Source organism: Nocardia sp. NPDC127526 (genome assembly GCF_042672265.1).
Classification (GTDB): domain Bacteria; phylum Actinomycetota; class Actinomycetes; order Mycobacteriales; family Mycobacteriaceae; genus Nocardia.
This window is the reverse complement of record NZ_JBHXVO010000031.1, coordinates 1-55728: the sequence shown is the minus strand read 5'-3', so window position 1 is coordinate 55728 and position 55728 is coordinate 1. Positions and strand designations below refer to the sequence as shown.

The following is a 55728-nucleotide window of genomic DNA, read 5'->3' as shown; positions in this document are numbered from 1 at the left end:
CGTGGCCCGCGACCTGGACCCGCTCCTGGTCAACACGGTGGTCGGCTTCATCGGCCCCGAATACCTCTACGACGGAAAGCAAATCATCCGAGCCGGCCTCGAAGACCACTTCTGCGGCAAACTCCTGGGCCTCCCCATGGGCGTGGACGTCTGCTACACCAACCACGCCGAAGCCGACCAAGACGACATGGACACCCTCCTGACCCTGCTGGGCGCGGCGGGCTGCGCCTTCGTCATCGCCGTCCCCGGCGCCGACGATGTCATGCTCGGCTACCAATCCCTCGCCTACCACGACGCCCTCTACGTCCGAAAGGTCCTGGGACTCCGCCCCGCTCCGGAATTCGCCGCCTGGCTCGACCGCCTCGGCATGATGAGCGCCGACGGCCGCGTCCTGCCCGTCGAGCCCCTGTCCTCCCCACTCCGGGCGCTGGCGAGCTGACATGAACGAGCTGTCCACCTGTTCCGCCGTGCCCGGCGTCCGCCCCGGGACCGGGAAAAACACCGGCCCCCAGAATGATCGGGCCGCCGCGCGGGCACTGCGTGCGGTGCGCCGATTCGACGGCAGCTGCCGAACGCCCTCGGCGGGCCGCCCCGACACAGCGGCACGGACCCCGGAGGAAGACCAATGAGCGCGCACGAATCGTCCCGCCCGGCCGCCGTTCTCGCGGGTCGCGCCATCCATCCCGCCGGGCCGGCACCCGATGCCGCCGGAAATGCGACACCCGATGCCGCCCAGGACTTCTGGGCCGAACTGCGCCGCACCACCCAGGCCCGCATCGGCCTCGGCCGCACCGGCGACGCCCTCCCCACCACCGAGGTCCTCGAATTCCGCGCCGCCCACGCCGCCGCCCGCGACGCGGTGCACAAGCCACTCGACGTGGCCGCCCTCGCCGCCCGGATATCGGCCCTCGGCCTGGGCGATCCCGCCCACGTCCGCAGCCGTGCCTCGGACCGCTCCGAGTACCTGCGACGCCCGGACCTGGGACGCCTGCCCGCCGGTGCCGAGCCGACCGCAGGACGAGGCGGTCCGGGGCGGGCGGGCGTCACGGAGGACGCGAGCGCCCCGTTCCTTGCCGGACTCCCGCGCACAGGTGCCGATATCGGGGTTGTGCTCGCCGACGGCCTGTCTCCGCGCGCCCTCACCGACCACGGGGCGCCCATGCTGGCCGCCCTGATCGAGGCCCTGGGTGATCGCTACTCCTTCGCCCCGCCCGTCATCGCCACGCAGGCCCGTGTTGCCCTCGGCGACCACATTGGCGAAACCATGGGCGTCACCACCCTGCTCGTCCTCATCGGTGAACGTCCGGGCCTCTCGGTCGCCGACAGCCTCGGCATCTACCTCACACACCTGCCGCGCCCGGGCCGCGCCGACTCCGAGCGCAACTGCATCTCCAACATCCACCCGCCCGAGGGCCTGGGCTACGCGCGCGCCGCCCAGGTCGCGGCGGGCCTGATCGACGGCGCGCGCCGCCTGGGGCGGTCGGGCGTGGACCTCAAGGACACCTCTGCCGTCCCCGCGCTGACGGCCGACCCCGCGCTGCTACTCGAGGTCGCTGATTCGGCGTAGGCACGGGGGCGGTTAGGGTCGGGCCATGCGTCCGCTGCTGGTTGCCCTGCGTGTGCCGTCCCTGCTGGTGCTGGTGGCGCTCATCGCGTTCACGGCGCATGTGCTGGTGTGCGCCCGGCGGCCGCAGCGTCCGGGCGCGGACGTCATCGTCGTACTCGGATGCCGATTGCGGGATGGCGCGCCCGGCCGGTTGCTGGCGTCCCGCCTGGACCGGGCCGCCGAGGTGTACCGATTCGAGCGGGAACGCGGCGGCACACCACTTCTCGTCACCTCGGGCGGTCAGGGTCCCGGGGAAAGCGCGGCCGAAGCCGATGTCATGGCCGACTACCTCGAGGCCGTCGGCATCCCGCCCGCTGCCCTCATCCGCGAAAACCGCTCCCGCAATACCGAAGAGAACCTGCGCTGCACCCGGCGCGAACTCCGCGCCCGCGGCCTCGACCCGCACGCCACCCGAATGACGGTGGTAACCAGTGACTTCCACGTCTTCCGCACCACCGTCCTCGCCCGCCGGCTCGGACTGCCCGCTCAGGTCACCGGCGCCCGCACCGCCTGCTGCGTCGTCCAGAAGGCCTTCCTGCGCGAGTTCGCCGCCGTGCTCGCCACCGCTGTCGCCACAGCGGTGCGCCCCCTGCTCAGATCGGCGGGTTTCGGCGGAGGTCGAGGCGGCGCATGACGCGGTCGACCACGTCGGGTGGGATGCCGGGTTCGCGGCGGGCGGCGAGGGCTTCGGCGCGGCCTGCTTCCAGGACGTCGTTGGTGATGGCGCGCATCTGCTTGGTGAAAGCCAGGGCGCGGTCGGTGTTTTCCTTGGCGTTCTTGTCGGCGGCTTCGGGGTCCACCCGGGCCAGGCGGCGTTCGAAGTTGTCGCGGAGGCGTTCGTAGACCTCGTCGGGGAGCTGTTCGGAGGACGAGACCTGCTTGAGGCGGGTGAGTTCGGCATTGAGGACCCGGGTCCAGAGGTTGCGTTCGATTTCGCGTTCCAGTTCGGTGTCGGCGTGCACGCCGGTGGCGCGGACCACGGCGGGCAGCGTGGGGCCTTGCAGGAGGAGGGTGAACAGGACCACGGCGAAGGCGGTGAAGAGGATTTCGGTGCGGCCGGGGAAGGGCTCGCCGGTATCGGTGGTGAACGGGATGGCCAGGGCCAGAGCGACTGTCGCGACACCGCGCATGCCGGCCCACCAGGTGACGATGGTTTCGCGCCAGGTGTAGGGCTCGTCCTTGTCGCGGCGGCGCCACCAGGCTTGGAAGACGGTGGTGGTGCCGAGCAGCCAGATCAGGCGCAGGCCGACGACGACGGCGATCACCACGGCCGCGCCGCCGAGATAGCGCGGCCAGTCCGGGCCCGCATCGCGCAGCACGGTACTGAGCTCCAGGCCGATGAGGCCGAAAGCGAAACCGGTGACCAGCATCTCGGTGATCTCCCAGAAGGAATCACCGACCACGCGATAGTCGCTGTCGCCGAAATCGGTTGCCGCCTCGGTGAGATACATCGCACACACCAGCACGGCGAGCACGGCCGACCCGTCGCGGGACTCCGAGACGCCGTACGCGGCGAACGGGAGCAGCAGGCCCAGCGCCACCTTCCACGGGGCCTCGTCGAGCTGCTGCATGAGTTTGCTGCCGATCCAGCCGGCGACCAGGCCGACCACCACGCCCACCACCGCGGACAGCGCGAAGTCGCGGACCGCCTGCCAGCTGGAGAACTTGCCGGTGACCACGGCCTCGACGGCGACCGAGTACAGCACGATGGCGGTCACATCGTTGAACAGGCCCTCACCCTCCAGCACCGACACCAGGCGGCGGGGCAGCCCGAGCCTGCCCGCCAAGGCCGACACCGCCACCGGATCGGGTGGGGCCACCAGTGCGCCCAGCGCGAGCGCCGCGCCGATCGGAACGGTCGGGTACCAGAGGTGGAAGGCCCAGGCCACGGCCACGGTGGTCACCACGACCAGCACCACCGCCCGCAGGCTGATGGCTCCCCAGTTGTCCGCGAACTGCCGCCAGGAGGTGCGCCTGGCCGCCGCATAGAGCAGGGGCGGCAGGACCAGCGGGAGGATCACGTGCGGATCGATCTGGATCTCGGGCACCTGCGGCAGCAGCGCGAGGACCACGCCGAAGGCGGTCATGAGCACCGCCGGCGCCTGGCCCAGCCGCTTGCCGAGCGGTTGGGCCAGGATGGTCGCGAAGAGGACCAGGAAGATCAGTTCCAACTGGTGGGGCTCCACGGCAGCCAGTTTGCTACCGATATGCCCGAGAGTCGACCAACCGGTCCGTGTTTTCAGTTACCGGGGTGAAATCTCAGGAACTGCGGCGTTGCCGCCGAGGCACGCCGATATTCTCCCGCGGGGTGCTCAGCCCGGTCTGCGGAAAGCCCGGAGGTAGCGGCGGGAAGCCGGGCGCCTGCGCCGCCGGCGCGGGCCGCTGCTGTGGCTCGGCGAAACCCGTAGGGGCCGGAGCTGATTCGTGCGGTCGCGCCGCATACGCGCGGCGGGCCTGTTCGGCGACGTACCGCCGCGCGCCGACGCTGCCGTAAGCCGGACCGGAATCGGGCTGTACCGCACCGAAACCGTGCCGCGGAGCTTCCCACCCCGCCGTGTCCACGCCCGGGTTCGCCTGCCGCTCCGCCGAATTCGCCTGCAGCGACCACGCCGCGTGCCCGGCCTGCTCCGGTTGCTGCGCCGGGCGCTGCACCTCGGTCATCCGGCTGGCCTCGTCGACCTCGGTCAGCCCGACGTGAATGAGCAGGATCATGGTCACCATGCTGACGCTGATCATGAGCGGCGCCAGCAACTGCATGGCGCCCGCGCCCGCCGGGACATCCACCGCGTGATCGGCCTCGTGGGCGCTCATCGACGCCATGCCGGTGTAATGCATGCCGCACACCGCCACGCCCATGATCAAGGCCGCGCCCATGGTGGCGAAGATTCCGTTGATGTGCAGCGTGAACCACAGCGCCGCGGTCGCCGCCACCACCGCGATCAGCAGCGATACCGCCACGATGCCCGCGTCGTAGTGCACCACCACATCGGTTTTCATGGCATACATGCCCGAGTAGTGCATGGCGCCCACGCCGAGCCCGGTGACCGCGCCGCCGGCGATCAACTCCCAGCCCCGCCAGCGCGCGCTCGCCACAATGGACAGCCCGATCCACACCACCCCGATGGCGATCAGCGCCGAGAGCAGCGTAATCGGGATGTTGTATCGAATATTGGCGCCGCGGATCGAAAACCCCAGCATGGCAATGAAATGCATCACCCAGATGCCCGTCCCGCCGATGGCGATCGCCGCGGCGATCAGCCAGCCCTTGCGGCCGTCTCCCGCGCGGGCGCGCGCCGTGCAACGCAGTCCGAGCAGTGATCCGGTGACGGACATGAGGTACGCCAGCACGGGTGTGAGCCACCCGTAACTGAAGTGGTGAATTTCCAGCACACGAACTCCATTGCCAGAACAGGGTTTTCGTAGTCGCGCACCGCGACGTGCGCACCCTACAGCCAGATCGCCCGGATAGGAAATTAAGAGGATTCTTTTCCTCGAAAAAATTCCGAATGGGTTGTTCGGACGTCCTAGCAGGTAGCGGGTGTGCGTAGCGTACGCCCGGAATCCGTTGTGCGCCTCATGATCTGACAAATAGCCATTGCGGATGCAATTGCAGCGGAACGGATCCGATTCCCGTGGTTCTCGGGGCACCGGCGATCGGGGCAACGGTTTTGCCGGATACGCCCGGCGTGCCCGCTCTCATAACGTTCCGCCCGCAAAGGAATTGGGAGTGGGAGGAATCGACGTGGTTGCGCAACTGACCCCCGAGGCGGTGCGCCCGGACGCGGAGCCGGACCGGGACGAACAGTGGCATCCGCTGGTGCGGGTGCTGTTCCGGTTCGGATTCGTCTGCGTGGGAATCGGGATGGCCGCGGTGTGGCTGGTGCACGCCCTGCTGCGCTCGTTCGGCGTGCCGCAGGAGATGGTGACGGAGCTGGGCCGGTGGACGGCGCTGCATCCGCTCACCGACTGGGTCGGCCGCCAGTTCTTCGATGTGCGTGTCGATTACACGCCGACCGGCAGCGGTGACACCGCGACGCACTGGGTCTCGCTGTTCACCCTGCTGCTCGTCTCGGCGGTGGTCACGCTCGTGTGGTCGGTGCTCGATCGCCGCCGTCGCGGCTATCCGCGGCTCTACGCGTGGTTCCGGCTGCTGCTGCGCGCCACTCTGGTGAGCGCGCTGTTGCTCTACGGGATGATGAAACTGCTGCCCTCCCAGATGTCGTTCAATCTGGAGCGGTTGGTGCAGCCCTTCGGCGAGATGAGCCCGATGGCCGTGCTATGGGCGCAGACCTCGCTGTCGGAGCCGTACGAGATCGCGCTGGGCGCAGCCGAAGTCGTCGCCGGCCTGCTGCTGGTGCTGCCGGTCTCCGCCGGCCTGGGTTCGATTCTCAGCGTCATCGTCGCCTTGCAGGTCTTCCTGCTGAACCTCACCTTCGACGTGCCGGTGAAGATCTTCTCCTTCCAGCTGCTCGCCTACGCGACGATCCTGGCCGCCCCTGATATTCACCGAATCGTCAAGGCGCTCACCGGTCGAGCTCTTCCGGTCCGCCGTCCCGAGCCCCTGCTCACCACCGCCCGCGGCACCCGGATCCTGCTGGTCGCCCAAGTCGTCTTCGGCGTCTGGCTGCTGATCACCACGTTCCTCGAATGCCACGATGCCTGGCGCACCCACGGCACCGCCCGCCCGCAATCACCGTTCTACGGCATCTGGAACGTGACCGAATACACGGTGGCGGACCAGCAGTTGCCGCCGTTGGTGGACTACACCGAGGCACCGTCCTCCTCGGTGCTCGGCGCGAACGACCGATTCCGCCGCATCATCTTCGACATCCCGATCGGCATCACGGTCCAGCGCATGAACGATGCCCTGACGTCCTTCCCCGCCCGGATCGACACCGACCGCCAGATCATCACGATCTCGAAGGACCTGGCCCACCAGTACCCGATCGCGATGTTCGGATACCAGCAGCCGCAACCGAATCGGCTCATCCTCACCGGCCAGGTCGCCGGCCGCCCCGTCCGCATGCAACTGGATCAGGTCGACCTCGACCGCTATCCGGTCGTCTCCCGCGGCTTCAACTGGGTCCAGCCCGCGCCCTACTTCAAGTAGGCCGCGACTTCGCCTCCACCACCGGGATTCTCGTGCGATGCTCGAATCATGACCTGGTCGATTCTCGGTGGGTTCGCGATCGCCGTGCTCCTGGCGGCCATGGTGCCGGGCCCGACCACCGCCCTGGTGATCCGCCGCAGTGCGCTGGGCGGCACGTGGGCCGCGCTGCCGATCATCGGCGGCATGCAGGTCGGCCTCTACTTCTGGATCGCCGCTTCGGCTTTCGGTCTGTCCGCCTTGGTGGCGGCGAGTGATGTCGCGTACACCGTCATTCGCGTCATCGGCGCGGCGGTCCTGATCTGGCTCGGATTCCAGGCCTGGCGGGCGGCTCGCCGCTCCCACGACGACATTGCGGTGGACGAGCAGGCCGCGCGCGCCAAGACCTGGCGCGCCTGCTCGATCGGCCTGCTCACCAACCTCACCAATCCGAAGGTCGCGGTCTTCGCCTTCGCCTTCTATCCGCAATTCGTTGCCCCGGAAGCGAATATCGCTGCGACCACCCTGGCCCTGGGCCTGCTGCAGGTGGTGGTCGACGCGAGCTGGTTCCTGCTCGTCGCCACCTTCGTCGGCCGGGCCCGCGCCTTCTTCTCGCGCACCCGGGTGCGGCAGTGGCTCGAACGGATCACCGGCACGGTGCTGGTGGCGCTGGGCCTGCGCCTGGCCCTCACCGAAACCTGATGCCGCGCCTCACCGCAGGTGCCGACGCGGGGCCCGGCGGTGCGGGGCCGCACGGTGACGCCGCGGGATCGGTTGGGCGGCGGGCTCTTCGCCGAGTGCGGCGAGGAGCTCACGGCGGCGTTCGGTGCTGATGGTGCGGCGGTCGCGATAGGTGAGCGCGCCCTCCATGGCCCACAGCATCTCGCGATTCAGGCCCTTCACGCCGGCGGCGCGCATGCGGCGATACGCCTCGACCGCGCCGAGGTCGGCCAGTTCGTCGAGGGTGGTCACCTTCGCGTGCGCGAGCAGGACGGCGGCGGCGCGACCGAGTTGGTAGCCGCTGCCGCGCCATTCGCGAATGCGCAGGTGGGCGTCGCCTCGGACCGCTTCGGCCTCATCCCAGACCGCCCAGCGCAGGGTGGCGGGATCGCGCGGCGCGTCGGCGCGCGACAGCACCTGCGCGCGGGCCTGGGCGGCCACGTTCACCATGGGGCGGAAGCGCCGGAACACCTGAACTTCTCCGTCATGCCCTCGATCCCAGCGGTCGAGGTAGAAGTAATCGGTACCGAAGCGGTCCGAGGTGTCCAGATCAGCGGCCTGTAGTGCCAACGCGCGGGCTTCGACCGCGGTGCCGGGCGCGAGGACGAGCAGCCCTTTGCGGCGGGCGATGCGGCTGGTGTGCTCGCGGTGGCGATAGCCCTTCCACCAGGCGTCCGTCGCCGCCGGCTCCAGCGTCCGGTCCAGGCCGAAGGTCTGCCAGCGCACGGTGCCCGCCGGATTCGATTGGGAGAAAGGCCCCTTCAGCTGCCGGGCCAGATCGTCATCGAAGCCGCTGCACCAGCCGGGCACCAGCACGATGGAATCGGCCGGATCGGCATCGAACGGGTTCGGCACCAGGAACCGGCGGTCGATGTACACCACCGTGCCCGGCCGAGCCTGATAGGACAGCCCCCACAGCAATCGCGCCAGCAGCCGCGCCCCATGATCGTCCGACAGCACATGCCAGGTGTTGTGGAACCTGTTCGTGCTGAACCGGGCATGGGTGCCGGGCCGCAGTGTGATCACGGTGCGCACACCATCGCCCGACCGCACCAGGTGCCGGTGCAGTTTGAGACCGTCGGTAGTGGATCGGGCCGTACCCGGGCGTTGTTGCTTCATCGTGTTTCATGACGCCACACCGGCAGCCGCGCTCACAACCGAATTTCGACCTGTCCCGCTGCGGATTTCGTGCTTCCGAAGGCCGCGCGGTAGGCGTGGGGTGTGGTGCCGACAATGCGTTTGAAGCGGTCGCGGAAGGCGGTGGGGGAGCCGAAACCGGCTTGGGCGGCGATTCTTTCGACGGGGTGATCGGTGGCTTCGAGAAGGTATTGGGCCTGGCGGACACGGGCGCGGAGCAGCCATTGCATCGGCGTGGTGCCGGTTTGCTCGCGGAAGTGGCGGTTGAGGCTGCGGGGACTGGTGCCGGCGCGGGCGGCGATATCGTCGAGGGTGAGGGGGGAGGCGCAGTGGTCTTCCATCCAGCGCAGGAGGGGTTCGAACTCGGAGCCGCGCGGGGCGGGCGGGCGATCGTGGACGATGAATTGGGCTTGGCCGCCTTCGCGTTCCAGCGGCACGACCGCCTGGCGGGCGGTGTCGGCGGCGACGGCGGAACCGTGGTCGCGGCGGACCATGTGCAGGCACAGGTCCAGGCCGGCGGCGGCGCCGGCGGAGGTGAGCAGGTTGCCGTTGTCCACGTAGAGGACGTCGGGGTCGACGTCGATGGCCGGATACAGCTCGGCGAGAGTGTCGGTGGCCAGCCAGTGGGTGGTGGCGCGGTGGCCGTCGAGGAGTCCGGTCGCGGCAAGAGTGAAGGCGCCCACACAGATCGAGGCGATTCGGGTGCCGTTCGCCGCGGCGCTGCGGAGGGCGTCGAGAACGTCTTCGGGGATCGGTGCGGTGGGGTCGGTGCAGCCGGGGATGACGATGGTGTCGGCGCCGGACATGCCGTCGAGGGTCCACGGGGCGTGCAGGGTGAACGGGCCCGCATCCACCCGGGGCTTCGGTGCGCAGACCCGGACTCGGTAGGCGGGGCGGCCGCCGGAGAGCCGGGCGCGAGTGAATACCTCGATCGGAGTGGCCAAGTCGAATGCGATCACCTTGTCCAGGGCGAGAACAGCCACCGTGTGCATGGCCCGAGAATAGGTTGGCGAGAATCCGTTGCCAACTGTCGATCTCGCCACTTCTGCGCTGGTCTCCGAGTCCCTACCGTCGAGGACGACCGAACGAGAAGGAGACTCGGATGCTTGCTCAGATCGTATTGTTCGACGGGTTCGGGCCCATGGATGTCGTTGGGCCCTATGACGTCTTCTGCGCCGGGGCCATGGTCACCGGCGGAGCGCTGGAGGTCGAACTCGTCTCCGCCGAGGGGGCGCGCGAAGTTCCCGGCGGTGTCGGCACGCTGAGTCTGCGCGCCACAACGGGTTTCGACCCCCGGCGCGCCGACATCGTCGTGGTGCCCGGTGCGGCGGGCGACATTCCGGAGCCGGGAACGCAGCCGGGCGCGGACAGCATCCCGGCCATCCTGGGCCGTTGCCTCGAAACCCCGCTGCCGGGACTGCTGAAGCAGGCTCTCGATCAGCCCGGCTCCATCGTGGCCGCGGTCTGCGGCGGCTCGACGCTGCTGTCGATGGCGGGCCTCATCCAAGGCCGTTGCGCGACAACCAATCACCTCGGCATGGACGTACTCGAAGCCACTGGCGCCCGGCCCGTGCATGCCCGCATCGTGGACGACGGCGACCTGGTGACCGCGGGCGGCGTCACCTCCGGCCTGGATCTGGGTCTGTATCTGCTGGAACGTGAATTCGGCCCGCAAGTGGCGCTGTCGGTGGAGAAGCTGTTCGAATTCGAGCGGCGCGGCACCGTGTGGCGCACTGCCGGAGCCGCGCCGGCCAGGCAGTTCTGAACGCGGCTATGCGGCCTATGCCCGGCTGCCTCGCGCGCTCAGCCTGCGGATCGGTGCGATGAGCATCCGGTAGATCGGGCGTACCAGGCGGCCGGGTACGTAGCGGTGCCGTTCCTCGTGCCAGACCCGCGCCCGCGGGTGCGACACGATGGGCGACCAGCGATCCGGAATCGGGGGCTCGGAGGTGTGGAATTCGATGCGGCACAGGTGTTTTGTATTGATGAAGCCGTACTGACTCGGGCTGACGAGCCGCAGCGGAGCGCCGTGGTCACTGTTGAGCGGCCGCCCGTCGAGGCGATCGGCGATCAGCACATCGTCGGCCAGGACATCCTCGAGCACCACGATCGACCGGAACCCGTCGAGCCCCTCGAAGACGACATGCGTGATCGGCGCGCGCGGATCGAGGAGCGGCTCGACCCGCTTGCGATAGAGGGTCTCGAACGAGATCCCCTCCCACAGCAGACCGGTGGCCGACCACCCTGCGACACAGTGAAAGTCGGCGGTCAGTTCCCGCCGCGGCAGCTCAGCGAGATCGGCCAGCGTAAGCGTGGCGTTCTCGCTCACGGCTCCACCGATCTCGATAACCGGATCAGCGGGAACCGCCGGCGGCGGATGGTGCAAATGGGTGCCGAAGCGCGGGAACCCGTCGACGGCGCGCTGTCCAGGGGGAAGTGTCATGGCGATCCTCTGCGATCAATTAGTGCAGTCGCTCTATATAGAAGGACCGTACTAGTACACGGCCCGATCGCGCAACCGGCATGCCCAGAGTCCTCGAGCCCGCGAGGAACAACCTCTCGTGAACCGGATACTGTTTGTCTCCGGAGAATCCGGCGAGAAAACGGCCGGAACGAAAACGGGGGAGTCCAATGGATTTCGGCAACAACACGGGCGCACCGAACAACCAGCCCTACGAGCCCTATCCAACGGCACCGGTCTATCCGCAAACACCCCACCACGACCCGTACGGCTACCACCCGTACAGCCACATCCCGCCCCACCCCACGACCATGCCCGGATCGGTCCGAGCAGCCCGGATCATCTCCTGGCTGTTCGCCGCCCTCGGCATCGGCTTGTCGGTACTCGCCGGCGTCATAGGCAACCCCGAACTGGCCGGCGCTCTCGTCGCCGGTTTACTCCCCGCCCTCTTCCTGGCGCTCTTCGCTTTCGGCTACACCACGAACGGCAATGGCATGCGGGTGGCCTCCATCATCTGCGCAGCCTTCGGAATCCTGTGGAGCCTCGGCGGCGCCGCCCAAGGCCTACCCCCCGGCCTCCTCGGCATCGCCGCAAACCTGACCATCCTCATCCTCCTGTCCAAACAGATCTCGGCAGACTGGTTCAAGCGACCACACTGAGGTACCGATCGCCGATCGAGTCGACGGTTACCCATATCTGGCGCCGACCGAACGGAGCTTCGGGCAATCGTCGGGGCGGAGAGATACTCGCGCAAGTGCCTTCGCGCAGCGCCACCGTCTGGGAATGGAACACCGTCAGCGATACCGGCGAGGACACCCTCATAGCGACTTGCAGACCTACCCTGTGACTCGAAGGATTCCGCTACGAGTTCACGGGATTGCTCCATTGACGACCATCCCCGCGATGAACACGATGAACCCCGTGATCCCGATGATCAGCGTATTCGGCGATACCGGGTCGGTAGCCGTCCGCTCCCGCACGAACCGGCCGAGAGCATAGAAGACAGCGAGTATCCCGCCCAGCATCGCAAGCCATACCGCATACCGCAGCAGGCGCAATCGTGTGTCCGCCGGCGGTGGAGCCTCAGGCGTGGGATTGCCGACCTGCGCGAGCACGGTGTCAGAAAGAATGCGGAATTGATCGACCGTGCTGAGCAAGCTCACCACCCGACGGTACCGCGACGCATCGCGCCAACTCCGAATATTGGTGTAATAGAACGTGATCAGGTCTAGCCCAGGCAGCAGGAGTTGCGAATGTCCGCCTACGTCGTAGTCGAGGCCGAGGTTCACGACGAGCAGGTTGGCTTGGCGTACTGGAAGCTGGCCGAGCCCTCGATTCGCCGATACGGCGGGCGATACCTCGTGGCCACCGTGCCCGAGGTTCAGGAGGGCGAGTGGCCGGGGCGTGTGGTTGTGCTCGAGTTTCCCGATCTCGATCAGATCAGGGCCTGGTACGACTCACCGGAATACCGTGCCGCTCGCGAAGTCCGGAAGTCCGGCGTCACCGTCCGTCTGATCTTTGCCGAAGGGTTGTGAGCGGCTCGGACGCGCTGACACGCTGAACAGCGAGCGTGTCACCCCACACCGCCCTACCGCTGGCGCATGTGAAACGACGGTGACCGGGAACTGGTGCGGCAAAGCGCGAGAAGGGGCCGCCACCAGTTCCCGGTCGAAGGTATTTCACATCGAGATGCGCTCGACACGCACGCCCATACCGAGTTCAGGATGGGTCGAGTTGTCCGTTGGCCCTGGCCCAGGCTCTGATCGCGGCGCTCTGTTCTGGGTTCATGCGCGGCGTCCAGCGGCCGATCCGCACGCTTTCAACGTCCATCCTGTGTTCGGGGAGTAGCCGCGAGAGCTGTTCTAGCTGGGCCGGTGTCACGAAGGTCAGGTAGTAGTGCTGCCCGGAATTCAGTGACGCCAGGACAGTACCGAGGGCGAAGGCGTGCTCACCGATCTCCTCGAGGAACGCTTGGAGGTGACCGACGCGACCGTCCTCGGCATGCTCGGCGTCGAAGGCGGCGACCCAATCCCAGGGCAGCGCTGCGGGATAGGAGCTCAGTGAGGTCAACTGCTCGCGGACGGACCGGGGGTCGGCCGCGCGGGAGATGACCGCCATACCCGCTGTCCCGGTTGGAGATTCGGCGTCGTGAAACGATTCGGCCGCACCAGGGGCGAGGAGTGCCCGTCGTTGCGCCATGATGGCCCGCACGCTGAACTCGAAATCGGGTTGCTGACGGGCATAGTCGTGCCAGTAGGCCGCATTGTGCGAGGTCTGGCGCACTACACGGTCCGGTTCGGGCGGGGCGGGCCAGAACTGCAAGAGGTAGCGGTCCAGCAGTGGCTCATCGTCGAGTCGGACGTCTTCTCTCGTGCCTGGTCCATGCCCTGCGCGCAGTACCGCACCCGGTAGTCGATCCCTTCTACCAAGTCCAGTTCCCAGTGGGCCTCTCCCGCCCACTGCACCAGGAAGCTTTGATCCGAGACCGGGTAGAACGAGACCTCCACGACGTCTTCCCATTCCGGATCGAGCGGGGGAGCCTGGTCGTGCACTTCGACAGTGAAACCGACCTTGCCGGTGTGCAGCCCGGTGTGCAGGAAGAGCGCCCCGGGTACCGCGGCCCCACACAGTCCCGAACCCTGACCGGCGAACGCCTCGTCCATGCGCGAGTTGATGCCGGGGACACTCTCGACATAGATCTGGCCGTAGGAGACCCCGACCTCACGCTCCAGCTTGAACACTTCTCACACCATCCCAACCCACGACAGCCGGCCATCAACCGACGGCGCCACGGGCAGCGTGCGGCCAGATGAGTGAGAAGCGTTCAGCTCAGTGGGTTCGATGCCGACCACCGCGCGGGCGAATGTGTCGGCCGCAGTATGGTGCGGTCTGGTCCGGCAAATCGTCATGCAGGGCAGCGTAGAGAAGCCCACCGACACGGCGGCCCCCAAACCCCTACGGCACCACGCTGACCGAATCAGCCAGAATTGGACGGCGAAAGGTCAATAGGTCATGGCGATCCGACGCTAGTCGATCTATGGCTGCTGGCACCGTTCCACCGCTTCTGCGCTGACAGGACAGGCCAAGATCATCGCGGTGATAGCGTGCGTTCGGAGCCGACCGCGGGCCTGGATGGCGAGAAGCCCCCTTGTCCCGTCTATGGCCCGGATCGAACAGAGATGAACTCTGTGGTCGAGTATGTAAGCGATTGCCGGGATGTGCATGAGCTTCTCGACCATAATGTTCGGCTGAGCTCGCGCCGTTCAGCGGATCTCGACCACCACTTTGCCGAGGGCGCGCCCGGCACCGACGTGCGCCAGCGCGGCCGCGGTTTCGTCGAGCGGGAAACTGCGGTCGATGGGGATATCGATTCGGCCCGCGATACACGACTCCGCGAGGGGTGTGAAGTGTGCGGGGCCTTCTTTCACCGCGAGGACCCCGAGCCTGCGGCCGGTCACCATCCCGGCGATCACACCCGCCGTCGTGATCCGTAGCAACGCGCGGGTGGTGCCGCCGACGCAGCGGTAGCGGCCGCCGCGTGCGACCGATCTGCGATAGGCGAAGACCGATCGGTGGGCGACGAGGTCGAGTACCCGGTCGTAGGGTCCGGTTCGGGTGAAGTCCTCGGCGCGATAGTCGATGACCTCGTCGGCGCCGAGCGTGCGCATGAACGCCAGTTTGGCCGCGTTGTCCACCCCGGTCACGTGCGCTTCCGCGCGCTTGGCCAACTGGATCGCGAACGCTCCTGAGCCCCCGCCCGCACCGTTGATCAACACCGACATACCGGCGGTGATGTCGGCCGTGCCCTGCAGGGCGATCGCGCCTGCCTGCGGCAGGGCCGATGCCTCGGTGAAGCTCAGCGATGCGGGTTTGTGGGCCAGCGCCGATTCGGGAGCCACGGCATATTCCGCGAAACCGCCCTTGAGCGTGAGGTTGTCGCCGTAGACCTCATCACCCGGCGCGAACAGAGTGACCTCGGAGCCGACGGCCTCGACCCGTCCGGCGATATCGGATCCGAGAACCGGGCGTCTCGGTGCCCGGAGCCCGCCGATGCGTGAATACAGCGGCGTCCCCCGCAGCGTCTCCCAATCGGAGAGGTTGATCGACGTCGCGTGCACCTGGACGAGCACCTGTTTCGGCCCAGGGGAAGGTACCGGGATTTCCGCGATCGACAGCATCTCGGGACCGCCGTAGCGGTCGTACACGACGGCCCTCACGTGATTCCGGCACGGACGAGCGAACGACGGTGTGGCACACCGCGAAGTCTAGCCGGAGGACTGTCTCCCGATGGGCGAACAGTACGTCGTCCTTCGGACCGAAACCCAAATCTGATCCTGCACAACAGCATCGAGAAGACCCGTCATCGATGACGGCCAAAGCCACCCGAAGATCCACGCGCCGAGGTCATCCCGGCGAACTGAACGCACTGAACCGCCGAGTTCCGTATGTCGGCACCGCCTCGCAGGACATGTTTCGGATCGCCCAACATCTTTGACTGGCAACTGAAGACGCCTGCGTCGATCGGCATCGCAGTTGATCCAGGCTTCGTTCTATCGCTTCTGGATCTGATACGGTGCGCCGATAAGCGGGTGTGCAGAGGTTGGATTCGTCATGGTGATCAGACACGTCGACGACTATGCAGACGACCGGGAATCGGTGGTGACCGTGTCGGTTTCGGTCACGGTGAACGTGACTTCGGCGCCGCTGCGACAGGAATCCAGTTTCGCGGTGTCGGCGTCGCCGTCCGCTGAACCTGGTCGGGCGCTGTCTGTTGTTCCGTTCCCGTCAGGGAGTGCCGGTCCGTTCGTCACCATGATGTTGGATGGCAGCAGGCTGCCGGTCCGTCTGGAATTCAGTTCCGAGTGGCGTGATCGGGTGCCGCCGAAAGAGGTTGGTTGTGAGCTGTTCGAGGCGTACTCGCGGGCACTGAGCGAACAGCAGGGGCGGCACTCGGCCGCGGACGGCTCCGCTGATGGGTGGTATCTGTCTGCCCGGGAGCAGGCGATCATGCTGCTGGAGACCACTACCTGGAACAAGTACTGCCGGGTGCACGATGACCTCCAATCCGACGGGGACTATTTGGTTCGCGGAGCTGCCACGCAGTACGGCAAGGCCGTCGTATCGATGTCCGGGAATCGGCAGGCGATACGGTCGATCACCGTGTCGCCGCTATGGCCCGGGTGTTCGGATTCTCGTGCGCTCGAGGCGGAGGTGCTGTGGTGTGCGGACCAGATTCGGGCGCTGCGCCCCAAGTTCGCCGCCAAGGGGGACTGGGCCCGCCACTCCGATGCCGAGCTGTTCGAGCTGCAGCGCCGGCACCGGCAACAGCTGATGCGAAACAGCATGTTGTGAAACGCCGTTGGGATCAGATACGAGATCGGGCCTCTGAGCTGCAGCTCAGAGGCCCGATCCCAGGGTGATCGCTAGTCCAGGTAGTCGCGGAGGACCTGGGAGCGGCTCGGGTGGCGGAGCTTGCTCATGGTCTTGGACTCGATCTGGCGGATGCGTTCACGGGTGACGCCGTAGACCTGGCCGATTTCGTCCAGGGTGCGGGGCTGGCCGTCGGTGAGGCCGAAGCGGAGGCGGACTACGCCCGCTTCGCGCTCGGACAGGGTCTCGAGGACCGACTGCAGCTGATCCTGCAGCAGGGTGAAGGAGACCGCGTCGACTGCGACGACCGCTTCGGAGTCTTCGATGAAGTCGCCGAGCTGGGAGTCGCCTTCGTCGCCGATGGTCTGGTCCAGGGAGATGGGCTCACGGGCGTACTGCTGGATTTCCAGCACCTTTTCCGGCGTGATGTCCATTTCCTTGGCGAGCTCTTCGGGGGTGGGCTCGCGGCCCAGGTCCTGGAGGAGTTCGCGCTGGATGCGGCCGAGCTTGTTGATGACCTCGACCATGTGCACCGGAATGCGGATGGTGCGGGCCTGGTCGGCCATGGCGCGGGTGATGGCCTGGCGGATCCACCACGTGGCGTAGGTCGAGAACTTGTAGCCCTTGGTGTAGTCGAACTTCTCGACGGCACGGATCAGGCCCAGGTTGCCTTCCTGGATGAGGTCCAGGAACGCCATGCCGCGGCCGGTGTAGCGCTTGGCGAGCGAGACGACCAGGCGGAGGTTGGCCTCGAGCAGGTGGTTCTTGGCGCGGTTGCCGTCGCGCATGATCCAGTTCAGATCACGGCGCGCCTGCACCGGCAGCTTCTCACCCTTCTCGGTGAGCTCGCGCATCTTCTCCGTGGCGTAGAGGCCGGCCTCGATCCGCTTGGCGAGCTCGACCTCCTCCTCGGCATTGAGCAGCGCGACCTTGCCGATCTGCTTGAGGTAGGCGCGCACCGAGTCGGCCGAGGCGGTCAGCTCGGCGTCCTTGCGGGCCTGCCGCAGCGCCTCGGATTCCTCTTCGTCCCAGACGAAGTCGCCGGAGGCCTTGTCCTTCTCGGAGGGCTCCTCGGCCTCTTCGGTCTCGGCTTCCGCCTCGACCTCTTCGGCCTCTTCCTCCTCGTCGTCGGCGATCTCGACGTCATCGTCGCCGAGCTCGACGTCGTCGACGTCGATATCACCGAGATCGTCGAGTTCCAGCGACTCGTCGTCGCCGATCTCCTCGACGTCGCCCTCGGGGCCGCCGTCGGCCTTCTTGGGGCTCGCCTTCTTCGCCGCGGCCTTGGTGGCCTTGGCCGCCTTGGCGGGCGCCTTCTTGGCCGCGGTCTTCTTGGCAGCGGCCTTCTTCGCCGCAACCTTCTTGGCCGGAGCCTTCTTGGCGGCAGCCTTCTTGACCGGCCGTGCTGCGGTGGTGTCTGCTGAATCGGCGGCTTCGGCCGAGTCGGCGGTCTCTCGGGTATTCGTGGCTACCACGTACGCCCTTTCGTGACGGTCTCGTGCGGCGTCACGCCAGAGTCAATCCGGCGGAGCGGTCTGTCGGGGGGAACCGGCGCGAGTGCCGGGTTGGTTTCACCGGCTCACCGCCGGACTGTTCCATTGTAACGATCGAACCAGCATGCTCATGGCGCGATACCGGCAGACACGGCCATCGCGGCGCCGACGATGCCGGCGGTGTTCTTCAAATCGGCCGCGACGACCGGGGTTCTGTTGGTGAGCAAGGGAATCCATTCGCGGTAGTCACGGCTGATGCCGCCACCGGCCACGAACACATTCGGCCAGCACAGGTTTTCAATGGTGACCAGCACCTTGGAGACCTCCGCGGCCCACTGCTCGTAGGTCAGCTCGTCGCGGTCCTTGATGGAGGCGGCGGCCCGGTGCTCGGCCTCCATGCCGCCCACTTCGATGTGGCCGAATTCGGTATTGGGCACCAGCGTGCCGTGGTACATCACAGCCGATCCGATACCGGTGCCGAAGGTGAGCAGCACCACCAAACCGGTCAGATCTTTTGCCGCGCCGTAGCGGTCCTCGGCGAGTCCCGCGGCGTCGGCGTCATTGAGCACCGTCACCTCGCGCCCGCCCAGGGCTTCGGAGAACAGCGTGCGCGCGTCGGTCCCGATCCAGTTCTTGTCGATATTGGCGGCCGTGCGGACCACGCCGTCGATGACCACGCTCGGCAAGGTGATGCCGACCGGTCCGTCCCATTCGGCCTGGGCGACCAGTTTGGCCACCGTCTCCGCCACCGCGTTCGGGGTGGACGGCTGCGGGGTCGCAATCTTGATGCGCTCGTGCACGAGATCCCCGGTGCCCAGATCGACCAAGCCACCCTTGACACCGCTACCACCGATGTCGATCCCGAACGCCTGCCCCCGAGCGGCCATGAAGACTCCTCGTTCTCCCTGATGAGCTGTGTCGTGCACGACAAGCCTAATGCGCGCCATGCCGGATCTGTGCTGCGATGGACCTCGTGCCGGAATCCGATTTCACTTCCACCGCATCGAACACCACCCCGACCGCCGATGGGGCCGAGATCGCCGAACTGCGGCGCGTGGCGGTGCATCTGGCCGAGACCGCCGCCGCCCATGTGCGCGAGCGCCGGCCCCAGGTTTTCGGCCCGGGCGCGCGCGAGACCGACGCCGTGCAGTCCAAGAGCACCCCGACCGATCCGGTGACCATAGTCGATACCGAGACCGAACAGTTGGTACGGAAGCTGGTGGCCGAGCTACGCCCCGGCGACCACGTGCTGGGGGAGGAGGACGGCGGCACCCTGGCCGCCGACCCGGACGCCGTGCACTGGGTGGTCGACCCGATCGACGGCACCGTCAACTTCGTCTACGGCATTCCGGCCTACTCGGTCTCGGTGGCGGCCGTGCGCGGCGGGCGCTCGGTCGCCGGCGCCGTGGCCGATGTGGCGCACGGCGTCACCTACAGCGCCGGGCTGGGTCAGGGCGCGCATCGCGCCGCCCCGGGCGCGGCGCCGATCGCCTTGCGCTGCAACGACGTCGAGTCGGCGGCCATGGCGCTGGTGGCGACCGGCTTCGCCTACGGCAATGCGCGCCGCACCCGGCAGGGCGAACTGGTCGCCCAGGTGTTGCCCTATGTCCGCGATATCCGCCGGATCGGCTCGGCGGCGCTGGATCTGTGCATGGTGGCCGAGGGCCGGGTGGACGCCCACTACGAGCACGGCCTGAACCTGTGGGACTGGGCCGCGGGCGCGCTCATCGCCGCCGAGGCGGGGGCTCGCGTGCGCGTGCCGGCGCCCGACTCGCCGGGTGCGGCAGGGGAGTTGGTGGTGGCCGCGGCCCCCGGAATAGCAGACGAACTGATCGGTCTGTTCGAGCGCTTGGATGTCACCACCCCTATCCCGCAACCGTGACAGCCGGGTAGACGGCCCGGGGTGACCGAAAAGTAATCGCCGCGCCCGGTACGGGCGCGGCGATTCACGGATTGGTTTCGGCACTGCGATTTTCAGCACTTGGCGTGCCGGGCGGCCTCCAGCAGCTTGGAGTCGATGGCGGGCGCGCTGCCGGGCGTCGGATTCTTCAGCGACCGCAGCACCTCCTCGGCGTCGGTGCTCGGCCGCAGATCCCGGAACAGCGACCCCAGCACCAGATCCACGCTGTCGTCGGTGCGCGCATCCTCGATGAGCTCCGCGCACGGCATGACCAGTTGCACCGACGCCGCCGCCGGGCGGCCGTTCACGCCGAAGCGGATCTGCCCCGCGCACTCCAGATCGCCGTTCACATAGACCGGATCATTGCCGACCTGCACATCCGGCGCACTCGCGAAGCCGAGATCGCCCAGCTCGGAGGCCACGTGCGCGGCCTGCCCGCGCTGCCCGTTGGCATTGAACACCCGCACCTTGGCCTGCGCCAGCGCGGCCGGCTCCACATCGCGTAACCGTGACGGCGACACCCGCTGTCCGAGCGGCACGGCCGCGGTCGAGGAGGCGTTGGTAGCCGGGCTGGGCGAGTTGCAGGCGATCGCCCCGGTGTCGGCCTCGGTCTGGGTCAGTGCGCGAAACCACACTCCGACGCAGATCAAGGCTATGACGCCCACCATGGCCGCCCACGGCTCCCACCGTCGCCGGATGAACGGCCGCCCGCTGCGGGGATCGGTCGATTTGCCTTGGGTGATCAGTGAAACCACGCCATCACTCTACGAAAACGTCGCGGTCAACGCGTGGAAGGTCTCGGTAAGTCCGGTGAAGGTCTCGGAGTGTTACCTCGTCGGTGACGATTGCCCCTCAGTTTCGAGTCGCGAGTGTTTTGATTGCGACTTTTGCGCAGGGGTCCGCTATTGTCTGGCGGCCCAGATCGTATCGCCCGGGTTGAATCGGGGGGTCGATTTCGGGAACAACGAGGGCATGCCCTGCGTTGACCGAGCGCGATCCGGTGCGGAACAGATGCATCCGGCCCGATCGGTGACCGGTGTACGCGTGACGTACGCCACGGGCGGGGCGGCACACCCGCGCACGGTTCCAGCAGGAACCGGGCACAGGTGCGCCGGTCCGGGATATACGGAGTAAGGACGAGGGGAAGACGACATGGCAACCGACTATGACGCACCGCGGCGCAGTGAAACCGACGAAGTGTCGGAGGACTCGCTCGAGGAGCTGAAGGCTCGTCGCAACGAGGCCGCGTCCGCCGTCGTGGATATCGACGAATCCGATACCGCGGAGTCGTTCGAGCTTCCCGGCGCGGACCTGTCCGAGGAGGTGCTCTCGGTTCGGGTGATCCCGAAGCAGGCCGACGAGTTCACCTGCTCGAGCTGCTTCTTGGTGCACCACCGCAGCCGGCTCGCCAGCGAAGCGGGCGGTCAGCTGATTTGCATGGACTGCGCGGCCTGAGCCCAGGCGCGTAGCCCTGAAGAAGGTATATCCGACAGCCCGCGCTCGGTACGCCGAGCGCGGTCAGGATCTTGCCGGGTCTCGCAGCGCGGCCCGGCGGATACCTCAGAGACCCAGCGCTGCCATGATCTTGTCGGGATGACGCGTGCTGACCAGCCAGTACGGGGTCGGATCGTCGGGATCATCCAGTACGAGCAACACCATGGGGCCCACCCAGCCCCGATGCTGGACATAGGCGGCCGGGTCGAGTTGGCGACCCAGCGCCGCGCTCTTCGCACTGGCCGGCACCGCCGCCGCCCGGGCCACGAAGGTGGCGGGCAGATGGGCGCGATCCACGCGCAGCTCCGGGGTGCCGGCCGAGTCGGGCACCACCTCCACCTTGTGCCGCGACATCCACAGCAGCACCCAGACCGCCACCGGGAACAGCACCGCGTACGGCAGCCAGGCGCGCAAACCGGGTGCGCCCATGTGGATTTCGGCCGCCATCAAACCGGCGACGCCCAATGCCACCGGCCACCACCACAGCGGCACCCAGAGGCGCTCGGTGTAGCGGGCGGTGGTCTGCTGCTGAGGTTCCATGGTCACCTGAGGGGGCTGGTCGGACACGTCATCAGACTAAGTCAAGGTGTGCGGTGGTGAGCGCGTAGGCTCGGCGTACGTGACCGGTATTCCATCCATCCCCCTGCTGCGGCTCGATCCCGGCATCCCCGTACCGACGCGCGCCCACGAAGGCGACGCGGGCGTGGACTTGTGCACCACCGAGGACGTCATCATCGAACCGGGGGAGCGGGTGCTGGTGGGCACCGGCATCGCGGTCGCGCTCCCGATCGGGACCGTGGGACTGATCCACCCGCGGTCGGGTCTGGCTGCCAAGGCCGGGCTTTCGGTCGTCAACACCCCCGGCACGGTCGACGCCGGTTACCGGGGCGAGATCAAGGTGTGCCTGATCAATCACGATCCGCGCACGCCCATCGAGCTCCGGCGCGGCGACCGGATCGCCCAGCTGCTGGTGCAGAAGGTGGAGCTGGTCGATTTCGTGGAGGTCGGCTCGCTCGACGAAACCGAGCGGGGCGCAGGAGGATACGGATCGAGCGGTGGGCACGCCAGCCTGACCCCGGAGGCGGGTCGAGCGGCCGGCAAGGAGGCATGAGGGATGTTCGGTAGAAAGAAACGCAAGGACGGCGCGGACGAACCCGCGCAGCGGTACGACGACGAGTACGGCGAATACGACGAGTACGACGACGCCGACTACGACGAAACCGAGTACGAGGCAGACGAATACGACGATTCGGACTATGACGAGTCGGAGTACGAGCTCCGCGCGCCCAGCGGCGACGACACGCCGCGCATGGGCCCGCACAACTACGAGGATGTCGCCGACCGGCTGGCCGCCATCGCCGATCAGCGCCTGGACCTGGGCTCGGTCATCCTGCCCGTCCCGCCGGGCGGCCAGTTGCAGGTCGAGATGACCCCCGAGGGCGCGCCGCAGGCGGTGCACCTGGCCACCCAGCACGGCCGCATCACCGTGGCCGCCTACGCCGCGCCCAAGACCGCGGGCCAATGGCGTTCGGTCGCGGCCGATCTCGCCGACACCCTGCGCAAGGACGGCGCCCAGGTGTCGGTGCAGAACGGTCCGTGGGGCCGCGAGCTGCACGCCGTCACCGAGGGCGCGGATCTGCGCTTCATCGGCGTGGACGGATATCGCTGGATGGTGCGCCTGGTCGCGGCCGGCCCGTCCGGCGCGGCCGACGAGGGCCAGCCGCTGGTGACCGCGGCGCGCGCGATTCTGGGTGAGACCGTGGTCCGCCGCGGTGACGAGCCGCTGCCGGTGCGCGAGCCGCTGCCGGTGGTGCTGCCGCAGGAACTGGCCGACCAGCTGGCCGCCGCGCATCAGCAGCAGTTGCAGGCGCAGCAGCAGGCCGTGGCCGCGCAGCTGGCCGCCATGCAGGGCGGGCCGCAGCCGGGGATTCCGACCCAGTCGCAGGAGCCGCCACGCCGCGGCGCCGACGGCTCGGCCATGCAGCAGCTGGGGCTCAACTAGAAAAACGACCTTCGCCTCCCGGTGGGAAGCGAAGGTCGTTTGCTATCCGGGGGTTTCGGGAGCTGTCCAGGGGATTCGGACAGCCGGGGATTCGGGGAGCTCTGGGGGATTTCGGGGATTCGACCGTCAAGCGGTTTCGGTGCCGCGCGCGAACAGCGCCGCAATGCCGCGCGCGCCCAGCACCGAGGGATCCGCACCCAGCTCGCCGAGGGTGATGGAATGCAGTTCGGCCCCCGGAATGAGCGCGGCCCACTGCTTCGCCACCTCGAACGGGTGCACCGGATCGTCGATCGCCCCGACGATCGACACCGGCGCTGTGATGCTCGTCAACACCTCCGCCTCCGGCCAGCGATAGGCGGCCGCCTCCGCCAAAGCCGCGGGCAGATCCGGCCATTGGGACCGCCACGAGCGCGTGAGGGCCTCGGCGAGCCAGGCCGGGCTGGACGCGCGCATGCCGTCGATCACGGCCTCGAGCCCGTCGGCGCGCAGCGCCGAGGCGGTGGCGGCGGCACTCAGCGCGGCCGGGCAGCCGGTGGTGTCCGCGCCGGTCCAGGCGGGCAGCGCCGCCACCACGCCCGCGACCGCTTCCGGGCGCTCAGCGGCCCATTCCACGGCCACCGCCGCGCCCAGCGAGATGCCCGCGATCACTACCGGCCCGTCCGCCGCGGCCCGATCCAGGGCGTCGCGATAGCTGCCGATGACCCGCCGCGGGTCCGGATCCACCGGCAGAAATGTGATTTCCATTGCGGCGCAGGCCGGTCCGAACGCACGCGCGGCGAAATGGGCATCGGAGCCGGTCCCGGGCAAGGCGACGGCAATTCGCGGACGCGCGCGGCCGGCCGCCGGAAGTGGTAGATCGGGCACCGGCCGAGCGTACTGCGACGGGCGCGGATGGCGGGTGCGGGCCGACCCCTCTACAGTGGCGGTGTACGGCCACAGCCTCCTTCGGGTGACGAACCCACCCAGGCGTGTGGAAGGAACAACGACGTGAGACCCACGCCGTCTGCTCTATGGGAGAGCGTGCGAGATGCCATCCACGGGTGGGAAGGACACACCCTCGGGCTATTTCCGGCGGCTGAGCCGCCGATTGACCGAGGACCTGGATCGTCTGGATGCGGAGGAGCTGGCCGAGACGTCGGAAGCGTCGGGCGCCTGTCACGCATCACAATGCCGGCGCGGTGAGGAAGTCACCATGCTCGGCCGGCTACGGAGTGTCGAGGCCTGCCCCAAGTCGGCGGGCGCGGAGATCCAAGCCGAATTCTTCGACGGCACCGACAGCGTGTCGCTGGTCTGGATCGGCCGCCGCCGCATCCCCGGAATCGAACCGGGACGCCGTATCCTGGTCCGCGGCCGCATCGGCGAACGCGCCGGCGGCAAGGTCATCTTCAACCCCTACTACGAACTCCGCGAGAGCTCCTGACACCTATGCCGATACCCGCCAGCAGCAATGACGAGGGCCGCACCGGCCGCCTTGCGAAAGACGAGCCCCCCGACAGCCCCGCCGAGCTGGAAGGCTCCGCGCTCCTGGAGTCCGAGCTGGCCGAGGCCGAACGCGAACTGCTCGCCGAGGAGATCGAGGAGGCCCGCGAGGAGGCGGCCGAGCAGACCCTGCTCGAACAGCTCGGCGGTTTCAGCGGCCTGATCTACTCCTCACTGCCCGTACTGGTCTTCGTGCCGGTCAATACCTGGCGCGGGCTCACCACGGCCATCTGGGCCGCCCTGGGGGTTGCTACGGCGATTCTGGTGTGGCGCATCATCCGCAAGGGTCCGGTGCAGCCGGCCATTTCCGGTTTCCTGGGCGTCGGCGTGTGCGCGTTCATCGCCTACCGTATGGGCGAGGCCAAGGGTTTCTTCCTGTTCGGCATCTACGCCAGTCTCGTGTACGCGGGCGTGTTCCTGGTGTCGCTGCTGGTTCGCTGGCCCCTCGCGGGCGTCATCTGGGGCGTGCTCAACGGGCACGGCCACGACTGGCGCTCCGACCGCCGCGCGGTGCGGCTCTACGATCTGGCGACCGCGGTGTGGGCGGTGGTGTTCGCCGCCCGGTATCTGGTGCAGAACCACCTCTACGACGCCGACAGCACCGGCTGGCTGGCCGCGGCCCGCATCGGCATGGGCTGGCCGCTCACGGCGGTGGCGCTGGTGGTGACGGTGTGGGCGGTGCGCCGAGCGGGCCATTTGCCCGCGTCCAGGTCCGCCGAATCCGCCGCGAACTGACCGTCATCGGCGCTTTATCGCGTTAAACTGCGACCGCGCAACACCTTCGGGGGCATCAGGGGTGAAGAGGGGGTGGCATACCCACCCCTGGGGTGTCTATTTCGGGGGCCTCGATCAAAGCACGATCGTCATGAGACGAAACGGCGAAAGGATCGGGGAGTTGGTTACCGACGGCAAGGCAGTGGCGGAGTCGCAGGACCGTGGCGTGGGGCGCGGTGCGACGACGCAGAGTGCGGCCGCACGCCGGCACCAGGCGGGGCGGGGAAACAAGAACAGCGCGGCGACGTCGGAATCCCGGCGCGCGGCCGCGGAATTGGACAAGCTGATCGGCCCGGCCGCGGGTGGCGACCGGGAGGCGGTGTCGGAGATCCTCAAGATCGTCTACCCGCTGGTGCGCCGCTACTGCGCGGCGCGCATGGGCGGCTCGGCGCATCTGCACGTGACGGCCGACGATGTGGCACAGGAGATCTGCCTGGCCACCGTGCAGGCCATCCCGCGCTACCGGGATCAGGGCAAGTCGTTCCTGGCGTTCGTGTACGGCATCTCGGCCAACAAGGTCGCCGACGCGTTCCGCCGGGCGCAGCTGCACCCGGCCTATCCGGTGGCGGAGTTCCCGGACACCCCGGAGACCGAGGCCGGGCCGGAGGAGCGGGCGCTGGCGTCCGAAACCCGCCGTGCCACGCGGGAACTCATGAAGGTGCTGGCGCCGACCCACCGCGAGGTGCTGGTCATGCGCATCGTGCTGGGGTGGACGGCGGCGCAGACCGCCGAGGCCATCGGCACCAGCCCGGGCGTGGTCCGGGTCATGCAGCATCGGGCACTGAACAAGCTGCGCGCCGAACTGCGGGCCGCTTCGTAATGCGGGCCGCAGGCGCCGCGTTTCAGGCGCCCGCGCCGACCGTACTACCGAAACCGTTGACGCCGAGGGCCTTCCGCAGATCGTCCTCGGCTTCCACGGAGGCCACGAACAGCAGCTCGTCCTCGCCTTCGAGGGGATCGTCGGCCTGCGGCACGATGACGCGGCCGCCGCGCAGGATGGTCACCAGGGCGGCGTCGCGCGGCAGCTTCAGCTTGCCGACGGCCTTGCCCGCCAACGGCGTATCGGTCGGCAGGGTGATCTCGACCAGATTGGCCTGACCCTGGCGCAGGGTCAGGAGCCGCACCAGATCGCCCACCGACACCGCCTCCTCGACCAGCGAGGCCAGCAGTCGCGGTGTCGACACGGCGACATCGACGCCCCACGAGGTGTCGAACAGCCACTCGTTGCGCGGATCGTTCACCCGCGCCACCACGCGCCCGACCCCGAACTCGGTCTTGGCGAGCAGGCTGAACACCAGATTCACCTTGTCGTCGCCGGTGGCGGCGATGACCACGTCATAGGTTTCCAGGCCCGCCTCTTCGAGCGTCTCCAGCTCGCAGGCGTCGGCATGGGTCCACACCGCGGTGGGCGCGCTGGCCGGATCGATGTGATCGAGTCGTCGTTCCAGCAGCATGACCGCATGACCGCCGCGCAGCAGTTCCTGGGCGATGGATCGGCCGACGGCGCCGGCGCCCGCAATGGCTACCTTCATGATCAGTCCTCGCTCGCGGGGGGATTGCCGGCCAGGGCGACGGCCTCGCCGACCGTGCCGGAGGTGGCGGCGATGTAGACGACGTCATCGGCCTGCAGCATGGTCTTGCCATTGGGCAGCACGCCCTGCCCGAAGCGGATGAGGAAGGCCACGCGCGCGCCGATGGCGCCCTCCAGGGACTTCACCGTGCGCCCGTACCACTCCTCGTTCAGCACGAGTTCGGTGACCGCGACGGTGCCGGTGGGGTCGCGCCAGGTGGTGGTGGACTGATCCGAGACCAGGGTGCGCAGGAACCGGTCGGTGGTCCACGGCACGGTGGCGATGGTCGGAATGCCCAGGCGCTCGTAGACCGCGGCGCGCTTGGCGTCGTAGATGCGGGCCACCACGCGCTCCACGCCGAAGGTCTCGCGGGCCACGCGGGCGGAGATGATGTTGGAGTTGTCGCCGGAGGAGACCGCAGCGAACGCGCCGGCCTTCTCGATTCCGGCGCGGGTCAGCACATCCCGGTCGAAGCCGACGCCGGTGACGCACAGGCCCGGGAAATCACGGCCCAGGCGCAGGAAGGCGCTGGAGTTCTGATCGATCACCGCGACCTCGTGGCCGATGCGGACCAGGGCGCGCGCGAGTGAGGATCCCACTCGTCCACACCCCATGATCACTACGTACACCGTGCGAACCCCATTCCCGAAAACCGTATGTGCGGTCTGGTTGCTTGTCCGGGCAGCAACCGTACCGTTCGAGTTTTTCCCGAGGCACTTTCCCCCTCCGGTCCTGACTCAAACCGGAAGGGGCAAAAGTCACACTGCTCATGTCCCACGGTACGACGTCACCGGGCGCGCGCCGCGCCGTGGACGCGAGTGGTCCCGGGCTCCCTTATGCTGCCTAAAGTGTCGAAGTTGACGACGGCTGCCAAACGAATGCTGGTGGGCCGCCCCTTCCGTAGCGATTCGCTGGGGCACACGCTGCTCCCCAAACGGATCGCGCTCCCCGTGTTCGCGTCCGACGCGCTGTCGTCGGTGGCGTACGCGCCGGAGGAAATCTTCCTGGTGCTGTCGGTGGCCGGGCTGTCGGCCTATGTGTACGCGCCGTGGATCGGTGTGGCGGTGGCGCTGGTGATGGCGGTCGTGGTGGCCAGCTATCGGCAGAACGTGCACGCCTACCCGTCCGGCGGCGGCGACTACGAGGTGGCGACCAAGAACCTCGGGCCCACCGCGGGGCTCACGGTGGGCAGCGCGCTGCTGGTGGACTACGTGCTCACCGTGGCGGTGTCGATCTCCTCGGCGGCGTCGAACATCGGGTCGGCGATTCCGTTCGTGGCCACGCACAAGGTGTTGTTCGCGGTGGTGGCCATCGTGCTGCTCACGGCCATGAACCTGCGCGGCGTCCGGGAATCGGGCACGGCCTTCGCGATTCCGGTCTACGCGTTCATGATCGGCATGTTCGTCATGCTGGTGTGGGGGTTCACCCGGATCGGGCTGCTCGGTGAGCAGGTGCACGCCGAGTCCTACGGGTTCGAACTGAAGGCCGAGGAAGAGCATCTGTTCGGCATCGCGCTGGTGTTCCTCATCGCTCGCGCATTCTCCTCCGGCTGTGCGGCGCTGACGGGCGTGGAGGCCATCAGCAATGGCGTGCCGGCCTTCCGCAAGCCCAAATCGCGGAATGCGGCGACCACGTTGCTGCTGCTGGGCTGCATCGCCATCACCATGTTCATCGGCATGATCATCCTCGCGCAGGAAGTCGGCATCGTCTACGCGCACAACACCGCCGATTTGATCGGCGCGCCCGCGGGATACGAGCAGAAGACGCTCGTGGCGCAGCTGGCGGACGCGGTGTTCAGCGGCTTCCCGTTCGGGTTCTTCTTCATCACCATCGTCACGGCGCTGATCCTGGTGCTCGCCGCCAACACGGCCTTCAACGGCTTCCCGGTGCTGGGCTCGATCCTGGCGCAGGATCGATTCCTGCCGCGCCAGTTGCACACTCGCGGCGACCGGCTGGCGTTCAGCAATGGCATTCTCTTCCTGGCCGGGGCCGCCATCGCATTCGTGGTCATGTTCGGGGCCGAGGTGACCAAGCTCATCCAGCTCTACATCGTCGGCGTGTTCGTGTCCTTCGTGCTGAGCCAGACCGGCATGCTGCGGCACTGGACGCGACTGCTGCGCACCGAGACCGATCCGGCGCAGCGGGCGCGCATGAAGCGCTCCCGGGTGATCAATGCCATCGGCCTCACCATGACCGCCACCGTGCTGGTCATCGTGCTCGTCACCAAGTTCCTGGCCGGCGCGTGGATCGCCATCGTCACCATGGCCGCGATCTTCGGGCTCATGAAAATGATTCGCCGCCACTACGACACGGTGGCCCACGAACTCGACGAATTCGAATGGGACGGCGTCCTGCCCAGCCGCACCCACTCCATCGTGCTGGTGTCCAAGCTGCACCTGCCGACCAAGCGCGCCCTCGCCTACGCCCGCGCCACCCGCCCCGACACCCTCGAGGCCATCACGGTGAACGTGGACGAGCCCGACACCCGCGCCCTGGTCCGCGAATGGGAGATCAGCGATATCGCGGTGCCCCTCAAGGTGATCGAATCCCCCTACCGCGAAATCACCAAACCCGTCATCGACTACGTCAAACGCCTCCGCAAGGACGCCCCCCGCGACGTGGTCACCGTCTTCATCCCCGAATACGTCGTCGGCCACTGGTGGGAACAACTCCTGCACAACCAGTCCGCCCTCCGCCTCAAGGGCCGCCTCCTCTTCGAACCCGGCGTTATGGTCACCAGCGTCCCCTGGCAGCTCACCTCCTCCGCCAAAGCCGCCCAACTCCGCACCGTCAACGCCCCCGGCTCCGTCCGCCGCGGCTTCGGAGACGACGCGTGAGCTCTGGGGAGAATTGGCGCGGAACGACTGTCGACGTTCGGCTCGGACCGCCCGGGCACGGTGGGTTCTGCGTGGCGCGGCACGAAGGGCGAGTGCTGTTCGTACGGCACGGGCTGCCCGGGGAGTTGGTGCGGGCGGTGGTCACCGAGGATCGGGGCGGGTCGTTCTGCCGCGCTGATGCGGTGGAGATTCTCGAGGCGTCTGCTGATCGGGTGCCGGCGACCTGTCCGGTGTCGGGACCCGGCGGGGCTGGATGCTGCGACTTCTCCTTCGCCACACCCGAAGCGCAGCGGGCGTTGAAGGCTGCGGTGGTGGGCGAGCAGTTGCGTCGGTTGGCGGACTGGGAGCCCGAGTTCGTGGTCGAGGAGATTCCTGCGCTCGCCAGTTACGGTGCCGCGCCGATGCGTGAGTCCGGCCGGGCGGGTACCGGATCCGATCGGGTGCCGGGAGCGCCCGGTAGCGGGCCGGGCCCGCGTCGGGCCGGGTTGGGCGTGGGTGGCGTCGCGCGGGGAGTCGGCTTCGCTGTGCGTGGCATCGGTGAGATCGCGGGGGGCATGGGCGATATTGAGCCGCTGGCGCATTCGGGCGGGTGGCGGTCGCGGGTGCGGCTGGTGGTCGATGCGCAGGGGCGGGCCGGGGTGCACAAGTATCGGGGGACGGAGGTGATCGCGGATCTGCGGTGTCCGCAGCCGATGGCGGGGGCCATGGCGGGGATCGCGGAGCGGGAGTGGACGCCGGGGGCGGATCTCGTGGTGGCCGTGGATGGGGATGGGGTGCGGCATATCGTCGAACTGGCTCCGCCGGAAGAGGATCGGGGCGCGCGGGGTGGTGACCGGCGGCGGGATCGGCGCGGGGGTGGGGATCGGCGGAGTACGGCCGCTCGGCGGGCGGCGGCGCACAGTGTGCGGGACGAGCGGGTGGTCGAGGGGAGCGGGCGGGCTGTTCAGTATGTTTCGGGGCGGCGGTGGGAGTTGTCGGCCACCGGGTTCTGGCAGCCGCATTTCGGTGCGGCGCAGTGTTATTCGGATGTCGTGGGGGAATGGGCGGATGCCACGGCGGGGGCGCTGGCGTGGGATCTCTACTGCGGGGTCGGTGTTTTCGCGGCGCGGCTGGCGGAGCGGGTCGGGGCAGGCGGGGCGGTGCACGGCGTGGAGTTTTCTCGGACCGCTGTGAGCGAAGGGCAAGCGGCGCTGCGAGATCTGGGGGCGGTGGAGTTGCGGGCCGAGCGGGTGGAGCGGTGGATTGTCGAACAGCCGTCCACCGCACCGGATGTGGTGGTGCTGGATCCGCCGCGGGCCGGTGCGGGGAAGGATGTGATCAACGCGCTGGCAGAGCGGGGGCCGCGGCGGACCGTTCATATCGGTTGTGACCCGGCCGCTTTCGCGCGGGATGTGGGTCTCTATCGAAGCGCGGGCTATCGACCGGTTGGGCTGCGAGTCTTCGATGCTTTCCCGGCAACGCATCACGTGGAATGCATCGCCGTGCTGGAGCGCTGAGCCCGGTCGCGGCAGCTTCGCGCCAAGTGCATGCACGCGCACATGCATGCAGGGTGCATTCCATTGCCGGAGCGCTGATCTCGGGCTTTCCCACTGAGCACGGGCTGCGCGGCGGTGAAGTTGGGCATCCGTCAAGATGTTGCTCATGACTACGCTGTCCGATCCGACGCTGGTGTCGGTGGCCGAATTGATCTACGGCGATCAGGCCAGGTTTCACTCCCTCGAAGGGCTGCTGCTGAGTGTGGATCTCAAGCGCCCGGAGTATCAGGTCGAGCTGTGGGTGAATGCCGAAAGCTATTGGGGACGGCTGGTCACACCGGTGTACGGCGCCCGGATGGCGGCGCTGGGCGGCAATGCTGACGCTGATCGGGCCCTGCTGAACCTGGTCGAGGTGACGGTCGAGAAATTCCTGCGCGGCGAATCCGTGGAGCGCAAACAACTCCCGTCCTGGCTCCCCGACCTGCGCAGCGCGCTCCTGGCCGACGGCTACCAACTGCGCATCGAACGTGTCGGCGACGGCCCCGACGCCACCGGCCGCTGCCGCCTGCGCCCCACCAACCGCCTGCCCCTCCCGTTGGCCGAGCAGATCGCTCTCATCGAAACCGAACTCGAATTACGCGGCCAGCAAACACCTCTCGACCACCTGCAACAGGCCATCGCCCGCTACGCCGCCCGCGACTACACCGCCTGCGAGGAAAACCTCCGCACCGCCCTCGAACACCTCACCGCCTACGCCGCCGGCACCCAAAACCTCGACAGCACAAAGAATGTCCGCCACCTGGTCGACACCGGCCGCCTCACCGTGCGCGAAGGCACCCGCCTCCTCCGCGACCTCCGCGTCCTCACCTCCGACAACCCGCACCCGCACAGAACCCGCACCGACGCCGCCCGTTTCCGCATCCAACTGACGGCCGCCCGCGCGACCACCCTGCTCGAGCATATCGACCTCTGAAGGCGCACTCGGCGGTGCGCTCGGCCGAAGTCCACTCATCATTCCGGCGGTCCGCCTCGTCATTCCGGCGCGTCCTTGGCCGGAATCCACCACACCGTGGGCGATCCCGGCCAAAAGCACGCCGGGATGACCAGTAGTTGGACGCACGCCGGGATGACCAGTAGTGGGACGCACGCCGGGATGACCAGTAGTGGGACGCACGCCGGGATGACCGGCGCTCGCGGGCCAGGTGACGCGCGCGCGTCAGCTCGGCGCGGTCAGGTGAGTTGCCAGGTGACGCGGACGGTGGCGGACAGTTCGCTTTCGCCGAGTTCGACCGGGATCGGGGAGGCGCCCGCGTACGCGCTTTCGGCGGCGAGCTTCATGCGGGGCATGGGTACCGAAGGGCCGGAGGTGTTTTCGGTGATCTCCAGCACCGGGCCGAGGGCGCGTCGCGCGCGGGCGGCGTATTGCTCGGCCTTGGCGAGGGCGTGGTCCCAGGCCGCGTCGCGGGCGCGGGTGAGGAGGCTCTCTTCATCGGAGACGGTGAGGGTCAGGCCGCCGAGGCGGACGTCGTCGCCGCCCGCGTCGACCGCGTGCGCGATGATCTGCGCCGGACCGCCGTCGGCGGAGGCTTTTCCGATATCGCGCAGGGTCACCGTGAGTGAGGTGCTCGCCACGTAGCCGACGAGCTGCTCGCGATTGCCGTCGGTCCATACGGTTTCGGTGCGCACCGACAGCCCGCTGGTCGAGATGTCGCGTGGCTGTACACCATCCGCGCGCAGCACCTTGACCACCGCATCGGTGCGCTGCCCGGCGGCGGCGTAGGCGGGCGCCACCGACTCGGCCCGTGTCTCGATGGAGATGGTCACCCGCATGATGTCCGGTGTGGCGCTCGCCCTCCCGGAACCGAAGGTCGTAATGCTGCCGAGCGCACTCTCACTGCTGGTCACGCCATCCTCCTCGTCCGGCCCCGCCCCGCCCGATCCTACCGACGCCGCCCGCCCCGCCCACCCGCTCCGCGCCGTGCGCTCCGCCCGTTTCGCGCGGTGCGCTCCGCCCCGCCCGCGCCGAGCCGTGCGCTCCGGCCACCCGCTTCGCGCCGTGCGCTCCGCCCTTTCGCTTCGCGTCGTCCGCTCCGCCAGTCCGTTTCGCGTCGTGCGCCCTGCCATTCGCTCCACGGCGTGCGCTCCCGGACGGTCAGGTATTGCCGTGGGCGGCGAGGGCGCGGATGGCGGCGTCGGATTGGGCGTAGGCGGCGGCTGCCAGGCGTTCCAGGAGGGCGAGTTTGATCTCGGGAGCCTCACTGGTGAGCAGGTCGAATTTCTCGGGTGGCAGGACGGCGAGGCGGACGGTGGTTTCGGCGTGGATGTCATTGCTGAAGCGGACGCCGGCGAGCATGGGGATTTCGCCGAAGGACATGCCGGAGGCCAGGGAGACGAGGCGGTGGCGGTGGCCGGTGCGGTCCTCGAAAGTGATGCGGACGCGGCCGTCGAGGATGAGGAACAGGCCCGCGCGGGGGGTGTCGCGGGCGATGATGAGTTCGCCGCGGGCCACCGTGCGGATCTCGAATTCTTTTGCGAGGCGGGCTCGTTCGTGTTCGCCGAGGTCGATCAGGGCGGGATGTTGATCGACGGTGAGGGCGGCGTGGGGGAGTTCGCCGGGCGGGCGGTGTTTGTCCAGGACGAGTTGTTCGCACCATTCGGTGGCGCTGTCGCGGTCGGCGAAGACGCGGCCGCGCGGATCGGCCGGGTCGAGGCTGGAGGAGAAGTGGCCGAGTTTGGCTTCGGGGTCGACCAGGGCGACGCGGCATCCGGTGGCGGCGAGTTCGGCTTGCAGATCGTCGAGCATGCGGACGGCGACGGCGCTGACATCGCCCACCTCGCGCAGGTCCAGCACGAGCGCGTCCAGTTCGCCGGGAGTCTCCTCGACGGCGCGCACCGTGGATTCGGCTCCGGCGAACAGCAGGTCGCCGTGCAGTTCGAAGATGCGGGCGTGGTCGCCGTAGCGGCGCAGCACCGCCAAGTCGTCCGGATCGCGGCGCAGCCGGGAGGGCGCCTCGGTCACCGAGTACGCGGTGCGGATGGCGGTGTGCGCGGCGCGGGTCACGTGCAGGAAGTGCAGTCCCAGCCGGTTCGAGAGATCGCGGCAGACCTGCACCCCGCGCACGCTGCTGCCGTGCGCGTCCAGGCGCGGCGAGTAGACGGCGATGCCGATCTGCCCGGGCAGCACCGCCAGAATCCCGCCGCCCACACCGCTTTTCGCGGGCAGCCCGACGGTGGTCACCCAGTCGCCGGCGGCGTCGTACATGCCGCAGGTGGTCATGACGCTGAGCACCTGCTCGACCAGCGGCCCGGACAGGGCGCGCTCGTGGGTGAGCGGGTTGACGCCATTGTTGGCCAGGGTCGCGGCCATGAGGGCGAGATCGCGGCAGGTGACATCGATCGAGCACTGCCGGAAGTACCGATCGACCGCTTCGTCCGGGTCGATATCGATAATCCCCGCCCCGCGCAGCAGGTACCCGATGGCCCGATTGCGGTAGCCGGTGCGTGCCTCGGAGGCGTACACGGCCTCGTTCATGCTCAGCTCGCGCCCCGCGAATCGGCTGTAGCTACGCCGGATCCGGGCGAACCGGTCGGCCGCGTCCCGCCCCTCGATCAGCGACGCCGCGGCTATCGCACCGGCATTGATCATCGGGTTGCGCGGCCGCTGCGTGCGCGAATCGAGACTGATCTCATAGAACGGTTCGCCGGTCGGCTCCACATCGATGCGCCGGGCCACTTCCGCGGTCCCGCGATCGGCCAGCGCCAGTGCGTAGGTGAACGGTTTGGAGATGGACTGAATCGTGAAGGCGGTCTCCAGATCCCCGCTCCCGTATATCCGCCCGTCCGCCGTCGCCAGGCAGACGCCGAACGAATCCGGTTGCACCGCAGCCAATTCCGGAATGTAGTCGGCCAATTCCCCCGAGGTGTCGGAGCGGAAGCGCCGGTAGGTCTCGTCGATGATGCGGGCCACAACGCCATTGGCGGTCGCAGCCGTCCCACGGGTTTCCGCAACGGAGGAGCCCACGCGGCCCACTGTATCCGGGTAGTGTGTGTGGAGCCTCACATTCGAAGCGGATGTCGCAGGTGGCGCTTCGTTCCCGGCATCGGGGGCCGGTTGGGGCTCCGTAGACTGTTGCAAACAATCAGGAGACATGCCGGAGGGAGCAATAGCCGTGGGAGTGCTTTCCCGGGTCGACACGCCCGAGGACCTGCGCCGGCTGTCGGTACCGGAATTGAATGAGCTGGCCGAGGAGATCCGCGAATTCCTCGTGCGCAAGGTCGCCGTCACCGGTGGACATCTGGGACCGAATCTCGGCGTGGTGGAGCTCACCATCGCGCTGCACCGGATCTTCGACTCGCCCGCCGACCCGATCATCTTCGATACGGGCCACCAGGCGTACGTGCACAAGATCCTCACCGGCCGCAAGGACGGGTTCGACACGCTACGCAAACAGGGCGGGCTGTCCGGCTATCCGTGCCGCGACGAGAGCGCCCACGACTGGGTGGAGTCCTCGCACGCCTCGGCCGCCCTGTCCTACGCCGACGGGCTGGCCAAGGCGTTCGCGCTGACCCGGCAGAAGCGGCACGTGGTCGCGGTCGTCGGCGACGGCGCGCTCACCGGCGGCATGTGCTGGGAGGCGCTGAACAATATCGCCGCCGGACCGGACCGCTCGGTGGTCATGGTGGTCAATGACAACGGCCGTTCGTATGCGCCGACCATCGGCGGGCTGGCCGAACGGCTGGCCGGGCTGCGCATGCAACCCGCGTACGAGCATGCGCTGGACGCCACCAAGCGGATTGTGCAGAGCATTCCGCGGGTGGGGGATTCCGCGTACTCGATGCTGCACGCCATCAAGACCGGGATCAAGGACGCCGTCGCGCCGCAGGAGCTGTTCAGCGATATCGGCCTGAAGTACGTGGGCCCGGTCGACGGGCACGACACGGTCGCGCTGGAGGCCGCGCTGCGCCGCGCCAAGGATTTCGGCGGCCCGGTCATCGTGCACGTGGTCACCCAGAAGGGCCGCGGCTACAAGCCGGCCGAGGATCACGAGGCCGATCAGATGCACGCCGTGGGCCGCATCGATCCGCTCACCGGCGAACCCGTGGGCGGTTCCGGGCTGACCTGGACCAAGGTCTTCTCCGATGCGCTCATCGAGCAGGCCGAGCAGCGCGACGACATTGTCGGCATCACCGCCGCCATGCCGGGCCCGACCGGTTTGACGGCCTTCGGAAAGCGCTTCCCGGAGCGCATGTTCGATGTCGGCATCGCCGAACAGCACGCGGTGACCTCCGCGGCCGGTATGGCGCTGGGCGGGCTGCATCCGGTGGTGGCCATCTACTCCACCTTCCTCAACCGCGCCTTCGATCAGCTGCTCATGGATGTGTCGCTGCTGAAGCTGCCGGTGACCCTGGTGCTCGACCGCGCCGGCATCACCGGTGACGACGGCGCCAGCCACAATGGCATGTGGGATCTGTCGGTGCTGGGCATCGTGCCCGGTATCCGGGTGGCGGCCCCGCGCGACGCGGCCACGCTGCGTGAGGAATTGGGCGAGGCCGTGCACATCAGCGACGGCCCGACCGCCATCCGCTTCCCGAAAGGCACTGTCACCGAGGACATTTCCGCGGTCGAACGCCTCGACGGAGTGGATGTGCTGCGCCTGCCCGATGTCGAGGACGCCGCCGCGCGTTCGGTACACGGCGACGTGCTGCTGGTGGCCGTCGGCGCCTTCGCCGATCTCGCGTTGAAGACGGCGGAACTGCTGGAGTCCGAAGGGGTTTCGGTCACCGTCATCGACCCGCGCTGGGTGCTGCCGGTGTCGGACACGGTGGTCAAGCTGGCCGAGAACTACCGGCTCGTGGTCACTGTGGAGGACAGCGGCCTGCACGGCGGCATCGGCTGTACGGTCTCGGCCCGCCTGCGCGCCGCGGGCGTGGACGTGCCTACGCGCGATCTCGGTGTGCCGCAACAGTTCCTGGATCACGCCTCGCGCGCCCAGGTGCATCAGGAGTTGGGTCTCACCCCGTCCGATGTCGCGCAGCGTATCGCCGGATGGCTCGGCGACAGTGCGCATCCGGCGGTCGGCGCCGCCGTGTCCGGGAACGGTCGTGCGGAGTCCAATGGCGCGAAGCCGGGCGAGCCGCTGCTGACCGAGCAGGCCCTGGTGCCGCCGGTCGCCGAGAAGGCGCTCGCGGAATAGGTTCGAATCGGCCGCGGCCCACAGCGGTCCCTGCTGTGGGCCGCGGCTTTTCGTATACGGCGGCACGCTTCTCGCGTAGATTCTGTAACCGGTTACAGTTTTCTGGTCAGGAGTCCGCATGTCCTTCGTGCTCGTCGAGAAGCCGCGTCCGCAGATCGCGCTGGTCACCCTCAACCGCCCCGAGCGCATGAACGCCATGGCCTTCGACGTGATGGTGCCGCTGCGGGAAACCCTCGAAGCGGTGGCCGCCGACAACGAGGTGCGCGTCGTGGTCCTCACCGGCGCCGGGCACGGCTTCTGCTCCGGCGCGGATCTGCAGCACGCGGGCAAGGTCCCCGGCGTCGCGGGCCTGACCAGGACCAGCGTGGCGCGGCGTTCCATGGACCTGCTCAACAACGTCATGCTGACCATCCGCCGCATGCATCAGCCGGTGATCAGCGCCATCAACGGCGCGGCCATCGGCGGCGGCTTCTGCCTGGCCGTCGGCACCGATATCCGGATCGCCGCCGAGGACGCCTACTTCCGCGCCGCGGGCATCAACAATGGCCTCACCTCGGCCGAACTGGGCATCAGCTACCTGCTGCCCCGCGTCGTCGGCACCACCCGCGCCTACGAGATCATGCTCACCGGCCGCGATGTCGACGCTGCCGAAGCCGAACGCATCGGCATCGTCTCGCGCGTGGTCCCCGCCGACAAACTCCTCGAAACCTGTTACGACACCGCCGAACAGATCATCCGCTGGAGCCGCGTGGGCACCGAGCTCACCAAACGCATGCTGTGGAGCGGCCTGGAAGCCGGCAGCTTCGAATCCCACATGCAGCACGAGGGCATGTCCCAGCTCTACGTCCGCCTCACCACCGACAACTTCGACGAGGCCATCCGCGCCCGCCGCGACCGTCGCCCACCCAACTTCGAGGACTGACGCGCGGCGGGAATCGGTCAGGACCGCCGCGCGGCGGGATCGATCCGCTCGGCGCTGACCGCGACCGTCGTGAACGGCACGGTGAACCGGCCTCCTATCGCATCGATGGCGGTTCCCACCGCGTTCAGTAGCTCGGTCAGCGCATCCGGCGAGAGCTGGGTCATCGACCCGAGGGTCGGTAGTTGATCCAGCCACTCGGCGCGGGTGAAGGTCCGCTCCGCGTCGAATCGCCACTGCTCGGGCTCGGCGAACCCGCCGGCCTCTCGAATCCCCTCGGCGGCTTTGGCGGACATGGCCTGATAACCCGCGAGTGCCTGCTCGGCCGTCGCCGGAAACCGGAACGAGGAGTCGGGCCCGACCCGGCGATAGGCGTCCGCGAAAGCCTCGGTGACCGCGGGCGGCGTCGTGAGCACGTACCAGAAGGCGGTGAACCGCCCGCCGGCGCGCAGGGCCTCGGCCGCTTTGCGCGCTCCCGCAACGGGATCCACCCAATGCCAAGCCTGTCCCGCCGTGACCGCGTCGAACTCCCGCCCGTCGCGATCCCAGTCTTCGAACGTCGCCACCTCGGTATCCACACCCCGCCCGCGTGCGAAATCGGCCATCCGCGAATCGGGTTCGACACCGAGCACCGTGCAACCCGCCGCCTGTAGCTGCCGCGCGGCGATCCCGGTCCCGCAGCCGACGTCGAGCACCTCGTGCGCATCGGCGGCGATGCGGCGAATCAACTCCTCGGGATAGTGCGGCCGAGTCCGGTCGTAGCGTTCGACATCCACGCCGAACGATTCCGCCACCTGCCGCTGCCGATGCGGTTCGGGCGCTGCGGGATCCGGGTCTTGCGACGATATAGTGGGCATGCGCCCACCTTAAGTGGGCGTGCGCCCACTCGTCAACGAATGCATCCCGAGGAGCTCATCAGTGCCAACCGGCGTAGCCATCCGCGATCCCCGCACACAGCTGTTCGACGCCGCCGAACGCCTGCTGCTCCGGGAAGGCCCGCACGCCTTGACCAGTCGCGCCGTCACCACCGAAGCCGGTTGCGCCAAGGGCGTTCTGCACCGCCACTTCGCCGATTTCGACGCCTTCCTGGCCGAACTCGTCCTCGACCGCATCGACCGCCTCACCGATCGAGCTGCCGCCCTGCGTGATTCCGCCGGAACCGGCACCGTCACGAACAACCTGACCGCCGCCCTCACCGATGTCTTCCACTCGGTCGCCGTGGCGATCATCGCCTTGATCACCTTCCGCGACGACCTGCGCACCCGCCTGCGCGCCACGCGATCGACCCCGGGCATCCCCCTCGTCTCCGAGGCCACCGCCATGATCAACGACTACCTCGCCGCCGAGCGCGATCTGGGCCGCCTCACCCCCGATGCGGACATCGACACCCTCGCCCCCACCTTGATCGGCTCCGCGCACCTGCTGTTCGCCGACCGTACGGGCGAACCGCCGACCATCGAGGCGGTCGGCCGAACCGTGGCCGCGGTTATGGCTGGATCGCTCGCGCCCTAGCCGTCGCGAGCATCCGTGCCCGGACCTCGGGCCGCCGCAGCGGCGGCACGGTCTTCGGCGGCACCTTGCGCTCGGGTAGTTCGGCCAGCAGGCGTGTGGTCACAGCGGCGATATCGGCGACCGCGGCGTCCACAATGGCGCGGTTGGCGTCGGAGATGCTCGACAGCCCGCCGACCTTACGGACGTACTGCAAGGCGGCCGCCTGAATTTCCTCGGCCGTCGCCGCGGGCTCCAGCCCACGCAGGGCGGTGATGTTTCGGCACATGAGTCCGACGGTAGCGCGCGGGTGTGACACCGCCGCTCGAGCGCAGGAAGGGCACTGCACGGCGGCTCCGGCGCGGCGGTCGGGGCACGAGGACGGGACTGCTAGTCGCCGGACTTGTCCGGGGCCGGGTACAGCGCCGCGGCCAGGCGCGGAACCGCGAGGTCGCGTTGCCAGGCGCGCGCACCACCGGTGGTCAGGAAGTCGTCGATCATCGCCGATGCATCACCATTGGTCGCGGTGCGCGGCAGCCCGTCCCAGCACATGCGACGCAGCAGATCCGGCGTGAGCAGATTCTCGACCGGCACCTCCACCTCGCCGGAGAGTTCGGTCATCGCCGCCCGAGCGCGCTGCAGCCGAGCGGCGGCAGCCGGATCGCGGCGCTCCCAGCGATTGACAGGCGGCGGCCCGTCGAACGGCTGCGTCAACGGCGGAAGCTCGTTATCAGGCAATCCCCGAGCGCGTTCGACAGCACCTAGCCACTCCCGCGAGTAGCGCCGCTGCCGAGGCCCCCCGAACACCGGCAGAGCCCGTAACTGCGCGATGGATTTGGGCTCCCCGGTAGCAGCGGCCACGATCGCCGAATCGGGCAAGATCCGCGCCGGCGCCACATCACGCTGCCGTGCCAGCCGATCACGGGTGGTCCACAGTTCACGAACGATGGCGAGTTGCCGAGTACGCCGCAGCGTATGAATCCCGGACGTCCGCCGCCACCGATCGGCCTTGGGCGCGGCCGGTTCGGCGGTCCGCACATGCTCGAATTCCTGTGCGGCCCAATCCGTCTTGCCCTGGTGCTCGAGGTCCACGGCGACGGCGTCGCGTAACTCCAGGAGTAGCTCCACGTCGAGCGCGGCGTAATTGAGCCATTCATCGGGCAGCGGCCGCGTCGACCAGTCGGCGGCGCCATGGCCTTTGCGCAGCTCGCGGCCGAGCAGCTTCTCCACCATGGCGGCGAGGCCGACCCGCTCATATCCGGCGAGGCGCCCGCCCAGCTCGGTATCGAACAGCGCGGCCGGGTACAGCCCGAGCTCGGCCAGCCCGGGCAGATCCTGATCGGCGGAGTGCAGCACCCATTCCAGATCGTTGATGGCCTCCGCCAGCGGCGCGAGATCCCCGTCCACCGGAATCGGGTCGATGAGGAACGTCCCCGCGCCCGCGCGCCGCAGCTGGATCAGATAGGCGCGATTGGAGTACCGGAACCCGGAGGCGCGCTCGGCATCGACGGCCAGCGGCCCGGTCCCGGCGGCGAGCAGGCGCGCGGCCTCGGCGATTTCGGCGGCGGTGTCCAGTACCGGCGGCACACCCTCCACTGGCGCGAGCAACGGTACCGCGGCAGTGGCTTCGGGTTCTTCTGGTACGGACATGGTCTTGAACTCTACGGGTAGGGGCAGGGCGGTCCGCGTCACGTCCGGTGAAACGGCAGGCCGTGATCTTGGTTCGCGCATCGGGGGCACCTTGCGTTGCGCGCCTCGGGAACACGAATGTGCGCATCTCCGGTACACGGCGCAAGGCTGTTCGGAATCGTAATCCGCCCGCGCCGATTTCGTTGCGGTACAGAAGTTCTCGATTGCGCCAATCGGTTGCCCGCCGCACGGTCGGGAGGCGGGGACCGTTCGTCATCCCGGCATGCTTGTGGCCGGGATCTGCGAGAACGTGGTGGATTCCGGCCACAAGCGCGCCGGAATGACGGAGTGAACTCGTTGGCTGAGGCGATCAGTCCTCGTCCTCGTTGCCGCGCTTGACGTCCAGCCGGGTGACGCCCGCGGGCGGCAGTCCGGCCGCATAGGCGAGCACCTCGCAGAAGGCTTCCACATGCGGCCGCATCTCGGTGTCGCCGACGGTCCACGACGCCCGCAGCTCGAGTTGATGCGCGCGCGGCGGCCCCGCGATATCGCCGTAGCGGACCGAGCTGGTGGAGGTGACCGTCCCGCCGAGCGCGGTGAACGGGGTGCGCGATTCGAGCGCGTCCACCAGCCAGCTCCACGCCACCTCCGGCAGCAGCGGATCGGCGGCCAGCGCGGAGTCGATGTCGGCCTGGATGTAGGCCACCAGCCGGAACACCCCGTGCCAGGCTTCCTGGCCGTTCGGATCGTGCAGCAGGATCAGCCGGCCGAACGCGTCGCCGTCGGAGTCGACGGGCACCACATTGGTATCGGGTCGGGTGACTTCCGCGCCGAGTGCGTAGGAGTACGGGGCCAGGCGCTGCGGGGGCCGGATCGGTGCGAGCTCGATTCGAGGATGCACGGTTGCGGTGCCCATCGCATCGACCGCGGCGCGGAACCTGGCGGGTTCTTCGGGTTCCGGGGTCGGTGCGGCGCCGTCGCGGAAGTCGAGCGGTGTCACGAAATGCCACGCTAGACCTCGGAGGCGCGGTGTAGTGAGAGGCGCGCCGCCGGGCCCCTTTACGATGACTCGTGATGAGCACTCACACCCGCCGCCAGCTGACCGATGCCCCGTTCCTCGTCGCCGCGAACGGCGGCGTGCCGCATCGTCGCCCGGTGTGGTTCATGCGCCAAGCTGGGCGTTCGCTGCCGGAGTACCGCGAGCTGCGCGCCGGCATCGGCATGCTGGAGTCCTGCTTCGATCCGGAATTGGTGTGCGAGATCACCATGCAGCCGATCCGCCGCCACGATGTCGATGCCGCAATCCTGTTCTCCGACATCGTCGTTCCGCTCAAGGCCGCCGGCATCGACCTGGACATCGTGGCGGGAGTCGGTCCCGTCGTCGCGAATCCGGTGCGCACCGTCGCCGACGTCCGCGCCCTGCCGCGCCTGCGCGCCGAGGAGGTGGGCGCCGTCACCGCCGGCATCGGTCTGCTCCTCGACGCCCTGGGGCGGACGCCGCTGATCGGTTTCGCCGGCGCCCCCTTCACCCTGGCCTCCTACCTGGTCGAAGGCGGACCGAGCAAGAACCACGAGCGCACCAAGGCGATGATGCTCGCCGACCCGGAAACCTGGCATCAGCTCCTCGGCGTCCTCACCGACATCACCATCGAGTTCCTGCAGGCCCAGATCGCGGCGGGCGTCGACGCCATCCAGCTCTTCGACTCCTGGGCCGGCGCCCTGACCCTCGCCCAGTACCGCGAATACGTCCTCCCGCACTCCATGCGCGTCTTCGCCGAGGTGGCCGAGGCCGGCATCCCCCGCATCCACTTCGGCGTGGGCACCGGCGAACTCCTCGGCGCCATGGGCGAAGCCGGCGCGGACGTCGTGGGCGTCGACTGGCGCATTCCCCTCAACGATGCCGTCCGTCGCGTCGGCCCCGGAAAAGCCTTGCAGGGCAACCTCGATCCGGCAGTCCTGTTCGCGGGCCCCAAGGCGGTCGAATCCGAGGTCCGCCGCATCGCCCACGAAGCCGACGAGGCAATCACCTTGGGCGCCAAGGGCCACATCTTCAACCTCGGCCACGGCGTCCTCCCCAACACCGACCCCACCGTCATCACCGATACGGTCGCCCTCATCCACAGCCTCCCCATCCCGCTCTGAGCCCGGCGGGCCGAGCGCTGGGTCACATCCGGGCCGGGAGTAGGTTGCTGGTAGGGGCTGAGTGACTGAGGAGTGGTCGATGCGGATCGCGGTGGTCGGTGGCGGTATCAGTGGGCTGGTCGCGGCCTATCGGCTGCGCCAGGCGCTGGGGCCCGAAGCCGAGCTGATCCTGCTCGAGCGCGCCGAGCGCCTGGGCGGCATCCTGCACACCGCCGAGATGGACGGCGAGCCGGTCGATTTGGGCGCCGAGGCCTTCGTCGGCCGCCGCCCCGAGATCCCGGAATTGATGCGGGAGCTGGGGATCGAGGACCAGCTGGTGTATCCGGCTGGGAAACGACCGCTGATCTGGTCGGAGGGAGCCGGACATCGGCTGCCCGAGAACACGCTGATGGGTATCCCCGCCGCTCCGGAAGCGCTTGCCGGGCTGGTGGATTCGGAGACCCTCGCGCGCATCGCGGGGGAGTCCGAGCGCCCCCTGCACTGGGAGCGCGGCGGCGATATCGCCGTGGGCGCACTCGTAGCGGACCGCTTCGGCGACCAGGTCGTCCGCCGCAGCGTCGACCCGCTGCTGGGCGGAGTCTATGCCGGACTGGCCGACACGATCGGCGTCCGCGCCGCACTGCCCACCCTCGCCGTCGCCCTCGACGCGGGAGCCACCAGCCTGACCCGGGCCGTACGCGACGCCCTCCCCCCGCCCTCGACAACCCCGGTGTTCGGCGGCATCCGCGACGGCTACCGCGTCCTGCTCGACGCCTTGCGCGCAGCGGCCGACGTGAAGATCCAAACCACCACCGCCGCAACCCGGCTCGCTCGCACCCCCAACGGCTGGCAGCTCGATCCCGTGGGCGCGGTCGACGCCGTGATCCTCGCCACCCCGGCTCCCGTGACCGCCGCTCTCCTGCGTGAGATCGCCCCGGCCGCAGCCGAACTCGCAGCCGGAATCGACCTGTCCTCCTCGGCCGTCGTCGCCCTCGCCCTGCCCCGCGACACCGCCCTGCCCGACAACTCCGGCATCCTCGTCGCCACCGGTGAACCCCTGCGCGCCAAGGCCTTCACCCTGTCGAGCCGAAAGTGGCCGCACCTGGCCGAACGTGACGTCGCCCTGGTCCGCGCCTCCTTCGGCCGCTTCGGCGACGATGCCGCCCTGTCGTGGCCGGACGCGGACCTGATCACCGCGGCGGTCGAAGACCTCACCGCCGTGACCGGCGTGGACATCCGCCCCGTGCGGACCCTGGTCCAGCGCTGGATCGGCGGCCTGCCCCAATACGCCCCCGGCCACACCGCCCGCATCGCCGATCTGCGTTCGGCCACAGCCGATCTCGGGGGCGTCGCCCTGGCGGGTGCGTACCTGGACGGCGTCGGCGTCCCCGCCTGCGCCGCCTCCGGCGCCGCCGCCGCCCGGCGAATTGTCGATCACCTGGGTTGAACCCGCCGAGATCGGCGGGAATTCGAAAGATAAGCGCCGGTCCGTATTGTTCCGGATACTCGAATTCGACTGTGCGCCAGAATGTCTGGATGTATCGTGAGAAAAGGGATCCCCGGCCGCCGAAGTCGCCGACCACCAAATTCTTGTAGGACGCCGACACGCCCCGCATCTCACGGGTTACGCGGTCTTCTCCACTTCTGCGCGACCCTTTCCGAATAATGTTGCGAGGGCGCTGTCCCGGATCACTGGAGCAGCTGTCATGCACATCCATTCTGTCGCAAACAATGCGCCGTACCCGGTAACCGCCACCATGACCAGCAATGGCGGGAAAATGCTCGTGCAGTTCGCCGGATCGGCATGGTCCAGCACCGGCGGGAAGATCAGCGTCAACCTGCTGATGGACGGCGCCGTGATCGCGACGGCCTCGGCGTTCACCAATGAGGTGAACTCGCACAAAGCGCTGGTGCCGGTGGCCGTCGTCGTCTCGGTCACGCCCGGAACGCATACCTTCTCGGTCGCCGCCGTGCGCGGGACGAATGTCGATTTGAACGACTATTTCACGATCACGGCCACCGAGACCGCGCCGAATCACTTCGAGAAGGGCAGGTCCTATATCGGATACCTGGTGTCGTCCGGCTGGACGCTGACGAGCGGCACCGGGGCGCGCGAATGGCGTGAGCCGATCACCTTCGCCAAGCCCTTCAATTCACCCCCGAGCGTGACGGTCGGATTCTCCATGCTCGACGTCGACGAGTCGAAGAACACCCGGGTGCGGGTCGAGGCGCAGAGTATTACCGACAAGGGCTTCGAACTCGTCTGCGCGACCTGGGGCGACACGATCATGTACAGCATCGATGCCGACTGGCTGGCTTTCGGCGACGCGCAATGAGCCCGATTCCCTGAGCCGGCCCCGAGGCCGGAGGCCGGTGAGGCGCTCTCGCATCGGGAGCGCCTCACTCGACCGCGGATGGGCGACGGCGTAACGCGCAGTGCGGCTGGGGATTACCGGCTCGGCACCAGATCGGAGGGGTCGGTGTTGGCGCCGCAGATGATGACGGCGATGCGCTCGCTGGGCCGGGGGAGGTAGGCGCCGGAGGTCAAGGCCGCCAGGGCGGTGGCGGCGGCGTGTTCGACGGCGAGTCTGCGGGTGTCCCACAGGTGCTGGCGGGCGGCGATGATTTGGGCGTCGGTGACCAGGATCGAGTGGGTATCGGCTGCGGCGGCCGCGGTGAGGGACATTTCGGAGACCCGGGTGGCGCCGAGGGCATCGGCGGCGATGGAGTCGAGGGTTACGTCGACGGGATGCCCTGCGGCGAGAGCGGCATTGAACGCTCGGCAGTTCTCCGGCTCGACCGCGACGACCCGGACCCCGTGATGGGCTGCGGCCGTTGCTATTCCGGTGAAGAGCCCGGCGCCTCCGACCGAGACGACGACGGTGTCGAGGCTCGGGAGTTGGGTGACGATCTCCTCCAGCAGGGTCCCCGCCCCGGCGGCGATGTAGGGGTCGTCGTAGGCGTGGGAGCGCAGCGCCCCCGTGGTTTCGGCGTAGCGGGCGCAGTCGGCGGCGGCGTCGGCGTAGGTGGGGCCGCCGGACATGACCTGGGCGCCGAGGGCTTGCAGGCGGGCGACTTTCACGGTGGGCGCGGTGCTGGGGAGGAAGACGGTGGCGGCGGAGCCGACCTTGGTGGCGGCCCAGGCGCAGGCGACGCCGGCATTGCCGCCGGAGGCGATGGTGACGCCGACCTTGGGGAGGTCGCCGCGTTCGCGGTGGGCGAGGGTGAAGTTCATGGCGCCGCGGGCCTTGAAGGTGCCGGTGTGCTGCATGTGCTCCAGCGCCAGCCAGAGTTCGCCGCCGGTGGGGATGGTGTCCGGATCGGCGGGGGCGAGGACCACCGGGCGGATGTGGCCGGCGATTCGGTCGGCGGCTGCCTTCACGTCGGCGTAAGTGGGATGCACTGCGATTCCTTCGTGGTTCGTGGTGGATCTGGCCGGTCGTGCCGGGTCGCGGCGGTTCCGGGAGGTGCGATATCCGGGTCGGTGCACCGGATGGTTACACTGTAACTTACGCTGGTGACATGCCCAGGACATCGAAATCCCTCGAGGAGGCGACGCCGCGTGCGATCGCGCGGGCGGGCCTGGCGATCATCGAAGCGCGGGGTGCGCAGGAACTGAGTTTTCGCGCCATCGCGAACTATCTGCGGATCTCGCACACCACGGTGGTGCGGCGCGGCGGCGGGGATTTCAATGGCCTGCTGGATCTGCTCGCCGATCATCTGGCCGAGGATCTGCCCGAGATCGCCCCGGGTTCGGGCCCCTGGGCGCGGCTCACCGAGGATCGTTTCGTCGCCTGGCACACCCTGCTGATCGCCCATCCGGGTCTGGTCCTGCTGCGCGGCGCCCGCCCCTGGCTCGGCCCGCGCCTGCTGTCCCGCCTCACCGAACCGCAACTGGCGGACAATCTTTCACTCGGCATGACGATGGTCGACGCCATGCGCGCCTATCGCGAGATGTACATCTACACCCTCGGCGCCGCCGCCCTGATCGAGCACCGCGATCCGAAACCCCCGCTGCTGCGCACCCGCGCCGCCGTCGCCGCCCTCGACCCGGACGAATATCCGCTGCTCTCAGCGCATCTGGGCGAGATGACCACGGTCCTGACCGGCGACGACGTCTTCCGCGACGGTCTGCGCCGCCTCATCGATTCGTGGGCCGCAATCACCTCCTGACCGCGCGTGTTCACCATCACCCCGGGCCCCCGCCGCCGGGATTCGGCGCGATGGCACGATGGGGGTCATGGCGCGACTCGACTACAAGGCCCTCAACGACACCATCCGCTACCTCATGTTCTCGGTGTTCCAGGTGGAGCCCGGCGAGCTGGGGGACAACCGGACGGCAGCCATCAAGGAGGCCCGCGAGTTCTTCGAGTCCCTCGAGGAGCGCGGCGTGGTCGTGCGCGGCATCTACGATGTGGCCGGCATGCGCGCCGACGCCGATTTCATGATCTGGTGGCATGCGGAGAAGATCGAGGATCTGCAGGCCGCCTACGCCGATTTCCGGCGCGTCACCGAGCTGGGGCAGATCAGCACCCCGGTGTGGAGCAATGCCGCGCTGCACCGCCCGGCCGAGTTCAACAAGAGCCACATCCCGGCCTTCCTGGCCGGTGAGGAGCCGGGCAACTACATCTGCGTGTATCCGTTCGTGCGCTCCTACGAGTGGTACCTGCTCCCGGACGAGGAGCGCCGCAAGATGCTCGCCGATCACGGCAAGGCGGCCCGCGGCTACCCGGATGTGCGCGCCAACACCGTGTCCTCGTTCGCGCTGGGCGACTACGAGTGGATTCTGGCCTTCGAGGCCCCCGAGCTGCACCGCATCGTCGACCTCATGCGCGATCTGCGCGCCACCGAGGCGAGGTTGCATGTGCGCGAGGAGATTCCGTTCTTCACCGGCCCGCGCGTGGATGTCGAGAAGCTGATCAACTCGCTGCCCTGAGGCGGCCGGACAGCCCGGAGCCCGGCCGCGATGCGCGGCCGGGCTCCGGATTTTCGCTGGTTGTCGGCGTTTCACCGCCGGCGTGCCCGCAGAATTCGGGGCATGCGCGGAATCGCATGCGCCTCATAGGGTTTTTGCGACTCTGCTCTATGCGCTGTCCGAGGGGTGCAGTCGCAGCGAGATGGAGTTGATGCAGTAGCGCTTGTCCGTGGGCGTCGGGTAACCCTCGCCCTCGAACACGTGCCCCAGATGGCTGTGGCAGTTGGCGCACAGCACTTCCACGCGGCGCATGCCCAGCGAATCGTCCGTGCGCAGGATGACCGCCTCGGATTTCGCCGGATCGAAGAACGACGGCCAGCCGCAGCCGGAATGGAACTTCTCGCCGCTGCGGAACAATTCGGCGTCGCAGGCCCGGCAGGAGTAGACGCCCTCGGTCTCGGTGTCGGTGTATTCGCCGGTGAAGGCGCGTTCGGTGCCGGCCTCGCGCAGCACCCGGTATTCGTCCGGGTTCAGCTTGGCTCGCCATTCCTGCGGCGTGAGCTGGAGGCGCGGCGCCGGTAGCGAAGTGTCAGCATCGGAGCTACTCATACGTACACGCTAATACGTCGTGATCGTCGCGGCCGAAAGCCGACGTCCAGAGGCCAACTCGTCATCCCGGCATGCTTTTGGCCGGGATCTCCGGCGTTGCGGTGGATTCCGGCCAAAAGCGCGCCGGAATGACGAGGGGTTGGTCAGCTGACGGGCTCCGCGACCGTGTCCTTGGCGCGACCGTTGCGAGCGGAAGCGCCGGAGGCCCATTCCGGATGCATCCACGCCGGATCCAGGGACTTGCCCGCGACCAGCCGCCCTTCGCGCTTCGCCGTCAGGTACCGGTCGCCCAGTACACAGAACGCGACGATGAGCAGCAGCCCCCACCCGAAGGTGACGCGCAGGTATTCCAGCGTCCGCCCGATGTCCTGCCACCGGTCCGACAGCCACTTGTCGTAGGACATGAACCCGAACACCGCCAGCCACGCCGGCCAGTTCCGCATGACCGAGTTCTTTTGCACCACGGTCAGGATGATCGGGATCAGGAACATCGAGTAGTACTGCTGCCCCAGCGATCCCAGCAGCATGGTCGCCGTGATCAGCACACCGGAGGTGGTGCAGAGGAAGAACACTTCGTCGTCGCGGTAGTACCGGTACAGGATCCACAGCGTCGCCAGCACCATGACGGCCATGGCGATCCGGATGATCCAGGTCAGCCAGTCCGCGACCCCGTAGTACCCGGCATTGCCGACAATGGCGCTGTTGAAGTAGTCCCGCGACTCCAGCAGATACGGCAGCGTGTGCTTCCAGAACTGCGCGTAGTCCACGATGAACGGCCACGCCAGCAGGTTCAGCGCCACCGGCACACCGAGCGCGGTGATGAACACCTTCCACTGCCCCCGCACCAGCGCGATCAGCAGTAGTGGCGCCAATAGCGGCCCCTTGACCGCGAGCGTCAATCCCAGTGCCACACCGGCCCATAGGTCACGGCGCTGCAGGAGCAGATGGAAGAACACCACCATGCACAGGAACAGCACACCGTTGATATTGCTGAACGCCAGCGTATTGGTGACCGTCTCGGAAGCGAACATCCCCAGCAGCAACGCCGGCGCGGCCACCGAACTCAACGTGAACTTGAACAGCCGCAGCAGCAGATACCCCGCCAGAATGATGGCCGCGGCATTCAACAGAATGAAGCACCACCGCGACTTCTCCGGATCGATGATCGCCAGCGGCGCGATCAGCAACGTCCCACTGGGCATGTACAGATAGTGCGGATCCGTCGAGTCGAAGTTGGCATTGTAGATCGGCTGATGATTCAAAAACGCCAGCGAAGCGTTGTACACCGGCCGATAGTCATCCGTGACATGCCAGTTGATCGCCTCGATGAACACCCGATGGATCACAGTCATGATCGCGAAGGGCCACAGGGCATAGTTCAAAACCTGGGCGGTGGTTCGCGCGGTGCGAGGCTCGAGCTGGCGAAGGAACACTCGGGCACGGTACACCGGAACACCCCCCAAAGGGTGCGCCGACCCGCCTTTCGCACACCACACCACCCACCAACACCCGCCGCTCTGCCCGCCAGCCGGTCCGTGCGTCGGCTGGCCCGTGCACCGGCCGGTCCGATCACTAGTTGGTCCGTTTGCCGGCTGGTCCGTGCACCGGCCGGTCCGATCACTAGTTGGTCCGTTTGCCGGCTGGTCCGTGCACCAGCCGGTCTGGTCACCAGCCGGTGCGGTGATCAGCTCGTGTGCCTGTGTGTTTGTCCGCCGCAGGCGAACTGTCAATGAACTGTAGGGATGACAGTTGGTGCATCAACTGTGTGGGTTCGGGGCCGTCTCGATTTTGGACTGAGTGGAGCGTGCGTCGGAGCGGGGGAGCGAAGCGGAGGAGCTCCGGCGTGCGCGGAGGGAGGGAAAAATCGAGACCGTCAGGCCCCGAACCCCGCCGGAGCGAAGCGGAGGCAAATCAAACACAGCCACGAGCGTCCCTGATCAGACCCGCCTTCCGAACCAGCAGCAGATCCGCGTTTCCCGCCACAACTGCCCCAGCACTCAAGCAGGGCAGGCAGTTCCGTCGGCCGGGAGCTTGGCGTCCTTCAGATAGTCGGCGACGGCCTGCTGCGCGCAGCTGGAGTGCGCGACGGTAGGGTGCCCCCAGCCCTGCCACACCACGGTGGCCGTGCGACCCCCGGCAGCGGCGAGCGCACCGGTCACCGACGGCCGCCCGTCCTGCCCCGTGACCGGGTCCGCATTCCCGCCGAGCACCAGCACCGGCCGGTCCAGCTTCTCCGGCAGCTTCATCTCCGCCGCCGTAGCGGGCCAGGCCGAGCAAGCCATGAGATCGATGGCTGCGGCCTTGCCGAAAACCGGATACTGACCACCCCACTGCGCGACCAGTTCCTTGGCGCGCACCGGGCTCGCAGGCTGATGGTTGTCGCTACACCGGTTGACGAAGGCCCCGTCATTGGCGATGGCCGAGGTCTCACGCAGCACGAACGGCGTAATGGGCCCGCGGTCACCGCGCCCCAGCGCCGCGAGCGCGTCGGCGAATTCGGTGATCACCGGATTCTGCACAGCCCGCGGGTCGCCGAGGAATCCACTCAACGTGGTAACCAGCGCAGCCGCCGACAGATCCCCGAACTCACCGCCCCCGGCCCGGCTCACCAGCGTGGCGATGGCCGCGCGCGGATCGGCCCCCAGTGAACAGTTCAGCGCCGCACACCGTTGCGCGTACGCGGTCAGCGCGGCCTCCGCCCCCTTCACCCGCTGCTCCGCACGCCCCGCCGAATCCAGCCCCACGGCCTGCGGCGAATCCAGCACCAGCCGCCCGAGATGATCCCCGTACTTGCGCGCGTACTCCAGCGCGACGGTCCCGCCGCTGCCGGTCCCCAGCAGCCCGATGTGCTCCACCTGCCACTGCTTGCGCAGCTGATCGAGATCATCGGCCGCATGCGCCGCATCGAAAGTGCTCTGCGCCGGCGTCAGAAAGTCCAGGCATTCGATGGTCGCGTCCTGGCTGGCCTCCGCCACCGCGTCCACGGGATCGGTTCCCCCCGCCGCGAATTGCGCCTGATCGGCAATCGTCTTGCGAATCTCGGCGGTCATACAGCTCACCGGCTGCGAACTCCCGATCCCGCGCCGGTCGACAGCCACGATGGGCCGCGACGCCAGCAGCGGATTGGTCGGCCCCGCCGCGAGCGCGGCCAGGGTGGCCGTCGACGCCCGATCCGATCCGGACGTCAGCACCAGCGGCGCCGCGTCCTTGGGTGTGCTGTCGTAGCGCGCCCGCATGGCCGCGGTCCGGAAGTTGCCGCTCACCGCCCCCGCGATATCCACCTGCGTGGTGTATTCCGCGCATTCCAGCACCAGCCCGCCCGGCGGCGTCCCCAGCGACAGCAGGTTGAACGTCGGCACCGTGCAGTCGTGCCAGGACAGTTCGGTCTTGGGCACCTCGGGCGCGGGCGGTTCGGCCGCACCGGGTTTGGTGGTCTCGACGACCCCGCCTTGATGGGGTCGTTCCACGGCGACGGCCGGCCGGTCCGACGGCCCGGCACCACAGCCGGTGGTCACCAGGATCGAAAGTGTCGACGCCAGCAGAGCGGCCCGAGTCCAGCGCATGCGCTACAGCCTGCCAGGTCCGGCAACCGGTTTCAGCTCTGGGTGTGACTGCGGACCCAGCGGGTGAGGATGGTGCCGTCGTCGTCGACGATGAGATGCCGTCGTGTCATGGGGGTGGGCGTTGCCATGGGGGACACCGCGATTCGTCCGCCTGTACCGGCGACGAGCAGCGGGGAGACGGTGAGGCACAGGTCGTCGACCGCGCCGGCGGTCAGCAGGTCTCCGAACAGCGAGGGCCCGCCTTCGCACAGCACTCGCCGCAGTCCGCGCGCTTCGAGGGCGGCGCGAATTCCGCTCGCGGTGCAGGTCGTCTCCCCGGCTTCGACGATTTCGCCGCCGGCCTCGGTGAGCACCTTCTTGCGGTCGGCGGGCGCGTCCTTGGTGGTGATGATGATCGGCCGCGCGCCGGTGTCGGTGAACAACCGGCTCGCCGGATCCAGCGCCGCGCTGGCGGTGACGACGGCGATGCGCGGCGGCGCGCCATCGGGATGCCCGCCGAATCCGTGATGCCACAGCCGCGTCCGCAGCTGCGAATCGGTATGCGCCGCCCCGTAATTCTCCGCCCGCGCCGTGCCCGCCCCGACCAGCACCACATCGGCCAGATCGCGCAGCAGCAGGAAGACCTTCCGGTCCGCGGGCGTGCCCAGCCCGCCGGAGCGTCCGTCCAGGGTCATCGCACCGTCGATGCTGGTGACGAAGTTGACCCGGATCCACGGTCGCGCCGGTCCGGCCGGGTAGGCGTACCAGCGCACCAGGTCGTCGCGGCCGAGTTCTGTGAGCTGGATCGCATTGGGCATACGCTGCATGAGTATCGATCACACCACGTCCGTACGCTGCTTGCGTGCAACAACGCCTCGTCGATCGCCACCCGGAGGTTCCGGCAGACCAGCTCGTGGCCCAGATGGTTCCCCCGCCCACCTTCGACGAGGTGAGCTTCGCTTCGTACATCCCGGATCCGAAGGAGCCCTCGCAGGCCGCCGCGGTCCGGAAGGCGGAGGATTTCGCGGACCGGGTCACCAAGCTGCGCAAGGCCGCCTCGAAGAAGTCCCTGTTCGGTAAGAAGAAGCCGGTCACCGGCATCGGCCTGTACCTGGACGGCGGGTTCGGCGTGGGCAAGACCCACCTGCTGGCCTCGATCTTCCACAGCGTGCCCGAGCCCAAGACCTTCGGCACCTTCGGCGAGCTGACCAATCTGGTTGGCGCGCTGGGCTTCAACAATGCCGTGGAGCGGCTGTCGGGCAACAGCGTGCTGTGCATCGACGAATTCGAGCTCGACGATCCGGGCGACACCATGCTGGTGTCGCGGCTGCTCTCGGAGCTGACCGCGCGCGGCGTGTCGGTGGTCGCGACCTCCAATACGCTGCCGGGTCAGCTGGGCGAGGGCCGTTTCGCCGCCCAGGACTTCCTGCGCGAGATCAAGAAGCTGGGTTCGCTGTTCGAGCCCATCCGCGTGGACGGCCCGGACTACCGGCACCGTGATCTGCCGCCCGCCCCGGAGCCCACCGCGCCCGATCTGCTGGCCGAGAAGGCCGCCGCCACACCGGGTTCCACGCTCGACGATTTCGACGCGCTGACCAAGCATCTGAGCACTCTGCACCCGTCGCGCTACAACGCGCTCATCCAGGACGTGTCGGCGGTGTTCATCTCCGGCGTGCATCCGGTGACCGATCAGGCGGTGGCGCTGCGTGTCGTGGTGCTGGCCGACCGGCTCTACGACGCGGGCACACCGGTCACCGTGTCCGGCGCCAAGCTGGACCAGATCTTCACCCAGGAAATGCTGGACGGCGGCTACCGCAAGAAGTACCTGCGCGCCATCTCGCGTCTGCTCGCCCTGTCGCGGTTCGAGGCTCCGGCCACCGCGTCCTGATCGCCCGGTCGCGAGCCGGGCACTCGACGAAGGAGTTCGCATGATCCGATCCCGCATGCTCGGCACGTCCCTGGTGCTGGCCGCCGCGCTGTCCTTCGGCGCTGGCCCGGCCGTCGCGCTCGCCGAACCGCCCGCCGCGGCCAGCGTCGCCGCGCCGGCCCCGACCGGCAGCGTGGTGGTGTCCACCGATGCCCGTTCGCTGAACCTGCAAGGTGTGGTGAACGCCCGCGACGCGGGCGGCTACCGCACCACCGACGGGCACACCGTCCGCACGGGCCTGGTGTATCGCACCGGCGAGCTGAGCAAGGCCACGGATTCGGATCTGGCCGCGCTGACCGGTGACGACGTGCAGTCCGTCCACGATCTGCGCACCAGTTATGAGCAGCAGTTCATGGGCGTGGACAAGGTGCCCGCCGGGGCCACCGCGTTCCACAACGACGTGATCGGCCAGGCCCCGCCGCAGGTGCTGGCCTCCACGCTGACGGCGGGCGCCGACCTGTATCGCGCCTTCATCACCGCCCCCGGAGCCAATGCGGCTTTCGCCGACGTGCTGCGCGATATCGCCTACAACCCGGGCGCGGTGCTGTTCCACTGCACCGCGGGCAAGGATCGCACCGGCTGGACCAATGCCGTCCTGCTCACCATCCTGGGCGTGGATCGCGACACGGTCACTTACGACTACTTGCTGTCGAACTACTACCGCAACGCCGCCGAGGGCGACATGCTCAACGGCGTCGCCGTCTCGGCCCTGGACTCGGCCTTCGATCAGGCGAACCAGTCCTACGGCAGCTTCGACAACTATGTCCGCGAGGGCCTAGGGCTGACCGACGCCGATATCGCCGCGTTGAAGGCGAAAATGCTCGCCTGACATCAGGTTTCAGTTGTTCGAGTGGGGGCCGCCCGGAGCGAACCGGCGGGGCCCCCCCCCCCCGTGACACCCCGGGGGACCGGTACGGTGGGGGGGGCGGCTGGTGGGTTTGAAAATACTAGTAAAAGGTGTGTTGGGGTTTTGAGTTAT

56 protein-coding genes (1 of these 56 only partly in view) are annotated in these 55728 nt (G+C 68.3%); 29 read left to right on the top strand and 27 right to left on the bottom strand.

The features are described 5' to 3' along the window. The 3 genes from ACFVIV_RS32860 to ACFVIV_RS32850 form a co-directional block, all read left to right on the top strand. Positions 1–439, top strand: partial view of an ethanolamine ammonia-lyase subunit EutB gene (locus ACFVIV_RS32860; RefSeq protein WP_379203132.1) — the final stretch only. Its footprint begins 968 nt before the window's first position; 439 of the gene's 1407 nt are visible here — the last part of the coding sequence; its start codon lies off the left edge, out of view; the stop codon is at positions 437–439. Between the two features lie 186 nt (positions 440–625). Continuing rightward, positions 626–1567 carry an ethanolamine ammonia-lyase subunit EutC gene (gene eutC, locus ACFVIV_RS32855; RefSeq protein WP_379203130.1) on the top strand — a complete coding sequence of 314 codons (942 nt, stop codon included), beginning with the start codon at positions 626–628 and terminating at the stop codon, positions 1565–1567. A gap of 25 nt (positions 1568–1592) precedes the next feature. Further along, the gene (locus ACFVIV_RS32850) at positions 1593–2240 is read left to right on the top strand and encodes a YdcF family protein (RefSeq protein ID WP_379203128.1); all 648 of its coding nucleotides are present in this window, start codon (positions 1593–1595) and stop codon (positions 2238–2240) included. Here the strand turns inward: ACFVIV_RS32850 and ACFVIV_RS32845 are convergent. Continuing rightward, on the bottom strand, positions 2200–3792 hold the full coding sequence (locus ACFVIV_RS32845) for a Na+/H+ antiporter (protein ID WP_379203126.1): 1593 nt from the start codon (positions 3790–3792) through the stop codon (positions 2200–2202). The genes ACFVIV_RS32850 and ACFVIV_RS32845 overlap by 41 nt on opposite strands. A 73-nt stretch (positions 3793–3865) precedes the next feature. Then, positions 3866–4996, bottom strand: coding sequence for an MHYT domain-containing protein (locus ACFVIV_RS32840; RefSeq protein ID WP_379203124.1), 1131 nt, complete (start codon positions 4994–4996; stop codon positions 3866–3868). 352 nt (positions 4997–5348) lie between these two features. Here ACFVIV_RS32840 and ACFVIV_RS32835 point away from each other — a divergent pair, with 352 nt between their 5' ends. Both ACFVIV_RS32835 and ACFVIV_RS32830 read left to right on the top strand, forming a co-directional pair. Beyond that, positions 5349–6716, top strand: coding sequence for a DoxX family protein (locus ACFVIV_RS32835; RefSeq protein ID WP_379203122.1), 1368 nt, complete (start codon positions 5349–5351; stop codon positions 6714–6716). Between the two features lie 48 nt (positions 6717–6764). Next, complete coding sequence (locus ACFVIV_RS32830; protein ID WP_379203120.1) at positions 6765–7394, top strand: LysE family translocator; 630 nt, start codon at positions 6765–6767, stop codon at positions 7392–7394. Positions 7395–7403: 9 nt separating this feature from the next. Here ACFVIV_RS32830 and ACFVIV_RS32825 read toward each other — a convergent pair whose 3' ends face one another. Then, positions 7404–8531 (bottom strand): TfoX/Sxy family DNA transformation protein, encoded by a 1128-nt coding sequence (locus ACFVIV_RS32825; RefSeq protein ID WP_379203118.1) that lies wholly within the window; start codon positions 8529–8531, stop codon positions 7404–7406. 32 nt (positions 8532–8563) lie between these two features. Then, positions 8564–9541, bottom strand: a complete 978-nt coding sequence (locus tag ACFVIV_RS32820; protein WP_379203116.1) for a GlxA family transcriptional regulator — start codon at positions 9539–9541, stop codon at positions 8564–8566. Positions 9542–9651: 110 nt separating this feature from the next. Between ACFVIV_RS32820 and ACFVIV_RS32815 the strand changes: the two genes are divergently transcribed. Further along, the gene (locus ACFVIV_RS32815) at positions 9652–10314 is read left to right on the top strand and encodes a DJ-1/PfpI family protein (protein WP_379203114.1); all 663 of its coding nucleotides are present in this window, start codon (positions 9652–9654) and stop codon (positions 10312–10314) included. 15 nt (positions 10315–10329) lie between these two features. Here ACFVIV_RS32815 and ACFVIV_RS32810 read toward each other — a convergent pair whose 3' ends face one another. Continuing rightward, complete coding sequence (locus ACFVIV_RS32810) at positions 10330–10992, bottom strand: molybdopterin-dependent oxidoreductase (RefSeq protein ID WP_379203112.1); 663 nt, start codon at positions 10990–10992, stop codon at positions 10330–10332. A 188-nt stretch (positions 10993–11180) separates the two neighbouring features. Here ACFVIV_RS32810 and ACFVIV_RS32805 point away from each other — a divergent pair, with 188 nt between their 5' ends. Beyond that, positions 11181–11669, top strand: a complete 489-nt coding sequence (locus ACFVIV_RS32805) for a hypothetical protein (RefSeq protein ID WP_379203110.1) — start codon at positions 11181–11183, stop codon at positions 11667–11669. Between the two features lie 210 nt (positions 11670–11879). On the opposite strand, the gene ACFVIV_RS32800 is transcribed toward ACFVIV_RS32805, so the two are convergent. After that, entirely contained in the window at positions 11880–12173 is a 294-nt protein-coding gene (locus tag ACFVIV_RS32800) for a hypothetical protein (protein WP_379203108.1), read from the bottom strand. A gap of 90 nt (positions 12174–12263) precedes the next feature. On the opposite strand from ACFVIV_RS32800, the gene ACFVIV_RS32795 reads away from it, so the two are divergent. Beyond that, a complete protein-coding gene (locus tag ACFVIV_RS32795) occupies positions 12264–12545 on the top strand; it encodes a DUF1330 domain-containing protein (protein ID WP_379203106.1) in 282 nt (93 codons plus the stop codon). Positions 12546–12729: 184 nt separating this feature from the next. Here ACFVIV_RS32795 and ACFVIV_RS32790 read toward each other — a convergent pair whose 3' ends face one another. From ACFVIV_RS32790 to ACFVIV_RS32780, 3 genes are all read right to left on the bottom strand, one after another. After that, on the bottom strand, positions 12730–13293 hold the full coding sequence (locus tag ACFVIV_RS32790; RefSeq protein WP_379203104.1) for a hypothetical protein: 564 nt from the start codon (positions 13291–13293) through the stop codon (positions 12730–12732). Then, complete coding sequence (locus ACFVIV_RS32785) at positions 13293–13751, bottom strand: hypothetical protein (RefSeq protein ID WP_379203102.1); 459 nt, start codon at positions 13749–13751, stop codon at positions 13293–13295. Before ACFVIV_RS32785 ends, ACFVIV_RS32790 begins: the two co-directional genes overlap by 1 nt. A gap of 522 nt (positions 13752–14273) precedes the next feature. Beyond that, entirely contained in the window at positions 14274–15227 is a 954-nt protein-coding gene (locus tag ACFVIV_RS32780; RefSeq protein ID WP_379203100.1) for an NAD(P)-dependent alcohol dehydrogenase, read from the bottom strand. Positions 15228–15669: 442 nt separating this feature from the next. Between ACFVIV_RS32780 and ACFVIV_RS32775 the strand changes: the two genes are divergently transcribed. Then, positions 15670–16362, top strand: a complete 693-nt coding sequence (locus ACFVIV_RS32775; RefSeq protein WP_379203098.1) for a hypothetical protein — start codon at positions 15670–15672, stop codon at positions 16360–16362. Between the two features lie 71 nt (positions 16363–16433). Here the strand turns inward: ACFVIV_RS32775 and ACFVIV_RS32770 are convergent, their stop codons facing one another. Continuing rightward, complete coding sequence (locus tag ACFVIV_RS32770) at positions 16434–17855, bottom strand: RNA polymerase sigma factor (RefSeq protein ID WP_379203096.1); 1422 nt, start codon at positions 17853–17855, stop codon at positions 16434–16436. Between the two features lie 146 nt (positions 17856–18001). Continuing rightward, entirely contained in the window at positions 18002–18760 is a 759-nt protein-coding gene (gene ppgK / locus ACFVIV_RS32765; protein WP_379203094.1) for a polyphosphate--glucose phosphotransferase, read from the bottom strand. A 77-nt stretch (positions 18761–18837) separates the two neighbouring features. On the opposite strand from ppgK, the gene ACFVIV_RS32760 reads away from it, so the two are divergent. Further along, positions 18838–19755: an inositol monophosphatase family protein gene (locus ACFVIV_RS32760; RefSeq protein WP_379203092.1), complete on the top strand. Its 918-nt coding sequence runs from the start codon at positions 18838–18840 to the stop codon at positions 19753–19755. Between the two features lie 92 nt (positions 19756–19847). Here the strand turns inward: ACFVIV_RS32760 and cei are convergent, their stop codons facing one another. Further along, a complete protein-coding gene (gene cei, locus ACFVIV_RS32755; protein WP_379203090.1) occupies positions 19848–20528 on the bottom strand; it encodes an envelope integrity protein Cei in 681 nt (226 codons plus the stop codon). Positions 20529–20925: 397 nt separating this feature from the next. Here cei and ACFVIV_RS32750 point away from each other — a divergent pair, with 397 nt between their 5' ends. After that, positions 20926–21228 (top strand): DUF4193 domain-containing protein, encoded by a 303-nt coding sequence (locus ACFVIV_RS32750; RefSeq protein WP_379203088.1) that lies wholly within the window; start codon positions 20926–20928, stop codon positions 21226–21228. Between the two features lie 105 nt (positions 21229–21333). On the opposite strand, the gene ACFVIV_RS32745 is transcribed toward ACFVIV_RS32750, so the two are convergent. Continuing rightward, positions 21334–21807: a DUF3093 domain-containing protein gene (locus ACFVIV_RS32745; RefSeq protein ID WP_379203191.1), complete on the bottom strand. Its 474-nt coding sequence runs from the start codon at positions 21805–21807 to the stop codon at positions 21334–21336. A 79-nt stretch (positions 21808–21886) separates the two neighbouring features. Between ACFVIV_RS32745 and dut the strand changes: the two genes are divergently transcribed. Beyond that, positions 21887–22378: a dUTP diphosphatase gene (dut, locus tag ACFVIV_RS32740; protein ID WP_379203086.1), complete on the top strand. Its 492-nt coding sequence runs from the start codon at positions 21887–21889 to the stop codon at positions 22376–22378. A 3-nt stretch (positions 22379–22381) separates the two neighbouring features. Further along, complete coding sequence (locus ACFVIV_RS32735) at positions 22382–23269, top strand: DUF3710 domain-containing protein (protein WP_379203084.1); 888 nt, start codon at positions 22382–22384, stop codon at positions 23267–23269. Positions 23270–23395: 126 nt separating this feature from the next. On the opposite strand, the gene ACFVIV_RS32730 is transcribed toward ACFVIV_RS32735, so the two are convergent. Next, a complete protein-coding gene (locus ACFVIV_RS32730; protein ID WP_379203082.1) occupies positions 23396–24133 on the bottom strand; it encodes an alpha/beta fold hydrolase in 738 nt (245 codons plus the stop codon). A gap of 163 nt (positions 24134–24296) precedes the next feature. Here ACFVIV_RS32730 and ACFVIV_RS32725 point away from each other — a divergent pair, with 163 nt between their 5' ends. The 3 genes from ACFVIV_RS32725 (at position 24297) to ACFVIV_RS32715 (ending at position 26342) form a co-directional block, all read left to right on the top strand. After that, positions 24297–24689 (top strand): OB-fold nucleic acid binding domain-containing protein, encoded by a 393-nt coding sequence (locus ACFVIV_RS32725; RefSeq protein ID WP_379203080.1) that lies wholly within the window; start codon positions 24297–24299, stop codon positions 24687–24689. 5 nt (positions 24690–24694) lie between these two features. After that, a complete protein-coding gene (locus tag ACFVIV_RS32720) occupies positions 24695–25483 on the top strand; it encodes a DUF3159 domain-containing protein (RefSeq protein WP_379203078.1) in 789 nt (262 codons plus the stop codon). A gap of 160 nt (positions 25484–25643) precedes the next feature. Next, complete coding sequence (locus tag ACFVIV_RS32715; protein WP_281186339.1) at positions 25644–26342, top strand: sigma-70 family RNA polymerase sigma factor; 699 nt, start codon at positions 25644–25646, stop codon at positions 26340–26342. A 22-nt stretch (positions 26343–26364) separates the two neighbouring features. Here ACFVIV_RS32715 and ACFVIV_RS32710 read toward each other — a convergent pair whose 3' ends face one another. Both ACFVIV_RS32710 and ACFVIV_RS32705 read right to left on the bottom strand, forming a co-directional pair. Next, the gene (locus ACFVIV_RS32710; RefSeq protein ID WP_379203076.1) at positions 26365–27054 is read right to left on the bottom strand and encodes a potassium channel family protein; all 690 of its coding nucleotides are present in this window, start codon (positions 27052–27054) and stop codon (positions 26365–26367) included. A 2-nt stretch (positions 27055–27056) separates the two neighbouring features. Beyond that, a complete protein-coding gene (locus tag ACFVIV_RS32705) occupies positions 27057–27722 on the bottom strand; it encodes a potassium channel family protein (RefSeq protein WP_379203074.1) in 666 nt (221 codons plus the stop codon). A gap of 219 nt (positions 27723–27941) precedes the next feature. Between ACFVIV_RS32705 and ACFVIV_RS32700 the strand changes: the two genes are divergently transcribed. From ACFVIV_RS32700 to ACFVIV_RS32690, 3 genes are all read left to right on the top strand, one after another. Then, a complete protein-coding gene (locus ACFVIV_RS32700) occupies positions 27942–29930 on the top strand; it encodes an APC family permease (RefSeq protein ID WP_379203072.1) in 1989 nt (662 codons plus the stop codon). Further along, on the top strand, positions 29927–31426 hold the full coding sequence (locus ACFVIV_RS32695; RefSeq protein WP_379203070.1) for a class I SAM-dependent RNA methyltransferase: 1500 nt from the start codon (positions 29927–29929) through the stop codon (positions 31424–31426). Before ACFVIV_RS32700 ends, ACFVIV_RS32695 begins: the two co-directional genes overlap by 4 nt. Positions 31427–31571: 145 nt before the next feature. Next, complete coding sequence (locus tag ACFVIV_RS32690) at positions 31572–32378, top strand: hypothetical protein (RefSeq protein WP_379203068.1); 807 nt, start codon at positions 31572–31574, stop codon at positions 32376–32378. A gap of 257 nt (positions 32379–32635) precedes the next feature. Here the strand turns inward: ACFVIV_RS32690 and ACFVIV_RS32685 are convergent, their stop codons facing one another. Then, on the bottom strand, positions 32636–33310 hold the full coding sequence (locus ACFVIV_RS32685) for an SIMPL domain-containing protein (RefSeq protein ID WP_379203066.1): 675 nt from the start codon (positions 33308–33310) through the stop codon (positions 32636–32638). A 247-nt stretch (positions 33311–33557) separates the two neighbouring features. Continuing rightward, entirely contained in the window at positions 33558–35426 is a 1869-nt protein-coding gene (gene glsA, locus ACFVIV_RS32680; protein ID WP_379203064.1) for a glutaminase A, read from the bottom strand. 154 nt (positions 35427–35580) lie between these two features. On the opposite strand from glsA, the gene dxs reads away from it, so the two are divergent. Both dxs and ACFVIV_RS32670 read left to right on the top strand, forming a co-directional pair. Further along, positions 35581–37599, top strand: coding sequence for a 1-deoxy-D-xylulose-5-phosphate synthase (gene dxs, locus ACFVIV_RS32675; protein WP_379203190.1), 2019 nt, complete (start codon positions 35581–35583; stop codon positions 37597–37599). Between the two features lie 118 nt (positions 37600–37717). Beyond that, positions 37718–38521, top strand: a complete 804-nt coding sequence (locus ACFVIV_RS32670; RefSeq protein WP_379203062.1) for an enoyl-CoA hydratase — start codon at positions 37718–37720, stop codon at positions 38519–38521. A gap of 17 nt (positions 38522–38538) precedes the next feature. Here ACFVIV_RS32670 and ACFVIV_RS32665 read toward each other — a convergent pair whose 3' ends face one another. Further along, positions 38539–39375 carry a class I SAM-dependent methyltransferase gene (locus ACFVIV_RS32665; protein WP_379203060.1) on the bottom strand — a complete coding sequence of 279 codons (837 nt, stop codon included), beginning with the start codon at positions 39373–39375 and terminating at the stop codon, positions 38539–38541. A 61-nt stretch (positions 39376–39436) separates the two neighbouring features. Here ACFVIV_RS32665 and ACFVIV_RS32660 point away from each other — a divergent pair, with 61 nt between their 5' ends. Continuing rightward, positions 39437–40030, top strand: a complete 594-nt coding sequence (locus tag ACFVIV_RS32660) for a TetR/AcrR family transcriptional regulator (protein ID WP_379203058.1) — start codon at positions 39437–39439, stop codon at positions 40028–40030. On the opposite strand, the gene ACFVIV_RS32655 is transcribed toward ACFVIV_RS32660, so the two are convergent. The 3 genes from ACFVIV_RS32655 to ACFVIV_RS32645 form a co-directional block, all read right to left on the bottom strand. After that, positions 40005–40295, bottom strand: coding sequence for a DUF2277 domain-containing protein (locus ACFVIV_RS32655; RefSeq protein ID WP_379203056.1), 291 nt, complete (start codon positions 40293–40295; stop codon positions 40005–40007). The genes ACFVIV_RS32660 and ACFVIV_RS32655 overlap by 26 nt on opposite strands. A gap of 101 nt (positions 40296–40396) precedes the next feature. After that, the gene (locus tag ACFVIV_RS32650; RefSeq protein ID WP_379203054.1) at positions 40397–41656 is read right to left on the bottom strand and encodes an HRDC domain-containing protein; all 1260 of its coding nucleotides are present in this window, start codon (positions 41654–41656) and stop codon (positions 40397–40399) included. Positions 41657–42005: 349 nt separating this feature from the next. Then, complete coding sequence (locus ACFVIV_RS32645) at positions 42006–42635, bottom strand: DUF3000 domain-containing protein (protein WP_379203053.1); 630 nt, start codon at positions 42633–42635, stop codon at positions 42006–42008. A gap of 74 nt (positions 42636–42709) precedes the next feature. On the opposite strand from ACFVIV_RS32645, the gene hemE reads away from it, so the two are divergent. The 3 genes from hemE (at position 42710) to ACFVIV_RS32630 (ending at position 46092) form a co-directional block, all read left to right on the top strand. Beyond that, entirely contained in the window at positions 42710–43777 is a 1068-nt protein-coding gene (hemE, locus tag ACFVIV_RS32640) for a uroporphyrinogen decarboxylase (protein WP_379203052.1), read from the top strand. 79 nt (positions 43778–43856) lie between these two features. Continuing rightward, complete coding sequence (locus ACFVIV_RS32635) at positions 43857–45203, top strand: protoporphyrinogen oxidase (protein ID WP_379203051.1); 1347 nt, start codon at positions 43857–43859, stop codon at positions 45201–45203. A gap of 259 nt (positions 45204–45462) precedes the next feature. Continuing rightward, positions 45463–46092, top strand: coding sequence for an H-type lectin domain-containing protein (locus ACFVIV_RS32630; protein ID WP_379203049.1), 630 nt, complete (start codon positions 45463–45465; stop codon positions 46090–46092). A gap of 113 nt (positions 46093–46205) precedes the next feature. On the opposite strand, the gene ACFVIV_RS32625 is transcribed toward ACFVIV_RS32630, so the two are convergent. Next, positions 46206–47159, bottom strand: coding sequence for a threonine/serine dehydratase (locus ACFVIV_RS32625; RefSeq protein ID WP_379203047.1), 954 nt, complete (start codon positions 47157–47159; stop codon positions 46206–46208). A 119-nt stretch (positions 47160–47278) separates the two neighbouring features. Here ACFVIV_RS32625 and ACFVIV_RS32620 point away from each other — a divergent pair, with 119 nt between their 5' ends. Together ACFVIV_RS32620 and hemQ are read left to right on the top strand one after the other, a co-directional pair. Beyond that, complete coding sequence (locus tag ACFVIV_RS32620) at positions 47279–47929, top strand: TetR/AcrR family transcriptional regulator C-terminal domain-containing protein (protein ID WP_379203045.1); 651 nt, start codon at positions 47279–47281, stop codon at positions 47927–47929. A gap of 67 nt (positions 47930–47996) precedes the next feature. After that, on the top strand, positions 47997–48692 hold the full coding sequence (gene hemQ, locus ACFVIV_RS32615; RefSeq protein WP_379203043.1) for a hydrogen peroxide-dependent heme synthase: 696 nt from the start codon (positions 47997–47999) through the stop codon (positions 48690–48692). Between the two features lie 147 nt (positions 48693–48839). Here the strand turns inward: hemQ and msrB are convergent, their stop codons facing one another. The 4 genes from msrB to ACFVIV_RS32595 form a co-directional block, all read right to left on the bottom strand. Then, positions 48840–49280, bottom strand: coding sequence for a peptide-methionine (R)-S-oxide reductase MsrB (gene msrB / locus ACFVIV_RS32610; protein ID WP_379203041.1), 441 nt, complete (start codon positions 49278–49280; stop codon positions 48840–48842). A 143-nt stretch (positions 49281–49423) separates the two neighbouring features. Beyond that, on the bottom strand, positions 49424–50713 hold the full coding sequence (locus ACFVIV_RS32605; RefSeq protein WP_379203039.1) for a glycosyltransferase family 87 protein: 1290 nt from the start codon (positions 50711–50713) through the stop codon (positions 49424–49426). A gap of 564 nt (positions 50714–51277) precedes the next feature. Then, positions 51278–52843: an alpha/beta hydrolase gene (locus ACFVIV_RS32600; protein ID WP_379203037.1), complete on the bottom strand. Its 1566-nt coding sequence runs from the start codon at positions 52841–52843 to the stop codon at positions 51278–51280. Between the two features lie 32 nt (positions 52844–52875). Beyond that, positions 52876–53640 carry a pyrimidine reductase family protein gene (locus ACFVIV_RS32595; RefSeq protein ID WP_379203188.1) on the bottom strand — a complete coding sequence of 255 codons (765 nt, stop codon included), beginning with the start codon at positions 53638–53640 and terminating at the stop codon, positions 52876–52878. Positions 53641–53684: 44 nt separating this feature from the next. Between ACFVIV_RS32595 and zapE the strand changes: the two genes are divergently transcribed. Both zapE and ACFVIV_RS32585 read left to right on the top strand, forming a co-directional pair. Further along, positions 53685–54710 carry a cell division protein ZapE gene (gene zapE, locus ACFVIV_RS32590; protein ID WP_379203035.1) on the top strand — a complete coding sequence of 342 codons (1026 nt, stop codon included), beginning with the start codon at positions 53685–53687 and terminating at the stop codon, positions 54708–54710. A 40-nt stretch (positions 54711–54750) separates the two neighbouring features. After that, positions 54751–55578 (top strand): tyrosine-protein phosphatase, encoded by an 828-nt coding sequence (locus ACFVIV_RS32585; protein ID WP_379203033.1) that lies wholly within the window; start codon positions 54751–54753, stop codon positions 55576–55578. Positions 55579–55728: the final 150 nt, after the last annotated feature.

Excerpts from the sequence above, each read along its gene's own strand:
- eutC (WP_379203130.1), top strand. The coding sequence starts at position 626 with ATGAGCGCGCACGAATCGTCCCGCCCGGCCGCCGTTCTCGCGGGTCGC.
- ACFVIV_RS32850 (WP_379203128.1), top strand. The coding sequence starts at position 1,593 with ATGCGTCCGCTGCTGGTTGCCCTGCGTGTGCCGTCCCTGCTGGTGCTG.
- ACFVIV_RS32830 (WP_379203120.1), top strand. The coding sequence starts at position 6,765 with ATGACCTGGTCGATTCTCGGTGGGTTCGCGATCGCCGTGCTCCTGGCG.
- ACFVIV_RS32825 (WP_379203118.1), bottom strand. The coding sequence starts at position 8,531 with ATGAAGCAACAACGCCCGGGTACGGCCCGATCCACTACCGACGGTCTC.
- ACFVIV_RS32820 (WP_379203116.1), bottom strand. The coding sequence starts at position 9,541 with ATGCACACGGTGGCTGTTCTCGCCCTGGACAAGGTGATCGCATTCGAC.
- ACFVIV_RS32815 (WP_379203114.1), top strand. The coding sequence starts at position 9,652 with ATGCTTGCTCAGATCGTATTGTTCGACGGGTTCGGGCCCATGGATGTC.
- ACFVIV_RS32810 (WP_379203112.1), bottom strand. The coding sequence starts at position 10,992 with ATGACACTTCCCCCTGGACAGCGCGCCGTCGACGGGTTCCCGCGCTTC.
- ACFVIV_RS32805 (WP_379203110.1), top strand. The coding sequence starts at position 11,181 with ATGGATTTCGGCAACAACACGGGCGCACCGAACAACCAGCCCTACGAG.
- ACFVIV_RS32795 (WP_379203106.1), top strand. The coding sequence starts at position 12,264 with ATGTCCGCCTACGTCGTAGTCGAGGCCGAGGTTCACGACGAGCAGGTT.
- ppgK (WP_379203094.1), bottom strand. The coding sequence starts at position 18,760 with ATGGCCGCTCGGGGGCAGGCGTTCGGGATCGACATCGGTGGTAGCGGT.
- ACFVIV_RS32760 (WP_379203092.1), top strand. The coding sequence starts at position 18,838 with ATGGACCTCGTGCCGGAATCCGATTTCACTTCCACCGCATCGAACACC.
- ACFVIV_RS32750 (WP_379203088.1), top strand. The coding sequence starts at position 20,926 with ATGGCAACCGACTATGACGCACCGCGGCGCAGTGAAACCGACGAAGTG.
- ACFVIV_RS32745 (WP_379203191.1), bottom strand. The coding sequence starts at position 21,807 with ATGGAACCTCAGCAGCAGACCACCGCCCGCTACACCGAGCGCCTCTGG.
- ACFVIV_RS32735 (WP_379203084.1), top strand. The coding sequence starts at position 22,382 with ATGTTCGGTAGAAAGAAACGCAAGGACGGCGCGGACGAACCCGCGCAG.
- ACFVIV_RS32725 (WP_379203080.1), top strand. The coding sequence starts at position 24,297 with ATGCCATCCACGGGTGGGAAGGACACACCCTCGGGCTATTTCCGGCGG.
- ACFVIV_RS32720 (WP_379203078.1), top strand. The coding sequence starts at position 24,695 with ATGCCGATACCCGCCAGCAGCAATGACGAGGGCCGCACCGGCCGCCTT.
- ACFVIV_RS32710 (WP_379203076.1), bottom strand. The coding sequence starts at position 27,054 with ATGAAGGTAGCCATTGCGGGCGCCGGCGCCGTCGGCCGATCCATCGCC.
- ACFVIV_RS32690 (WP_379203068.1), top strand. The coding sequence starts at position 31,572 with ATGACTACGCTGTCCGATCCGACGCTGGTGTCGGTGGCCGAATTGATC.
- ACFVIV_RS32670 (WP_379203062.1), top strand. The coding sequence starts at position 37,718 with ATGTCCTTCGTGCTCGTCGAGAAGCCGCGTCCGCAGATCGCGCTGGTC.
- ACFVIV_RS32665 (WP_379203060.1), bottom strand. The coding sequence starts at position 39,375 with ATGCCCACTATATCGTCGCAAGACCCGGATCCCGCAGCGCCCGAACCG.
- ACFVIV_RS32655 (WP_379203056.1), bottom strand. The coding sequence starts at position 40,295 with ATGTGCCGAAACATCACCGCCCTGCGTGGGCTGGAGCCCGCGGCGACG.
- ACFVIV_RS32650 (WP_379203054.1), bottom strand. The coding sequence starts at position 41,656 with ATGTCCGTACCAGAAGAACCCGAAGCCACTGCCGCGGTACCGTTGCTC.
- hemE (WP_379203052.1), top strand. The coding sequence starts at position 42,710 with ATGAGCACTCACACCCGCCGCCAGCTGACCGATGCCCCGTTCCTCGTC.
- ACFVIV_RS32635 (WP_379203051.1), top strand. The coding sequence starts at position 43,857 with ATGCGGATCGCGGTGGTCGGTGGCGGTATCAGTGGGCTGGTCGCGGCC.
- ACFVIV_RS32630 (WP_379203049.1), top strand. The coding sequence starts at position 45,463 with ATGCACATCCATTCTGTCGCAAACAATGCGCCGTACCCGGTAACCGCC.
- ACFVIV_RS32620 (WP_379203045.1), top strand. The coding sequence starts at position 47,279 with ATGCCCAGGACATCGAAATCCCTCGAGGAGGCGACGCCGCGTGCGATC.
- hemQ (WP_379203043.1), top strand. The coding sequence starts at position 47,997 with ATGGCGCGACTCGACTACAAGGCCCTCAACGACACCATCCGCTACCTC.
- msrB (WP_379203041.1), bottom strand. The coding sequence starts at position 49,280 with ATGAGTAGCTCCGATGCTGACACTTCGCTACCGGCGCCGCGCCTCCAG.
- ACFVIV_RS32600 (WP_379203037.1), bottom strand. The coding sequence starts at position 52,843 with ATGCGCTGGACTCGGGCCGCTCTGCTGGCGTCGACACTTTCGATCCTG.
- ACFVIV_RS32595 (WP_379203188.1), bottom strand. The coding sequence starts at position 53,640 with ATGCCCAATGCGATCCAGCTCACAGAACTCGGCCGCGACGACCTGGTG.
- ACFVIV_RS32585 (WP_379203033.1), top strand. The coding sequence starts at position 54,751 with ATGATCCGATCCCGCATGCTCGGCACGTCCCTGGTGCTGGCCGCCGCG.